This window comes from Vampirovibrio sp. (assembly GCF_041737375.1).
Taxonomy (GTDB): Bacteria; Cyanobacteriota; Vampirovibrionia; order Vampirovibrionales; family Vampirovibrionaceae; genus Vampirovibrio.
The window spans coordinates 114,234-170,782 of the sequence record NZ_JBGSRV010000003.1; the positions used below are offsets into that span (position 1 = coordinate 114,234).

The following is a 56,549-nucleotide window of genomic DNA, read 5'->3' on the forward strand; positions in this document are numbered from 1 at the left end:
GGCACCCGCAATAAAAAAACAGCTCACGCCCATGTCCATCCCAAGCCACTGCCCCTCACCTTTGCGCAAGCGGGCGCATCCCAGCAGTATGCCCCTTTTCCCTCATTTATGCCGTTTCCGGCCTCCTCCCTGTCCAATCCTTTTCAGCAAATGGCATTCACCCGGCTGCCCTCATTCACTGGTCTGTAAGGCGGGTTTCGGTTATGATGGCCTAACAATACGCTTTTCACACTGATTCCCGCTGCTCCCGAAACGACCCTTAAGCAATGGACCTCACCATGACATCTCGTATTCTAGTGGTTGATGACGAAAAAGACTTGGTAAATCTGGTGCGTTACAACCTTGAAAAAAACGGCCTTCAGGTGGAATCCGCTTTCAATGGGTCTTCTGTATTGCCCTTGGTGGAAAGTTTCAATCCCCATCTCATTATTCTGGATTTGATGCTGCCCGATCGCTCCGGCTACGATATTTGCCGGGATTTAAAAAGCAACCCGGAAACCCGGCCCATTCCCATCATCATGCTCACCGCCCGATCTTCGGAATACAACCGGGTCACCGGCTTTGAATGCGGGGTAGAAGATTATGTGATTAAACCCTTCAGCCCCAAAGAACTGGTGTTACGGGTCAAGGCCATTCTGGCCCGCACGGCGGGAGGAGCCAGCCAAACGCTGGAAGCCCTGCAATCCCTGCAACTGGGCAAGCTGCGGATTTTCCCGGAGGAATACCGGGTGCTGGTGGACCATCAGGAAGTGTCCCTGACCCACACCGAATTTAAAATTTTAATGGCTCTGGCCAACCAGCCCAACCGGGTTAAAACCCGGGAACAAATGCTGACCGCCGTGTGGCAAGAAGAGGCCGAATCGGTGATGGATAGAACCGTGGATGCCCAGGTCAAGCGCCTGCGCGCCAAGTTAGGCACAGCCCGAGACATGGTGGAAACCGTGCGAGGACTGGGCTATCGCTTAACAGTAGAAGCCCCTGTCATCGCTTCTTCCAAACCCGCCGCCGCCCCCAACGCCAGCCTATTGAACTAACCGAACGCGATAGAGCCTTCCCCATTATGAGTAGCGCCCAGCCCGTTTCCAAAAATTTCAGCCAGCTCAAGCACCTGTTTCGAGAGCAACACGTTTTAATGATGTTGCTGAAAGAGTTTAGAGATGGCATTTTAATCTGCGATCGGCAGGGACAAATTCTACAGGTTAACCGCTCCCTTAAACAGTTTTTGCAGCTGCCAAAAGAAGATGTGGTGGGGCGGCATGTGGAGGCGGTCATTCAAAATCCGGCCTTCCTGAAGGTGCTGGCCACGGTGCTGGCCACCGGCAATACCTGCGTGGAGGAAATCACGCTGGCTCAGGGAGATCCGCACGAACTGTTTTTTGAAGCCCACATTGTGCCCATTAATATTCCGGGCCTGTTGGGCAACGAGCCCGCCCCCCTAACCGAAACGGACACCCAGGCCGTGGATGGGTGCGTAATTATCTTTCATGATATTACCGACATTCGGCATACCGAGCGCATGCGCCGGGATTTTGTGGCCAACGTGTCCCACGAACTACGCACCCCGCTCAGCGCCATTGAAGGCTATTCGGAAACCCTGATTGAAGGGGCGCTGGATGATCCCACCGTGTGCCGGGACTTTATCAACGTCATTCATCGCCATTCGCTGCGCTTAACCCAGCTGGTGGAAGATCTGCTGGATCTCTCCAAGCTGGAATCGCCCGATTACAAGCCAGAACTGCTACCCGCCTCCCTGCAGGTTCTCATTCAACAAGTACTGGCCATGGTGCAGGACAAGGCCGAGGAAAAAAATATTCAGCTAACCGTCGACATTCAGGAGCCGCTGCCCAAGGCCCAAGCCGAATTAAGCAGCCTGCAGCAGGTACTGACCAATCTGCTGGATAACGCCATTAAATACACCCCCACCGATGGGCGAGTAGTGTTAAAAGCCTATGTGAACGACCGCCAGAAAATTCAGGTGGACGTGATCGACAACGGCATTGGGATTGAACCCAAATATCATTCCCGCATTTTTGAGCGCTTTTACCGGGTGGACAAGGCCCGTTCCCGTGAAATGGGAGGGACCGGGCTGGGTTTATCCATTGTAAAGCACATTGTGCAGCTGCATAACGGCGAAATTTGGGTGGAAAGCAACGACAGCAATGGCTCCACCTTCAGTTTTACTGTTGATCCGGTGCTTTAAGGGCTGCTTTTCAAACAATCCCCCAGTTTAAAACGCCTTTAAAACCGACTTTAAATCAAGCAGGGAAAGCCGAAAAGGGCGTTGACAATGCCCGGTTGTCTTTTCCCGCCTGATCAACCACGCATTGTTAGCAGGAATTGGCTGTGTCAAGTGGCCTCTCACAAAAAGACCCGCCTGATCGTTCAATCTGGCGAGCCGGGAATTGCTATATGTTAGGGGGTATCTTCATCCTGAAAAGCAATTGCTTGCCTCTCACTGTCTATGAAGGACATTATGCGCCAGTTTTAAGACAAATGGATGACAGAACGGTAACTATTTTGTAACGTTTCACCCCTCAACGGCTCAAGTGGGGGCCTGCAGGGGGGCCCGAACAGGCGTTCGCCTGCCCTATCCCGCAGACCCGGTTGGGGATTCCGGCAGGTGGTTGCTCATGCCACCCTTTCCCCGCATGGCTAATAGCTGGGCGGCTCATGCCAAAACCTCATGTTAATGCTACAGTAGTACCAAGCAAGACTCAAAAGCCTTGTGAAAAGAGGACTATCATGAGAGTACAACCCATTAACGCCCGCATGCCAGTGCATCAGGCATCACCTCTGCAACCCACCCCCCAAAGCCAACGGGTTGCCCCTACTTCATCACTAAATCCCATTACCCAACCCGAAACACTCGGACTTCAAAAACTTGGAAAAACAGACGTGCCATTTGGCCTGACCACCATTTCGTTTGGCCAGCTCAACCAAGCGCCCAAAGTTGCCTCCGCCTTCACCCGGCCCAATCCCAGTTTGGGCCATCGGCTGGATTATTACGCCTAAGGTGTTATGCCTGTAGCCAAAGGAGCCACTGGCTGCACAGGGGTCGAGGATAAACGCACATGCGGCAACGGATTGGCGCAATGGCGGGCAAAGGAGAACGCCTGAGCGATGCGCTCGGTGTGAGATAAGTCTGTCTGGGTGCGGGCATGCTGGTTTTCCCGGCGGGCGGTAGGGTCGCTTTCCAGGGCGTAGCTGGTGTACATGGACACTTCCTTCAGGTTCAAATCGGGGCGGGCCATAAATTGCACCAGATACTTGGTGTAAAGCCCCTCGTTTCGCTCCTGAATAGCGGGCATTTTGGGCCGGGAAGCGTATTCAATCCAGGTGTTGGCCAAACCGGGACCGGGTTCGGTTTCCCACTGCTTTAAGGCCGGTTTTCCAGAGCGGAAGGCGGTGCCTCCGTTCATCAGGGGGGTGCGGCAGGCATCCAGAAAAATCATGTTAAAGTAACTGCCCGCACCCTTTAATTCTCTCAGCAGGTAATCCACCGACACCGAATTTTCCTCAAACCCCGGTTGCATACTGCCGCTGTATTCCACGGGAATCAGGTAATTATTGCCGTTTACCGAGCCGCCATGGCCGGAATAATAAACCATGGAAACCGCGCCCGGATTTTCCCGCAGCTTGCTGGTAAACTGGCTGACCCGAGCCTTCATGGCGGGCCCGCTCAAGTTATGGCCCTGAATCACATAAAATCCCTGTCGGCGCAGCAGGCTGGAAATGCTGTTGGCATCCTGAATGGGGCCGCCCTGTAAATCGTTTTCCCCGCCCACATAGTCATCGTTGGCCAGCACCAGCGCCACACGGGGCGGGCAAAAAGGAAGCCCCAGACTGGTAGGACTCTTTAGCCTCTGTAGCTGAATGACCCGGCCCTTATCCTGTAGGGATTGGGCATGTAAGCCCATATCGGAGTACAATTCTGCCCGGTTCTCATAGGCGGCGCTGTTCATGGGGTTAATGCGAACCGCTTGCCCATAATCGTTCAGGGCCAGTTGATAATCCTGTGCGGCCACTTCCGGCTGGCCCATTTTTTTGGCGAAATCGCCCAGATACACCCACAGGTTTCCCCGGTTCAAGTAGGCGTTATAAAAATGGGGATTCATGGCAATGGCGGTACTGTAATCGGCAATGGCCCCCACATAATCTTTTTGGCCCGCCTTGGCCACCCCCCGTTTGTTCAAAACATGAATATCGGTGGGGTTCAGTTGCAGGTAAGCGTTAAAGGCCTGAATGGCCTGTCCAAACTGGCTGGCCTTGTATAAATTTTCACCCAAATCAAAATAATAACGAGACGGGCCACTTTGAGCGGCCTGAGGCGCAAAACGATCGAAAGACGGAGACGGGAAATACAGAGACGAGGGGGCCGCATAAACGGGCGCCCCGTACCGCCCCAGCACCATGGGCCTGTAAGCCCCCGGCGGCCTGGGAGTGGGGTAAACCGGATTGTAAACGGTGGTATTCAGCGAGAAACCCTTTTTGTATGCAGACTTTATGGAATGGGTTGATTTCGTTTAGAAATCCGTGTGCCTATTGATTTTATAAAACAGAGCGCCCCTCTATTTTGCCCAAAAAACAGCAGAAGTTTAATGGGTTTTGTTTTCCAAATCGGGTTTCAGGCTATTTAACCCCTGTTTTTCATAAAAAATGGGGCGATTTTCGGAAAAAGAAGCTTGAAGGCAATCGGCCTCAGTCCATGCGAACTGGTCCCTTTATAATGGGATGATGGGAGGCTTTGGCAATGCCTCGCAACATGCCATTAAAAATCAGGTCGTGCAAGGGGGCCACCGCATACCAGTAAAGCAAACCACTCAGCCCCCGAGGGGCGAACCATGCGGTTTGGGCCAGTTCCAGCCGACCATTTTCCAGGGGAGTAATATTAAACTCCAGCACGGCCAAACCCGGTACCTTCATTTCCGCCAGCAAGCGCAGGCGTTGGGGGGCATCCACGTTCAGCACCCGCCAAAAATCAAGGGCATCCCCCGGATAAACCCGCTCCGGGTGCCGCCGTCCCCGGTGGCTGCCCACCCCGCCAAACAGCTTGTCCAGCAATCCACGCAGCGCCCAGAGCCAATCGCCGTAATACCAGCCGGTTTGTCCCCCAATGCGTACAATGGCATGCCACAAATCCTCAACGGAACCCTCCACCTCAATCAGGCGATGATCCTTGAAAATAGTGCCGCCCGCCCAATCGGGATCACCGGGGTAGCGGGTTTCTACCGGCGGAAGAAATCCGGCATCCGTCCAGTGACTTTCCACGTTTTGGCCCAAAATATTGTCCAGGGCCAGTCGAATGGCGTCTCGGGTGCTTAATAATTCCTGAGGAATAATATCCAGAATCCGGCTTTCCGCACAGACCACCGGATTGCGAAGCCCTTCGGCCAGCGGGCGGGCAATGCTGGCGGATACCGGGGTCACCAGATTAATCCAGTACGAGCTGAGCTTGGGGGTGAAAAACGGAATGGGAATAATCCAGCGCCGCCCCAGCCCCGCCTCATCGGAGTAAATTTCCATCAACTCTCGATAGGTCAGAATATCGTGTCCCCCAATATCATAGGTCTGTCCGGTGGTTTCCGGGTGTTGCAGACAGCCCAGCAAATAGTTCAGCACATTGCGAATGGCAATGGGCTGACAAGGGGTAGAGAGCCATTTGGGGGTAATCATCACTGGCAAGCGATCCACCAGATAGCGCAAAATTTCAAACGACGCACTGCCGGAACCAATAATCATGGCCGCCCGCAACACGGTAACCGGCACCCCACCGGTTGTTAAAATACGGGCCACTTCGGTGCGGGATTTCAAATGCTCGCTTAAATCGGCGTCATCTTCCCCCAGCCCGCTGAGATAAATAATGCGCTCCAGACCCACCTGCTCGGCCACTTGCACCATGTTGTGGGCGGCCAGCCGATCGGTTTCCGCAAAATCCTTGGTGGTGGGGTCCATGGAATGCACCAGATAATAAACCGCATGGCAGCCTTCCGCCGCTTTTTGCAAAGAAGCCACGTTGGTCACATCAACGGAACATAACTCCACATTGGGATCCGAGGCCCAGTTTCGGCTTTTGAGTTTTTGGGTGGAACGGCTGGCGGCCCGCACCCGATAGCCCGCTTGCAGCAAGCGAGGCACCAAGCGCCCCCCCACATACCCGGTGGCTCCCAGTACCAGAATTGTAGTCCGGCTCATCCGTTCATTCGGTTCCATGCAAGTCTCCTGATTTCAACACTGGTTACAACAGGGCTAGGGAGGGAAGGCAGAAGTCAGAGAGGCGATTCAGACTGGCCGACTCATCTGACCGCTCAAACTTTCCTGCATAACGGTTAAAAAGGCGTCCATTACCACCGGATGCTCTCCAGCCGGGGGCAAAACCTGCACCTCTAGACCCTCAAAGGCGGTCATGGCCTGATCCGCCAAGCGGGGAATATCCTGACTGACATGCCCCCCGGCGGACATAAACAACGGCAATACCGTAAGCTTTCGAATGCCTTCATTATACGCCTGTTCCGATACATCCAGTAAGGACGGCGAACACATTTCCATATAGGCCAAATCCAGTGAGGCATCCCCAAATTGCTGGCGGGCCAGACTTAGCAAACGCAAAAAGGTATCCTGCCAGCGGGGATCACGGCTGCCATGCGCCAGCAAAACCAGACGGGAAGTAGCTTGAGTCATGATTCGGAACTCCTTGTTAGATTTTAAGGTCAAATTGCCTGGGTCAAATCCCGTTAAGATCAATGCTGATCAGGTGGTCAGCGCCGGTGCTTTCAACGCCTCTAAAATAGCGTTGGCCGCCCGCCGCCCGGTGGCCATGGCCCCGTTGATGGACGGGGTATCCAGATAATCGCCGCAACTAAACAGGCCCGGAGCCAGTTGCACCGGTTGAGGGGTCAGCGTGTTGGGCGGTACCGTAAAGCGAGGCAAGGCCCGACGAATGGGGTAAGCCTTCAAAAAGCGCCATTCATCCACGCTATCGCCAAACCACACCCGCAATTCCTCAATCACCGCTTTCACCAGCGGCTCTGGCTGCAAGCTGTTTTCCAGTACCGATACCGAAATTAAATGCTGACCCTCAGGCGCATAGGAAGGGGCCACCAAACTGGGCACGCACAAATTGTTCACCAGCTGGCCCGATACCCCGTTCAGCGCCAGAATGGGCAAATCCAAAGGCGCTGTTTGGGCCGCAAAATAAAGGCAATGGGCCTGATTAAACGATCGGGGAGTCGTTTGAGGCAGTAAACTGAGCGCATCCAGCGCATCGGTGGCCACTAAAACACACTTGGCTTGAACCAGTTCTCCAGTTTCCAGCCTTACCCCATCCGGCTGAACGCTGGATACCCGGCGGTTCAGAAAAATGGCGTCTTCCGGTAAGCCTTCAGCCAATTGGCGGGGAATGGCCCCCATGCCCTCAGCCGGTAACACCACATCGCCGGTGGAAAACATGCGAAACACGAACTCAAAAAAGCGGCTGGAAGTGGCCAAATCCGGCTCCAGAAAAATGCCGCCCAGGAAGGGCCGGAAAAACACATCCACCATCCCCTCCGAAAAGCCAAACGCTTTTAAATACTCACGGGTGGTGGTTTCTGGAGAAGTCCAGTAAGCGTCAGCAGGCTGGGTAATCAGTTTTTGACGCAGCTCGGCCACTTTCAGCTTGTCCTTCAAGGTGCCAATTTTGTTGTACACGCTTTGCAGCCCATCCACCGGATGTCGCCAAGGGTCGGCCACTTTCTGAAAGTCGTGGCCGGTCCAGATCAGGGAGCCATTGTAAAAAGGCTTCAAGGCCAAAAAATTGTAGTTGAGCAAAGCCCGAGCTTCCGGATAGGCCGATAAAAGCACCTGAAACCCGTGATCCAGTAAAAACCCTTCGTGCTGATCGGTTTTAACCCGTCCGCCCACCGAATCCGAGGCTTCTAGCACCAAGCAGGAAAATCCTTGCTCAAAAATCAGGCGCGCCGCGGTTAATCCGGCCAGTCCGGCGCCAATGATCAAAACGTCATATGGGGTTTGAGACATGCCCACCTCTTTAAAAAAACCTTATAAAAGAAAAGACCACACGATTGTGTGATCAAAGAGTTCTCGTCGTATTATCCAGGATTTTGTATAAAGAGTCAGTTGTTAAGTTGACTATTGCGTTAGTACCAGAATGAAAAATGGTTGGCTTGAAAAACATTGGCTTATAAACCTGTATACCGAAAGGTATAAAAGAATAATAGATCCGTTTCAGAAAAAGTCAAGCCGAGCTTCTGGTTTTTATTGACTACGCCAGCATTGGGGGGCCAGGCTGGACCTACCGTATGGTATGATCAATAGATTCCATTACCTGAATGCGCCTTGGAATGCCACGCAAATTCCTCTTGCGGCCTTCCGGGCCTCGCCAACTGAGCCTATTGACCCATGACCCCCCAACCCCCTGATCCCAAAGCCACCACCGGCAAACCCAGACCTGTGGATGCCCGTGGCGAAATCCTGCACCACGCCAAAATCCTGTTTCGGGAAAAAGGCTTCAGCTCGGTTTCCATGAACGATTTGGTGAATGTGGTGGGGCTTACCAAGCCCACCATTTATTATCACTTTACGGACAAGGAAACCCTGTTTAGCGAAGTGCTGGTGGAAATGATGCGCCACGGCAGCGAAATGCTGGTGGCCGGTGTAAAGCGCTGCAAGGGCTGCCGGGAAAAGCTGTACAAAATGGCGGAAGGGTATTTTCGGTTTTCGCCCACCTCATTAAGCACCATGGTGCGTGATTCCAGCCAGCACTTAACTGAGGCGCACCTTAAAAAAGTAATGGAAGCCCACCAGTTTTACTTGCTAAAACCGGTGGAAAGCATTTTTGAGGAGGGCATTCAGGCAGGCGAAATCAAAGCCACCGAAGATCCCCAAAAACTGGCTTTTTACTTTGTGAGCTGGATTGATACCATGACCACCTTAAAAGCCGCCTACGAGGGTCGATCCTTTGAAACACGGAAAAACGCCGAAACCATGGTAAATATTTTCCTGCACGGGGTAGCCCCGCCAGTCTCTAACGGTGGGCTGTCGCCCTCAGGCACTAACGGCGGATTGGCCCAATCCCCAGAAGAGACAGCCTGATGTCCGTGAAAAGCGTTCTGGTCTGGTTTCGACAAGATTTACGGCTGGCCGATAACCCCGCCTTACAGGCCGCCGAAAAAACCACCCTACCCGTGATTCCCGTTTATATTTGGGACACCGAGGCCGAAGGCAACTGGGCCATTGGGGCCGCCGATCGGGTCTGGTTTCACCATTCGTTACAATCGCTGGCCCAAGGGCTGCAAGCCCTGCAATCGCAGCTCATCATTCAGGCGGGCCACACCGGCACTCACTTACTGGCGCTGGCCCAGCAAAGCAAAGCCACCCAAATTCACTGCAACGCCCGCTACGAGCCGCAGGCCATTCTGCAACAGCAGGCCCTGCAAAGCCTGCTGGCCAGCCAAGGAGTTGAACTGGTCATTCATGAAGGCGGCACCCTGCTTTGGGAGCCCCATAGCATTGAAACCGGAAGTAAAAAACCATATCAGGTGTACACCCCGTTTTTTAAACGGTGTCTGGAATCGATTCCGTCGCTGGAGCCGTTACCCAGCCCCCAGCATCTTAAAGCGCCGAGCCAGTGGCCAGAGAGCCTTAAACTGGAACAATTGAACCTGCTGCCTGCCATCCCATGGGATCGGGAAATGCGGGCCTTTTGGCAACCGGGGGAACCACAGGCCCATGAGTTGCTGGCCACTTTTATGGCCCACAAGCAAAAAAACTACGGCACCGCCCGAGACATCCCGTCGGTGGATGGAACCTCCCGCCTGTCGGCTTATTTGCGGCACGGGGAAATCTCACCCCGCCAAATCTGGCATGCCATCACGGAGGCTGAGGATAAAGCGGGCGGCAAGGATTATTTGCGGGAAATTGCATGGCGAGAATTTGCCTACCATGTGTTGTTTCATTTTCCGCACACCACCGATAGCGCCCTAAAGTCCAAGTTTAACGATTTGCCCTGGACCCTGAATGCCGAATATTTTGAGCGCTGGACGCAAGGGCAAACCGGCTACCCCATTATTGATGCCGGTATGCGGCAACTCTGGCGCATTGGCTGGATGCACAACCGGGTGCGTATGATTGTGGGTTCTTTTTTAACCAAGGATTTAATGATTTCCTGGCACGATGGGGCCCGCTGGTTTTGGGACACGCTGGTGGACGCCGATTTGGCCCAAAACAGCCTGAACTGGCAATGGGTGGGCGGTTGTGGGGCCGATGCCCAGCCCTTTTTCCGTATTTTCAACCCCATGACCCAAAGCAAAAAGTTTGATCCTGAAGGCCGCTATATTCGCCAATGGGTACCGGAACTGGCCCAATTGCCCGCCCAGTATATTCACGAGCCTTGGGAGGCCCCCCCGCTGGTTTTGCTCAACGCTGGCATTCAACTGGGCAAAACCTACCCCCACCCCATCGTGGACCACGCCACGGCCCGCAATCACGCCTTAAAGCTGTATAAAAGCATGGCAGACCCTGCGGCCACCCCCACCGCTTAACCTCCGGCCTCCCACGTAAGCATCTCCAGCGACGGCCTTTGGATTGGCAAAGCGACGCAACATTTACCCCAATTTAGCAAGACGCAACAAGGTCGCTTTGCTGCTTCTTAAACCTTCTTGCCCCTTTTTACCCGTGCTGTTCCCGTTCCCAGTCCCAGGCTTCTTCGGCGGCATTCAATTCAAACTGATGGCGCATGGCAGGGCTAATGGCCAGCAACAGTTCATTAAACACCATGCGGGCTGATTTATCGGCAAACGCAATCACCGCCCCTTCATGCTCGGAGCGTTTCTCCAGCCACTGGGCAATCAGGCGGGATTCTTCATAGAGAGATTTGGGAATGGGCTGACCCGCAGCGGCCGTGTGCGAGTCCAGCGCATCGAGCGCCTGCTGAATCCAGAGGATCATGGCATCCCAGTCCAGCAGAACAGGATCAATGGTTTTCCACTGATGGGGCTGCCCCTGCAACACGCTAAGCAGGCGGAAGCATCCGGGCTCTTGCGCGGGCAGCACAATCAGGCAATGGCGCAGGGTGACCGCCTGAATGAGCCGATAACTGGTTTGCCGAAAGCGCCCCAATAATTCCAGTTGTTCCTGAATCAGGGCGGCCTTTTCAAAGCGCAACGCCTCCACATAAGCCTCTCGCTTGGCGGTCAGTCCATCCAGGGCGTTGCAGGGCTGCTGGGCCAAAAAGCGCAGGAAATCGGCCACCCGCTCCTGATAGTCAGCCTCATTGATTTTTCCGGCACAGGGGCCACTACACAACCCCAACTGATACTGCATGCACGGGCTGGCCCGATGCGCCTCAAACTTGCGATCCGAGCAATCCCGCAACTGAAAACTACGGTTCAATACTTCCAGCCTGTTTTTTAGAGAAGACAGCCCGTGAAAGGGGCCAAAATAGGCCAGTTCAGGATTGTCGCTATCCTCGCTCAGGCTTAGGCGGGGAAACCGGGCGTTGACGGACACGGCCATAAACACCATTTGCTGATAATCTTTAACTTTTTGATTAAAAAACGGCTGATGCTGTTTAATGAGGCGAGATTCCAGAATCAGGGCCTCCAGCTCTGAGCCCACCACCATCACCTCAATCTGGGTCACCTGGCGCATCATCACCGCAATTTTGGAGGGCAAACGGGATTGCTTCTGAAAATAGCTTCTCAGTCGCACTTTCAAATTTTTGGCCTTACCCACATATAAAATTTCGCCCATCCGGTTTTTCATTAAATACACACCGGGCTGGGCCGGGTAATCCTTCAAGCGATTGCGATCAAAGGGCAACTCATTTCGGGTGCGATACACCCGCACCGGCACACCGGGACAAAAATCCAGCAGTTGGGCAAATTGGGTAACCCCTTGCTTGCCCAGCAAATCCAGCAGCTTTAAAAACACTTTGGCCCCAATAATGGCGGCATTTTCAGTGCGAGCCAGCCCATCGGTTTCCAGGCCCCAGTGGGCGGCCCAATGGTTCAGCCCATGGCGGGGCAAATCGGGCAATAATTTTTGGGCCAGATTGAGCAGAAAAAACTGGCGATCCCGTGGCTGAGTGAGCTTGAAATAGCGGTGAACGGCGTTGGTTGTTCCGGGCGGATTGGCCCACAAAATCACATCCCGCTCCACAAAGGCGGCCAGCTCCGGCAAAACGGATTCCAGCGGCGGGCATTCCCGCAAGCTTTGGGTATAAATGCCGGTTTTGCGGGTAAATTCCTCAGGCAAGGCATGGGGTGGGCTGAATCGCATATGCAACGTTTCGGCGATGCGAGCGTCTCGAATTTTAACGCAAGCCAGTTCCACCACGTCCGAGTTGGACTGAAGATCGTTGACCGTTTTTACGCAGATCAACGTAAACCGAATATCGGACAAAGGGGCTATGGGGGGCATAAAACTCTCTGGGGTGGACAGCCGTAAGCGGAAACGCCCGCCTGAAACCATAAAAAGTCAACACTTCCAGACTCCCGTCCAGTATCCCGGCTGACTTTTCTGATTTGTAACGGGCTTGTTATATTCTAGCATCCGATGGCCTCCCTCGTCGCCCCCCAACCTAAAAGAAACAGGTGATCACCGGCAGGCGATCAGGGTACAATAAGTCTGCCGGAACCGGCGCCCCAAGCTTTTTAAAGTGCCTCCTTAATAAATAAAAAGAAAACTTTAAAAACCCAAAATCAGCGTTAAAACACCCAAAAGGAGATTCCACCATGAGCGAGAAAGCAACATTTGCCGCTGGCTGCTTCTGGGGCATTGAAGATGCCTTTGCGCAGCAAACCGGGGTTATTTCCACCCAGGTGGGCTACACCGGCGGACATACCGAAAACCCCGTTTATCGGGAAGTGTGCGACGGAAACACCGGGCATGCCGAAGCGGTGCTGGTTGAATTCGATCCCGCCCAAATTTCCTATGCAGACTTGCTTAACCTGTTTTGGCGATTGCATGATCCCACCACCCTGAACCGTCAGGGGCCGGATGTGGGCAGTCAGTACCATTCGGCCATTTACTACCACACCGATCAGCAACAGGCCGAAGCCACCGCCGCCAAAGCGGATTTGAACCAGTCTGGCAAATTGCCCCGGCCAGTGGTGACCGAAATCACCCCGGCGGCTCATTTTTACCCGGCAGAAGAGTACCACCAGAAATACAACCAAAAACATGGCCGCCACTGCGCCATTTAAACCCTGATTGGTTCAATCCCAATTTGATAAACACGAATTTGGCCCGTCCAAATCTCAGTTTTTCATTTTTTGGGTTGCCGTTTTCTTGCTGTTTTAATGTCGCTGGGCAAAAAAAAGCCTGTCCCTTGGGGGGAACAGGCAGGCAATTGTCTAGTCAGTTTGCGTTGTGGTTTAGGGGGAGAGAAAATTACTGAAACTGTTTCAGATAGTTGGCAATGGTATCTTTTTGAAAGCCGGTTAACCGGGCCAGTTGGGTGGCCACGGTATCGGCGTTGGCTTGCAAATATCCCCGAAGCGATCCGCTGTTTTTGGCATACAGTTCAGCCCCGTATTTCAGCACGCTAGACAACACTCCCGCATCCAGCATGTGCCGAATATTATCCGGGGTCAGCTGGGCTTCCAGCAGTTTAATGGCCGGTTCGGGCAACGATTTGGCGGCCACCCCCAGCACCGTGGTTTTCAGAATATTCACGCACCAGTCGGACTTGGCGAAAGTCAATAAACCTTGTCCGCCTTTGCTACTGAACCAGCTGGCCACCGTTTCCGGCTTGATGCCCAACGACTGAAGCGTCTCAAAGCCTTGTTTCAAGCTGGGAAAAACCTTCGATCCCGTCGCTTGTGACGCGCTTTCGGCAGATGCTTTGGAAAGCGTCTCGCTGACTTGGCCCACCGCTTTGCCGACAACGGCTTCTGTCAAATTTTCGGCCAGGGTTTTGCCAACTCCGCTCAGCAGCCGCTTGCCCACCCAGTACAAGCCCACCGATACACCCGCCCCCACCAGCAGTTTTTTAAGCCACGACTTTTTGGGAGACGCCGCCGAATTGATAGCCGGAGGTTGCCCCCACACACTGGCGGACTGATACCCAAAGGCATCAGGAGGCGTGGACCACGAGGGATAAGCGGCGTTGCCGTTGCCAAACACCAACTGCCCCCCGTTGGACCCGACAGAAGCCGCTGGCTGGTAAGAGGCCTGTAAGTGGCGCAAGCATTCATTCAGAGCGGTTTGGTACTGTGTGTTGGAAGCGTAATATTGAGCCATCGAACCAATCCTTATGAGTGCTTACCTGTGTGCTTACAAAAAAAGTGGGGTACACTTTAAAATGCTTGTGTAGGTATTAAGAAAAACTAAAACGCCTTTGTGTTGGCCAAATTACCTATTTCGTATAGGTAATTTCTCCCAGATTGAGCCAGATGAGGATTGATTGGGATTGATTAAGGGCGTTGCCAGCGTGCCCTTCCCCCGAGCTGGTCCGCAAAAAAATCAAACGCAAAAAATAAAACCCCAAAAAATCAAACAAGCCCAATCCCTTATTTAAGGATTGAACCTGTTTGATGAACCGGTTTGATTGTGAAGGCCTAAACCCAAACAGCGGTCGGTGGGGAAGTTCTTCCCCCTAGAACCCGCCAGCCTTAGGCCACCTGATTCAGGTTTTGACCCACGGTTTCCGCTTGCAAGGCTGCTTCCAGCTTGCTGGCCTGAGCCAGTGCTTGCAAGGCCGACAGATTGGCCCCTTTGGCGCTATAGGCCGCGCCGCCGCTGGTGTGGAAATCGGCCAGTTGGGCCAACTGCTTGGCCTTTTGCAAGTAAACAATATCACCACCGCCTGCGGCAAAAAACAGTTGAGCCAGGGCTTGCTCGGCCAAGGCGCTTGCGTTTTGGGCCGTTTGTTCTTCCGTAAGTTGTTCCGGGGTGATTGGTTCCGGGGTGTTTTTTTCGGGCTGAAGCGAGGCGGACTTCTTTTTCTCTTGCGCTTGGGCCGACTTGGCCCCAAATTGGGGATTAAGAGCCGATTTGGGTTGATTGAAACTGGTTGCGGTAATGGTCATAATCAATGCCTTTTTCAATGCGGGGGAGGGAACAAAACGTTCATTGCTGAACTGTGTTTATATCAACGAATGCCCCGGTGGTTTTTGACTGCGCCAAATCTCCCAGATTCATAGGTCATTTGTCTCATCTTCAAAAAAATCACGTCCAAACCCCATTAAAAAACCCCCGCTAATATAATATAGCGAGGGTTTTTGATGTTTTAAGCTTATTGGCTTTGATTTCAGGGCCTTAACCAAACCATCCGCTGATCCAGTTTTTGGCTTTGCCCACAATACCCGTAGCCTCAGGCAAAGCGTTGGGGGCTTTGCCCAATAACCGTTCCGCCTGAACGAAAATTTCCTGGCCATAATGCCCCAGCGTTTGACCCGCCCGAGTAGCGGCGGCCGACTGAAAGGGCTTTTGAATCAATTCAGGCGTATAAGCAAGCACCGTTTGAGCGGCATTGGGAAAGTAGCGTTTCAAAGCGATTCCGCCCAGCAAAACCCCGCCTGCCACGGCGGTTCCTTTCAGCAAGGTTTTGAAAAAACCGGATTTTTTCTGGGGCGGCTCACCAAGGGCCAACAAATCCTGAGTGGTGAGGATTGAGCCGTAACGACCCGGAATGACCTGAAAAGGAGCAGGACGCCTTCCCCCATTCAAGGGAGGCTGGGGGGCGTAAAAACCGGATTGAATGGTATTGGGCATAATTCATTCACCTATACAAGTTAGTGGCGTTGAAGTGATTGGTAGGCATATAAAAACCAAATGGCTCAAGTCTGTGCTGGGAGTTTTCCCCTATTTCCGCAAGATTTCGGGGGAATACCAGTTCTGCTCGGATACAGCATCAAAAAACTCACCCACGGATGCGGGAGCGGTTCCGGAGAGCTCACTGGATGGCTTCTGGAACATTTTTAGAAAACGGCCAACTAGCGGAAGTGTTTGGGCGTATTCGTGTATGGCATTCTTACCAATGGCTGAACCCTCATTAAAAATATTGGCCTTTTGCTCTTCGCTGACCATCGCCCACAGTTTATCTAACAGTTCGCTGACATTGCCGGTTTCACGACTCTTGGCCAACGCAGCTGACAACTTTTGGGGAAATAAGACATTTAAAAAGCCTTTTAATTTTTCAGGCGAAATATTGTTAATGGCATCGCCCAGTATTTTGCCGTAATCCAAAGGCTCGCCGGACATCGCCTTGCTCAGGATGACCTCCATTTGCTGAGGACTGATGCGGTTGATCACCTCGGCAAGATATTGAGGCGACGTCATTCTTTCCAGATCCAGACCCATTGCCTTTCCAAGCTCTTTGGCCGCCTGGGTATCTTTTTCGGCAAACGTTTGCCAAATTTCAGCAAAGCCGTTACCGCCCTCTCGGGCTGCTTCAGCGGCTTTTTCAGCGGCCTTTTGAGAGGCGACCTTGGCTGCTTTAGCTTCATTCTGCAAGGTTTCTGCGGACTTAAACCAGTTTTTAAATCTTTGCCAACCGCTTTGACTCGTAGAAGAACCTGAGGCATCCACTGGCTGAGTGTAAACCTGATGGGCGTTTTTGGCCCGTTGTAAAATGGGGCCGGGTTTTTTCCATTCTTTAATGGCACGGGCGGCTTTGGAAGCGCCCTTAGGGCCAATACTTCTGGCCAGCTCCACAAAACCGGGATAAAACATCCACATTAAACCCACCACCGTGCCAGCGGTGGCAAAAACACCGGTAACAACAGCGCTGGTAATCAACAAAAACTTTTTAATATTCTTTTTGGTGCTGGCCGGATCTTTAACAGCGGGTAAAGCGTAAAAGTGATTTTGAACCTGGGGTCTGGGCATTGGAGAAGCAGGACTGGCATTGCCCAAAGCCGGGGAGCCAAAGGGGGCAAAAGCGGCATTGGCCGCGGCAGGCAAAACCGGCGAAGGACGGTTCAACAACTGGGCCGGTAAAGGCAAGGCGGGTAAAGGCGTCAAGGGCTGATTCAAGGGCCGGGCCAAAGACTGATTCAAAGGACGGCTCAAGGGACGGGTCAAGGGCTGAGCAGGTGGCGCACCGTAGGCAGGCATGGCATTGTAAGGGGGCCCATAGGCCTGCTGTCCAAATGCAGGGGCAGTCGCCGCTTTACGGGACCGAAAGGCGGTGCTGGGCTGATTGTAAAACTGATTGGCGTTGAATGGGTATGCCATATCCCTAAAGCCTCTGGTTGGAGAACGGGGTGATGAGGGACTATTCCGGTGAGTTGCCTATATAAAAGAAGAACATCCATTTTTGTGCTACCGCCATCATAGGAAAAATTGCCTATTTAAAAAAAACGCCCTCCCGGTTTAGATCGAGTATGGAAAATATAATTGCGTTATTTAAAGGAAGATCCTTCCGTATGACCGCCCCGGTGCCTTTGCCCGAAAAGCATGTCATGCTGCCCGTGGCCCTGTTTTTTATCATTGGCGGATCGCTGGCCTATATTGATAACCAGCTAAAACTGAACACCCTGCTGCTGGAAAGCGTACATGCCACGGTGGTAACCACCATTTACCTTTTTTGCCTGTACTACGGCAAAAAATATCCCCATATTCGGCACTTTGGCTGGAACAGCATTTTATGGGGCATGGGCTTACTGATGCTCGGCACCTGGATGGACATTCTGGATGATCCCCCCCAGCTTTGCGCCTTGGGGCAAATCAACATTCCGCTGGGGCCAAGCTGGCAACATGCTTTTTTGAAAAAAACCTTTGGCTATACCATTGGCATTGGGCTGTTTGCCTACGGATTTTTCCAGTGGATTCCGTGGATGGTGAAAACCAGAACCGACATTAACAGCCTGAACCAGAGGCTAAGCAGCACCAACAAAAATTTGAATCAGGCCCTGATGAGTCTGGATGAGCATGTGGAATCGGAACGGGTCAATATTTCCAGAGAATTACACGATGACGTGGCCCAGCAACTGACCTATGTGAATATCCAGTTGCAACTGCTCCGCAAGGATATGGAATCCGGCGATGCGCTTCGCATTCAAAACACGGAGGGCAAGCTCAGCGAAATCAGCGCCAATATTTCAGAAGCCCTGAAAAGCGTCCGCCAAATCAGCGGCGACTTACGGCCCGAATCGCTCTATTCTCTGGGGTTAATTCCGGCGCTGGAGCATTTTATGGAAAAACTGCAACACCAAACCAGCAGCACCACCCTTGTGTTTGAATTCCTGCCGCTGCCGGGGTACATCAACGCCACGCGCATTGAAAAATGGGTGAACGATCAACAGTTATTGCACCTGTTCCGGGTCATTCAGGAAGGCACCCGGAACGCCCTGAAACACGCCAAGGCCAGCACCATTAAAGTCACCATTGCAGAACAGGAAATCACCGGCACCGGTCAGGCTACCCCGGTTTTGCAGTTGTCCATTCGCATTGAGGACAACGGTTGTGGCTTGCCATGGCCGCAGATTCCCCCGGATGAAACATTGATTCAGCAAGGCCACTTGGGTATTGTGGGGTTAAAAGAACGGGTCAAAGCCCTCTCTGGCGTATTCCATTTAAGCAACCGTTCCAACGGCCCCGGCGCCATTCTGGAGATTCAAATTCAATCATGAACCATCAACTCGACCCTTCCCCCATTCAGGTTTTACTGGTGGATGATCACCCCATTTTGCGGCAAGGCATGCGCCAGTTGCTGGAAACACACGGCGGCTTGCACGTCTGTGGTGAGGCGGGCGACGGGGAAAACGCGGTGGTTCAGGCATTGGCCCACAAACCCGATATTATTTTAATGGATATCAACCTGCCTAAAATCAGCGGTTACGAATCCAGCCGGGCCATTATGACCGCATGGCCAGAGGCCAAAATTATTATCCTGAGCAATCAGGATGATCCGCATGTGATGAAAAAATGCCTGGATCTGCCGGTGAAGGGGTTTTTATTAAAAGACATCCAGATTGAAGTGCTGGTGGAAGCCATTCGCAAAGTGCGTAGCGGAGAACCGCTGGCCTTGTCAGAAGAGCTGGCTCAAAAACTGAAGAAAAAAGAGCGCAACGCCAATGGCCATTTACGAGAAGCCTTAACCGAGCGGGAACGGGAAGTCTTGCAGGCATTAAGCAAAGGCTACACCAATCAAAAACTGGCCGATTTATTGGTGGTTAGCCCCAAAACGGTGCAAAATCATTTGTACAGCATCTATCATAAAATTGGGGTCAGCAGCCGGTCTGAAGCCATTTTGTGGGCCATTGAAGCCCAATTATAAACAGGCTTTTCAAACCGCTTTTTATCAAAAAGAAAAACCGACCGCCCGATTCAGTGGGCAGCCGGTGGTATTCATTTTCCCTCTCCGTTCAGATCTTTTTCGTTCAGATTTTTTGGATTTTGAAGTGTGGTAAAAACAAGGGCTTAAGCGGTGGCATCCAGACGCTGACCGTTGCCTCCCGTGGTTTTCAAGTGGTCTTTCACCTTTGCAAACTGCTTTTTTAAGCCTTCATCCAGCTGGTTCCAGCCCACGGATTCCAGGTTGGGTGGCGGGTTTTGGCGCAAGGCGGCCATGACCTTGGGGTGCGATCCCACTAAAACAGGATAGTTCGGAACCCCTTCCAAAGTGTGGCTGCTCAACAAGGCGATATCATTGGTGTTATCGCCAGCGGAAATAACCGCTTGCGGCTTTTGCTCAAAGCGGGTGGCCAGCAAGTGCCGCACCAGAGAAGCTTTATTGGTATTTTCCGGCCCCAGGTGAATATGGCAGCCTTCCGAGGATTGGCTGTTATAAAACATCACGGTAGGCCATTGCGGCTTTAAGCGGGCTTGCAAGTGATCAATCAGAAATTCAGAATAGTTGGCAATGTCTGGCTCGGTGACATCCGGCTGGGTGGAGGCCACTTCAAAATAGGTTTGATCCGGGCAAATGCGAATCACCCAGTCCCCGGATTTGGGATGCTTGGGAGACATGGGCTTTTGAAAGGCAAAGTATTCTCCATTCGGGTTAAACCGATTTTTTTCACCCGGTTTGGCCGCCAGTTGAAAGCCCAAATCCGTTTGCAAGGTGTCTCGAATATCTTGCAACACCTGAGTGGCAGACCACCCACCCAGCACCGCTTTCCAGTGCGGATCCTGATCCGATCGACTGAGTGACTGAAGCCAGGATTGACTGTCGTTTTTTGGGTGGGCGTTTTTGTCTAGCGAGGCGGAACGCAAATACAGTTGCTGGCCATCATTCAGGCCCAAGGCATCAATGGGCAAATCCCGCAAAATAGGGGCCAGGCGTTTCACCGCCGATAAACTGCGCCCGGTGTTCAAAATCACAAAACTCTGATTTCTAAAATCCGGACTTCCCAGTGTTTTGCGGTAACGGGTTAAAGCAACCTCATCATACTCAGGCTCTTTCAACCAGGGAATTAAAGTGCTATCAATATCCAGAGAAGTAAGAACCGGCTTTTGCGCTAAAAATTTCTGAGCCGATCCAGAAATTTTTAAAGTTGGGGGGCTGAACCGACGAGGGGCTACGCTTTGAGGGGACGGGGTTTTTGCGGAAACCGGCGCGCCCCAAAAACTGGAAAATCCAAGCATTGCAATGGCTCCTTCATATGGACATTGTTTGGTTTAAAAAGTACTCACAACAGGCCAAACATTTATTATTTTTTTCGGCCTTTAAAAACCCACTTTGAATTGATGCGCTCACTATACAACGCTGAATGTGAAAACCGGATGACAAACCCGGACTTTGTTTCAAGTTCCGCAACATAGACAGCATCCGACCTCTATGCAAAACGCCGACTCTGTTTCCAGAACCGGCGTTTTTAAGGGTTTAAAATAATCGCTTACAAAAACGAATTAAATGGCTTTTACCAATAAATCCGTCATCAACTTGCTGAACTTGGCGGGTTCCGGCAACGGACTGCCTTCGGCCAGCAACGCTTGCCCGTATAGCAAATAGCTATAATCGGCCAGCGCCGGTTCCTGCTGATTGGCCGCAAACAAGGCCTGCAATTTCTGGTTGAGGGGATGGTTGGGGTTGATTTCCAAAATCCGCTTGCTCTCCGGTACCGGCTGATTCATGGACTTCAGCAATTGCTCCATCTGCGGGGATAAATCCGAGGGGTTGCCCACCAGACAGGAAGGCGATTCGGTCAAGCGGCTGGAGAGGCGAACCTCTTTTACATACTCGCTCAACTGGCCTTTCATGGCTCCCAGCAAATCGCCGTAAGTTTTGCCTTTTTCTTCCAGCGCTTGCTCGGCCTGTTTTTTCTCTTCCTCGGTGCCAAGTTCCACGGTGCCTTTGCCTACGGATTGCAAATCAAATTCACCAAATTTATAAACGGACTGGGTCCATACCTCATCCACCGGATCGGTGAGTAGCAAAACCTCGTAACCCTTATCCCGGAAGGCTTCCAGGTGCGGGGAGTTCTCAATGGTTTTGCGATCCTCGCCACTGGCGAAATAAATTTTATCCTGTCCCGGCTTCATGCGAGAGACATAATCCTTCAGGGTGGTCAGCTCGGTAGGCGAATGGGTAGAACTCAGTTGCAACAAGCCCAGCAAGGCTTCCTGATTTTCGCGATCCTCGTACAAGCCTTCCTTCAAAACCCGGCCAAACTCACCCCAAAATTGCAGGTATTGGGCCGAATTGGCAGTGGCCATGTTTTCCAGGGTGCCCAGCACCTTTTTAACCAAGCGGTTGCGGATGGCCCGAATCTGGCGGTTTTGCTGCAAAATTTCACGGGAAATATTAAGGCTGAGATCTTCAGAATCCACCACGCCTTTAATAAAGCGCAGGTAATCGGGCATCAGCTCTTTGCAGTCATCCATAATGAAGACCCGCTTGACGTAAAGCTGAACGCCTCGTTTGCCTTCCCGGTAATACAAGTCCTGTGGCGCTTTTTCTGGAATGTACAGCAGCGCTCTGGCCTCAAAGGTGCCTTCCATCTTCATGCGGAACCAGCTCATCGGCTCATGCCAATCGTGAGAAATATGCTTGTAAAACTCTTTGTACTCGTCTTCGCTCACTTCATTTTCGGGGCGAATCCAGATGGCTTTCATGGAGTTCAGGGTTTCCCGCTTTACGCTGGTTTTGGCGGAACCCTCAACCACTTTGCCCGCCTCATCCCGATCGTAATCGGTATGGGTGACATCCATTTGAATGGGGTAGTTCACGAAATCGGAATACTTTTTAACAATGGATTTGATGGACCATTCGCTGGTGTAGTCGTGTAAGCCGTCTTCGCTGTCTTCCTGCTTGAGGTGCAAGGTAATGGAAGTACCGTGGCTAGCCCGTTCTACCGGCTCAATGGTGTAGGTGCCATCTCCGGCGGATTGCCAGCGGGTGCCATGTTCCTCGCCCGCCTTGCGGGTTTCCAGAGTCACTTGATCGGCCACCATAAAGGTGGAATAAAAACCCACCCCAAATTGCCCAATCAGCTCTGGAGAGACTTCCCCGTGCTGCTGCTTGCGCTCTTTTAAAGCGCCCATAAACTCACGGGTGCCGGATTTGGCGATGGTGCCAATCAGGTTAACCACATCCTCACGGGACATGCCGATGCCGTTGTCTTCAATGGTCAGGGTTTGGGTTTGCGGGTTGGGAATTAATAAAATGCAAGGCTCATCCACCTTGGGTAAATCCGGGTTGGTCAGCGCTTCAAACTTCAGCTTGTCAATGGCGTCTGAGGCGTTGGAAATCAGCTCCCGCAAGAAAATATCCTTGTTGGAGTAGATGGCGTGGATCATGAGATCCAGCAATTCCTTGGTTTCCGTCTGGAATGAATGACGTTCAATGGTGGGGGTGGTCATGGGGGACACAGGCTCCTTTTTTACAAACCGCTTTTGTGGCAATTAAATCTGCCCCCATTATAGGCTGAGTTTTGGCCAACCCGGCCCACACTTAAGCCTTTTTTAAGAATTGCCCGCCTCAAAAACATCGCTTTCCAGCTGGCCCTTCAAAAGCTGAATGAGATAACTGAGGGCGTATTGGGTAACCCCATGCTTAATGTCTTGTCGGCTATAGCGGCTGTTGACCAACACTTTTTTAACCCACACCGACTGATTCCGGGCCAACCCGATATAGGCCAGTCCCACGGGCTTTTCCTCGCTGCCGCCATCCGGCCCCGCAATGCCGGTAATGGATACCCCCAAATGGCTACCGCTGAACTTCAGAATACCCTGGGCCATTTCCGCCGCCACCTGGGGACTGACCGCCCCGTGCCGCTCCAGTGTGTCTTCAGACACTCCCAGCAAGCGGGTTTTCTCGGCATTGGCATAAGTGACCACGTTCAGGCGGGTATAGGCGCTGCTGCCCGCAATATCCGTGAGGCGGCTGCTCAGCAGGCCCCCGGTGCAGGATTCCCCCACCGACACAGAAAGCTGGCTGGCCTTCAGCAATTGCCCCGCCAAGGCTTCCAGAGTGGCCTCATCGTCGCCAAAATAATAATCGCCGCAGCGCTTTAAAATTTCCGCCTTGACCGGGGCCATTAAAGCCTCGGCGGCATCCACGCTGTCCGCCTTGGCGGCAATTCTAATTTTCACTTCCGCACGACCCACATAAGGGGCCACGGTGGGGTTGGCGCTGCTCATCAGGTCGGCAAGCGCTTCCCCTAAACTGGATTCTCCAATGCCGAAAAACCGCAAATAGCGCACTTGCAACACCGGGGCCTGTTCTCCCAAATGGCGTTGTTTGGCCCGAATCCAGGAGGCCCCTTGCGGCCACATGCCCACCAGCTCTTTGGGCACACCGGGAAAGGTGAGTAGCAAAGTGGGTCGCCCGGTTTTGTCAGAAACATCCCAGGCCACTCCCGGCGCGGTGCCTACCGGGTTTTTGATGGTTTCCGCCCCTTGCGGCTTTTTGGCCTGCTTTAAATTACTGTCCGACAGGGGCAAGCCCCGCCCCATAAACCACTGGCGAAGGGCCTGTTCCGATTCAGGATCGGTGATTAACGGGGTTTGAAAAAAATGGGCAAGAGTGGCCATGGTCAAATCATCTTCGGTGGGCCCCAGTCCGCCGGTAAAAATCAGCAAATCCGAGCGTTCAATGGCCTGCTGAATCACCCCCTGAATGCGGGCCGGATTATCGCCCACCGTGACATGATAATGCACATCCACACCCAAGGCGGCCAGTTCCCGAGAAATCCAGGCCGCGTTGGAGTTAATCACATCTCCAATTAAAAGCTCACTGCCAATGGCAATTATTTCAGCCTTCATGCCCAGATCCTCTTTCCATAATTATTGATGCCGATTTTTGTAAGCGCCTTGGTGCATGCGTACTCGTCTATGCGTACTCGATGATTCGCCTGAGCGCCCCGTAGCGAACCCGGCAAAATGTGGTACTTGCTTTCCAGTGTAGCCAAAGGACCACCCAAAGCGCAAACGCCGAAAAACCGAAACCCCTGTAAGGGTTCCGGCCAAGGCATTCAGTCAATTTTTAATTCAGAGATAATTCAGAGAGGGGAAAATTCCCAGCCATTCAATATGCAGCGGGCGCTACAGGCGTTGGGCGTTCACCACTTTGCGGTTCTCACTGGCATCATTCAACCAGGCCAGCAGATAGGCCATTAAGCCCGCTCGTACCAAGCCTTCGGCCTGACGCAAACCAAAGCGGACCAGACCGCCGCCCATACCACTGACTAGCAGGCCTGCCCCCATGGCAATGCCCATGCTTTGCAACGGGTAATCCCGCACCATTTTTTGCCAGTCTTTATAAAAATCAATGCGATCCTCAATGCGATGGGCAATATCAGTAATTTCCTGCTCTTTTTGATCGCGTTTTGAGCGTAATTCCGCCGTTGTGGTCATAAAAATCTCCTTTATAAAAAAACCATAGCGCCTTTGTGTGCGGCGCTTAATCGATATCAAGCCGCTCCGTTTTTTTGCGAATTTCCACCATCATGGCACCCGCCAACAAAGCGGCCAGCAGCAGGTAAACGCCACTGGTAATCATGGCGGCCCAGGCCAATTCCAGCCAGCGAGCCAATAACAGGGTCAGGCTCACCCCAAAGAACAGCACAAAGGTAAAACCAATCACAGCGGCAGCCAGCCCCAGGCCCAGCGCCACCAGAAATTTCTGTCCTTCCAGCTTGATTTCGGCTTTGGTCAAGGCAATTTGGGTGGCAATCAGTTCGCCCACTTTGGCGATTAATTCGCGCAGCAATTGACTGAAACTCGATTTTTCAGATCGATCCGGTAAAAACGAAAGGCTCATGTTCAATCAACTCCTTTTTCTCTCAGCGCATCACAGTGTGCAAAATATGGAAATGGCTAAAACCGTTTGAATACGCCGAACGCAGGGCTTACCTGACAGGCCAGTCGTTAGAGCGAGCGCACAAGGCGCACGCTCTTAACGGATTTGGGAATGACGTCCGCCGGAAAACAAACGACCCAGCAACAGGCCCGCCACCAAGCCTACCAAAATACTTTTGCCGGGATACTTGCGAATCATGGACTGGGACGAACGCAATAAATCATCCGACATGCCTTTGGCATCTTTGGTTTCTACATAGCTGGCCAAATGCTCAATGCGCTGAGAGGTGTTTCTTAATTGAGTGGACGTTCTACCTCTGGCGCTGTCAATTTTCTGGCCCAATTGGGTGCCCAGCTGACTGGCCTGATCCCGCAACTTGCCTTTCAGTTCAGAAGTTTGCTCAGTTACTTTTTCTTTTACGCCGGTCAAACCGCCTTTCAGGTTGCTGGCCGGTTCATTGGTGTAGCTATTGCCGTTGGCGTACTCTGAAGTGTAATCTTGCTCGTCCATATTAAAACTCCTTTTCACTAAACAATTTCAATTTCTGGCTAAATAGGCCCTTGCCTGTCCGACTGATTACATCCTGTTGAGAACGCAGTCTGAATGCCAGTACAACAAAAAGCCTCAGTTCGCCCGAGGCGATAACGACCCCTTCACCAGAAATTTTGAGGTTACCCCCTATTGTTGCAATTGGAGGCTCAGCAGACAATTCACCACTTGTCTACAGAAAACTAGCTGACCTTCTATCAGAATTTTCGGTATTCTTACTACCCTTATTACACTTTAGCGCTACAAAACCGTGAATTCAGCCATTCAAAACCAAATCAGCAGGCAACAAATGCCCTGGATCAGGGTAAAATAGCACCTGTTTCAATCAGGACGCTCCAACCACCAATCCACTCACTCTTTTATTTATATCGAATTCACACCGATGGGCAATTGCGTGTTCCCAAGTCAAAAGATACAGTAATTTGAAGGCAGGCGTTTGTTTTAAACACTGGTTTAAGCGCCTCGGCCTAAGCCAAATCCGCATTCACATTAAAGGGAGTACACATTTATGAAAACCACTTTTGTTCTATCCTTGGACGAAGACACGGCAGTGTTTATTGAACAAATGCGGGAACATCTGGGCAACGAAGATCCCAACACCTATATCAATCGTTTGCTCCGCCAGGAAAGAGATCGCTCAGGCATGCCCGCCCGTCAAAGCACTCAATCCGTAGAAAATCATGAAATGGAAAAATTCATTGATCAACAAATTCCCAGCGCTGGGTAATCGTTTAAAATCATCTTTAGCGAATGGGCACTATCTTTTTTTCTGCACTTTTTCAAAATGCCCCAGCGTTTTTAGCTTGGTTCGCAAACAGGCTCTCAGGCGATCATCAAAGCGTCGATAATTTTCATCCAGCGATGTTAGATCACCGCTGGAGCTGAGGTTACTGACCAGGTGATCGCCTAGTACCTGAACCATAAATTCCTCAAACTCCTGAGGGTCAATCTGTTTATTTTGATCTTCCAGACGGTTTAAAATTTCTCCGTAAAAATGTTCCAGGGCTTCAAACACACGCACTTTCGATTTACGTTGACGAACACTTTGCAAATTCACAACAGTGGCTACCATATTTTTATTCCTCATCCAGATAGTTAGCGGTTTTCTTTTGTTGCCCCATTTAAAAACAGCCAAACGGGTGAAGCCATTCCTCGCTGGTCTAAAATCAAGACTCAACCATGCTTGAGAAATGGGCCGATGGTCTAATATCACCCACCCTAAACCGGCCAGCCCATTGCCACGCTCAACCTCGGAATGATATCAAACGCCAAACAACTTATTCCCCACACCCTGTGTTAAAGCAAGCCCGCTACGGATGGCGTTCGGGCTTGCTTTTTTAAAAAAGCTCAAAGGTCCTACCACTCCCCAAAAAGGATAGCTGAGCGTTCAAAATACGCTATCAAAAGCGCTGCGTTTTTTACCGGGAAAGTCGGGCTTAACGCACTAAGCGTTTAGCCATTCCGCTAAAAAAGGCTGAAATTTGGTGGGCGTAAACTCATAAATTTCGTAATCGGCAACGCCTTCTGTTTGAAATGGATCTTCCGCGAAAATTTCCAATACCCTGGCTCGACTTTCCGCTTTGGCCAAAATAACGCCGCCTTCGGGTGGATTCTGGCGCCCGGAAATCAGCAAAACGCCTTGCTCGTAATAGCGATCTAAAAACGCCCGATGGGCAGGCGTGTGAAGCTCGATCTCTTCCATGCTTTTTTTATATTTTACAATAACAGCAAACATCGTGGTATGAGTCCTTTTAAATTTTTTAAAGCTTAATTTTTGTCTCAAGCTCAAGCATTTTCAAGCTTTTTAATTGAATTCTTCCGTACTGGTGCAAAAAACGAAGATACTCGCCCATGCAATCTACAGCGCCAGTGATTCGTTATTGATCCATCCAGCGGTGCAGGGCCTGAAAAGTCTCACCGGCGGCATGAACCACCGCATCGCCTTCTCCGTTTTGGGCCACGCTTTCATCCAGATAAGTTTTAAAGGCTTTCCACTGGCTCATGGTGTCTTTGCCATACCCTTCATAAAAAGCAAGACCCTGGCTTTCCAGGTTAAAATGCGCCCGTAAGCGTTTGGCGATAAATTGTGAACCGTGGGTAGAACCTTCCATCACATAAATGCAACCCAAAGCCTGAGCCATGGTTTCCGTAGGGGGTAAATCGGTGCATTCCGGCAACTGAGCCAGTGATTCCGGGGTGTGATCAAAAAACATCAAATCTTTTTGCAGCAACGGCAATTTAAATCGCTGGTGGTAAGCCAATGCGTCCATAATCTCGGGGTGCTGGCCAAATGCCCGTTCCAGCGGTTGATAAAAACCATAGAACTTTTCCAGAAGCTCAATATATTCCGCTTTGGAAAAATCCTCACTACCCAAACGGGTCAAGCGCTTGGCGTTTTCAATGGCCTCATGGTGGCAAGCGGTTTCGGTTTTCAGTAAGTCACTAATCATAGCGAATGACCCTCCGGCATATTGCAGATTCTAACGCCTTAACCATAGATCCATCCATGCACAGGGTCAAGCTAGCCCAAGGAATCCCCGGTGATATTTTCCAGCCCGTTTTCGCCCATTAGCAAGGTATCCGCAACGTGGGCCGCCAAACTCCCATTTTGGGTTAAAAACGTCCACCCATCATCGGCCACTTTAACCTGGGTATCCCCCAAAGACAGCATGGGCATTAAGGTAAAACAAAGGCCGGGCACTAACAAAACCCGCTCCTCCAAATCAGCCGGGTCATTCGGCACCGCCGGGGCATCATGCAATTGCTTGCCAATACCAGCTCCTCCCAAGCCCTGAAGCACCGTTAAGCCAAAGGCTTGAGCGGTTTCTGGAACCACCCCCAACAGTTCATTTAATGTTTGCGCCTGCCGGGATTGCGCAATGGCGTTGGCTATTACTGTGGCTGAGCCTGCCAGTAATTTTTGAACCGCTTCGCTGGGCGTTTGGCCCACCCAAAACGAACGGGCCGCTTTGGCATAAATACGCCGATACTCGGCAGCCGTAGCGATACTGACCAAATCCCCTTCCTGAATCAACCGCTCCCGAGAAGGCGGACCGTTTACAATTTCATCGTTCAGGGAAACACAAATGGCGTGATTAAAACCATTAAAACTTTTAAACGGGGCCGTTGATCGATGGCGGGCCAAAAGCTGGTTGGCCAAGCGTTCCATGGAAATTAAAGAGGTTCCCGGCACGCAATGTTCGGTTAAAGCCTCCAGCACCGCGCGGGTTATTTTCCCAGCCTCTCGCAAAGCTCGCAAATCAGACTGATTTTTCAAAATACCCATGCCCATCCTCCCACTTCACGCTGTTTTAAATGTTGGCTCCCTGTTCATTGTAAGCCAGTTTCTCTCAGGGCTTCAACGGAAAAGCGATCTCGAAAAAACGGATCATCCAGTGATGGTTCATTCCAACCCCTTTTTTAAAAAATGGAAACCCAAAACAGCAAAAGCAGCAAAAACAGAATGAGGAATTCCGCGTTTACAGTTTATTTTTAATTTTTTTCAGTTAAAATTTAGCGAATGCAAATTAAGAAACAATCAACATGATTCAACCGTTTTAAAAATATTGGCTTTTTTATTTTGTATTCAAATGGGTAGAAAAAAAGCTGGCGAGAGAGAGATTTTTTTAAAACAGCGTGGTTACTATTGAAGCTTGACGTATTAGAAACACCCTCCCTTTCTGGATGATGCGTGGAATGATGGAGTCTTATCAATGCCTATTAAATTCGATACTCTAGAGGAACTGAAAGCGTTTTATCACGCATTCAAAGTATCAGAAGAATCAGCTGATACGCTGGAAGCGCCAAAAAAGCGAGGTCGCAAACCCGGCGCTAAAAATATCACCGCTGCTCCCATAGCGGAAGAAACGCCAAAAAAACGGGGACGCAAACCCGGTACTCAAAATATCGCCGCTGCTCCCATAGCGGAAGAAACGCCCAAAAAACGGGGACGCAAACCCGGTACCAAAAATATCACCGCTGCTCCCATAGCGGAAGAAACACCCAAAAAACGGGGACGCAAACCCGGCGCTAAAAATATCGCCGCCGCTCAAACAACAGAGGTAACGCCCAAAAAACGAGGACGCAAGCCGAGTAGTGTGGTCAGTCAAAAAGCAGATTCCACCACCCTCAAAACCAAGCCTCAAAAAATGACTGCCAAAGCCGTTTCAGGTCGAAAGCCAGCCGCTCAAAAAACAAAAATAAAAGCAACGGCACCCAAGGGCAAACCTGGAAAAAAATCAGCGGTCCGCAAATCAAAATAAGCGTTTTTTCAACCAACCCGTTTCATCAAAATCAACGCTCAAAAGTTGTTTTAAAGCCCCGAATGATTTCGGGGCTTTTTGATTTCGGGGCTTTTTTAAGCGTTTTTTTAATGGATTTGTAAATGCGGATGCGGTTGAGCCACTGCCAGCGGAAGGTTTATTGAAAACTGATCCAGAACATTGCCCGTATCATCAATTACTTGAGCACTTAAGCAGTTTTCAAAATACTCAAATGCCATAAAGTGATGCCGGGAAGCCCGAATGAGAGAAGCGGGTTCTGCTTTTTTTCGAAATTCACGCAAGTCGGCCCCGCCGCCCCCGGAGACAATATAGGTGACCTCATTCACCGGCTCAAAGCGCTCATAATCATGCTCGTGAGCGGACAGATAAAAAGCCGCGCCATGCTTTTCCAGCATGGGTTTTAAATGGCGCTTCAGCCGGGGTGTGGACCCATGAAAACCGGAAGACATGACCGGGTGATGCCCGCACACAATTTTAATGGCCGAATCATCGCTTTTGGCAAAAGCCGTATTTAGCCATTTACGCTGGGTTTGTCGAAACCGGTTGGTATCCAGCATAAAAAAATGGAAGGGGCCAAATATGAAATCGTAATAAGTGTCGGGCATATTAAAAAAGCGCATGTTTTCCCGGCGGTTAGACATCCAGAAGGCAGGGTACCCCACCCCCAGCGGCCCTGAAATATCATGATTGCCCAACACCGGCTTAAAAATAACCTGCTGCTCCAGCAAGGGTTGATATAAAGCGGTAAAACGGGATTCTCCGTACTTGAGGGCATCTCCGTTGGGATAAATATTATCGCCCAGCAACAAAACCAAATGGAAAGGATGTTGCTGGTGATAGCGGGCCAACTGCTCGGCAATACGCTTCTGGGCAGGCAGGCCAGACCCTCCGTCTCCAAACACTACAAAGCGGAGCGGGGTAGCGGGTTCAAGTTCAGTCGTTGAAAAACTCACAATTGCTCCTGTAAGGCGATAGGAATAGCGGTTAAACTATGCAAGAGTAATACCCTACTGACCAGTTATTAAAAATCGTGATCGCCTTTCTCGTCAAACTTATTGTACCTGAACCGGAATCACGGCACCGGACTGAACGGCTTACTCTACTTTATTCTGTTGACGTTATTTGATAAGCGGTGTTTCCCATGACTCGAATTTTGCTCATCATCAATCCCAATGCTGGCCAAACCACAGTGGCCGAATTTGAAGAGGCATTGGCGGCGGAAATGACCCGCTTACAAGATATTGACCCTGACAGGGGCGCCATTCAGATTGATAAACTGATTCCTGAATCCCCAGAGCAGATGCGAACCACTTTGCGCCAGCAATGCGCTCAAAACCTGGTGGATATTTTGGGCGTGGTGGGGGGAGATGGCACCATTATGGAGGTGCTGCCGGTACTGGTAGAGTTTCCGGCGGTGAAACTGGCCCTGATCGCTTACGGCACAGGCAATCTGCTGGCGGTCAACCTGGGCATTCCCAAAGACTTCGCAGGGGCCATTGACACCCTGCTGACCGGCCGCCCCCGGCGCATTGACATGGCCCGGATTAACAATGACTACTTTGCGCTGCTTGCCGGGGTGGGCGCGGTGGCCGACATTATGGAAAGCACCCCCCGGGCGGATAAAAAGCGCTTTGGCATTTTAGCTTATGTCATCAACGGCATTCGAACCGTTTGGTCCGCCCGCCGCAGCCGGTTTAAAATCACCACCGAAAATCGAACCTTCCGGGCCCGTGGCGTATCGGTGCTGGTATCAAACGCGGCCAGCTTTTTAGGCCCTTGTGTGCCTTTAACCCCGGATGCGGAACCCGATGATGGCCTGCTGGATGTTTGTATCATCCGCTCCCGCTCCAATCGGGATTATTTTTCCACCTTACTGGAAGCCATTTTACAACCGGCCTCAACCTTGATGGCCCGCAATATTGTTCACTTTAAAACCCGCAAACTACGGATTGAGTCCACCAAAACGCTCAACGTGCAAGCCGACGGTAATATCATTGGCACCACCCCGGTGGACATTGAGATTATTTGCAACCGCTTGCAGGTGATGGTTCCCCTGCAAGCGTTTGAGGGCCCTTCTCTCCCCAAAGAGGACTCCAAAACATCCTTGCTGGATACCTTGAAGTGTTATCTGGAAACCGCCCGCCAAACGGCCCAGTCGGGGCTGACAGACTAAAGCGGCATCCCCATGGCCGGGTTGTTTGTTTGCTAACTGTATTAAAATGAGAGTATCCAGCCCTAAAAAAGGACAACAAGATCTCAATGGAAAGCTTCAAACAGAAAACCGTTTGGCTGATTGGCTTAGTGCTGGTGCTATGGCTTTTGTATATGGCGCAAGAAGCCCTGGTGGTTATTTTTGTGGCCTTTATTTTCGCCAGCGCCCTGTTGCCGCTGGTAGAATGGCTGGATAGAAAACTGCCCCGCTGGCTGGCGGTGTTAATTCCTTATCTCATTCTGGTGGGCCTGTTTGTGGGCATTATTTTTCCGGTGGGGGCCATCACCTGGCAGCAGTTCAATCTGTTTATTAAAGATTTGCCTCATTATCTGGACGGCATGAGAGACTGGGCCGGACAATGGACCTTTATGAGCAAGCGCTACCCCTTGCTCACCCGGTTCAGCCCGGATCTGCTCATTCAACAACTATCCAGCCAAAACACCCTGTTTTTATCAGGCTTTACCGGGGTCACCCGTCTGGTATCCCAGTTGGGGCTGGATTTCCTGAGCGCCCTGATTATCAGCCTGCTGTTGTTGATGGACCGGGAAAAAATAGAGGGCTATTTTCTGCAATTTCAGCCCAAAGAGCGACACGCTCGCATTCAGGCCCTGATGGATCACCTGATTCGCAGTACCGGCGGCTTTGTATCGGGTCAACTAATGTTTATGGCCTCGTTTGGCCTGCTGATTACCCTGGGGCTTTATATCATTGGGGGGCCATTTCCGCCTTTCGCCGTTTTGCTGGGCGCGCTCAGTGGCCTATTAACGCTTATCCCTATTTTAGGGCCCAATATCGCCATGGCCGCGGCGCTGGTTATTGCCCTGTTTAGTCCGGTGGGCTGGGTGGGGGCACTGTGGGTGCTCGTTCTGTTTATTGCCGTACAAGCACTGGCCAACAATATTATTGGCCCGCTGATTATGGGCCGTGCGGTGGGCCTGCACCCACTGGCCATTTTGCTGTCCTTAATGATTGGCGGCTTTGTGTTTGGCCTACTGGGTCTGGTGCTGGCCATTCCCGTGGTAACTTGCCTGAATATCATTCTGGAAGAATGGTTCATTGCTCCTCAACACCGCGCCTCAAAGACCCTTTTAAACCACTAATTTGAACCACTAAAATCTGAACAACTAAAATCATCGCCCCGTTTTTATACCAATAACCGCCACTCACTCATTGAAAGGTTGATTCATTATGATTACAGCCAACAGTATCATCACGGAGTCGCTGGCCCCTGCCGTTACCATTACCGGCTTGGCCCTGCTGCTGAACGGTGTCAATGGACGGTTTTCCACCGCCGCCACCCGTGTTCGGGAACTCAACCGGGAACTTAGAACCTCCACCAGTCCTACCCGCATTGCCAATATTCGGCAGCAGGTGCCGCTTTTTATGCGCCGCATTCATATGATTCGCAACGCCGTGTTTGTCATGTTTGGGGCCTTGGGACTGATGGTGTTTTCGGCAGTCTCTATCGCCCTGTATCAGCTGCATTTTGTGAAATGGGAAATGGTCCCGGTGTGGTCCTTTTTAGGGGGCCTGTTGCTGATGCTGCTGGCCGTGATTATTGAAACCTATGAAACCACCCTCAATTTACGGACCCTGGCTTTGGATGTGGACAATGGACTGGAGCAAACCAGCTCAAAAACCGCAAGCAGCGCCCATCCCCCTTCGGAACCATTGCTGGTTAACGACTAATCACCAATTTATCCTGCTTGAAGGAAAGCTCCATTCCCCGGAAAAAACTCATGCCCAGCAGCCCCGATAGTTGCGGGGTGTCTCCCAAATCAGTAATCACCGCCTCTACATCATCCACCCGCATACCGCCCAAGGTTACGTGCTTGAGGGTGACCACCGGGGCGTTAAACGTGCCGTTGGCGGTCATGACCGGCAAGGTGGGTGTAGTGGCCACCACTTTGATACCCAGCTGCTCGGCCATTTGGGGGGTAATGACGGTGTAGCTGGCCCCGGTATCCACCAGAAAAGTGGCCATGTGCTTTCGGTTCACCACGGCAGGCACCACAAAGGTATTGTCGGTTTGAGGCAGCATGGTAACCTCCGCCCGACGACTGGGGTTTAACGATTTCTCCTGATCCGTGTCCTGAATTTTTCGCAGGCTTTCTTCAGCCATGCTAACAATAAGCGGGTTTTTGGAGGTGGAGGCCAGATTACCAAAAAATGCTTTGGCCTCCCGTAAGTCCTGACCACGACCGGGGTTGACATCAATAGCCGAACTCACGGCTGGCATGACCAAGCCCATTAAGCCAGCCAGCACAATTGTCAGAAACCGATTTCCGTTCATCATGCCACTCCCTCACTTCCCTGTCGGTTCCTAAAGCTCGGCCATACGAGGCCTTGCTTTATCCATCTTGCCGTGTTTCCAACCCGTGGCGCATCCTCTCTTTTTATGAGACGCGCCATTATTTATTTGTTCATTTAAAAATAGATTTATATGTCTCAGTCTATCCGGTTTGCAACACCCCAGCGCATGTTGGCCCACTATTTCTCGACAAATAAAAACCCCGACCGCAAAGCCGGGGTTTTTAAAAAGGATCTGGTGCCGGTTAAAACCAATTACCGGACCCGAGGGTGCAACAGATCAATCGTTTCCAGGGTGGGATCAGCGATATCCGATTGCAACTCACTGGTTCGAATGACGCCCACGCTACGAACTCTGGGAACGTTGGCCTTGATGGGGGTCACTTTATCCGTGCGGCTTTTATAGTCATTGGAGAACAATTCGCTACGCACCCCAAAGTGAATACGGGCGGTGGGCTGATTGCCAAAAGGCTCTATGTCTTTGCGGTTTTGCAGACCGAAACCAACATCCACAAAGCCCTGAGCGTAATCGGTCAAGTGGGCTCTTACCCCAAAACCGGCGCTGAGCAAAGAGGTCGCGGTATCAGCATCGAAAAACTGACTGCTTTTATCACGCCAAACCTGGCCGTAATCCGCAAACAAGGCGCCCTGAATGCGCTCACCCATCCAGGCATTAATCTTGGACAGAAAAGGAATGGGATAACGCCATTCGGCGCCCACATTATAGCCCTTATCGCCAATCATAACGCCCTGCGTGTAGCCCCGTACGCTGTTAATGCCGCCCAGCTGAAATTGCTCGATAGCGGGCAGGGAATCCGGGCTCCATTGAGAATAGGCCCGCAGGATGAGCAAGTTGTTTTTGGGCAGCCGGGTCACACGGGTTAAGTAGTTTTCCAGTTTGAAAAAGCTGCTGTTAGCGCCCAGCCATTCTGGGGCCACCGTTGCTTGCACCCGAGAAAAGGAGCGACCAAAGCGATCGTAGTTATCGTAATTCAAGCCCAGCGCCATGGAGCGAATATCGTCGGTGCTGATGCGGTCGCCATCATAAAAGCTGCTGACTCGACGAGCGTTAAAGCCCAAATCGGTGGTCCAAACCCGCTCTTTACCCAAGGGTTGAGAAACCAGCAAGCCGTAGTTGTAGGCGTTGCCGATCAATTCACGCTGGTTGGGCAGCCTTAAATCCACATCCACGTGGCTAAAGCCGAACAACCCGCTAATTTCAGTGCCTTTACTGCCCACCGGCAAGGTGTAGGAGCTGGAGGCAATGGTAGAACCGGTAGAGCCGGTATAACGCAGGTCAAAGCGATCGCCGCGGCCCGTTACGTTGCGGTTGGCGAACTCAGCGCCCCAACGGTACAAGCCGATAAAAGGACGACCGGCGTTATCAGCGGTCAAGGCCAACTGAAAGGGCTGTTGCTCTTTTACATCCAGACGAATTTTGGTTTCCCCGGTGCGCTCGCCCGGTAACAGGGTGGCTTTTAAGCGGTAGGGTTCCTGCCGGTTGATGCGAAGCAATTCTTTTTCCAGCGCCGGAATATTCAGAGGGTCCCCTGGATTTTCAGAAATGCGCTTTTCAATCACCTTGGCTTTGAAGTACTTGTTACCAGTCACTTCCATATCACCAATCATGCCTTCCAGCACTTTAATGGTGATAGCGCCACGCTCCAGATCCTGAGGCGGAATGAAGGCCAGAGAGGTTAAATAGCCCCGCTTGCGATATTCCTCGTTAATATTTCCAACCAGAACCGCCAACTCTTCGGGGTTCAGTTCCCGGCCTTCGTAAGGAGAAACAATGCGACGCATTTCCTCGTTACTAACAATGGTGTTGCCTTCTACCTCTACCCGATCTACCCGGAAATTATCGCCGGAAACTTGCAGCACAGGAGGCTGGGATTCAACCCGAATACCTTCATCTTCAATTTTTTCTTGAATAGGGCTGGCCTGTTGGGTGGCAGAGGTTGGAAAATAGGACGGATCACTCTGGGGGTCAAACAAGGTACCCGGATTTGCCTGAGAAGGAAAAACCTGGGCCTGTGCGAAGGAGGGAAACAACACCAGCAAACTGGACAGGAATATCAGCGAACGTTGCAAATCGGATCTCATAAGATGGACGCATCCTTTTATTGGATTAAGTAAGTCTTCACGAAAAAACCAGGGGAAATGTTGGAACATGGTAATAAAAAGGAATGGAGTATAAAAAATTCCTTCCGAGGTAAGGGGCGCTTCCAAAAGCATGACCAGCCAAAAACATGATTAGAAGGATGACTTTAGGAAACCTGTATTATAGGAAATCAAAACTAAAAGTAAATTAAAAAAACAGGTTGCGAAGAAACATTTCGAAGCAGACATATAAAAGGACGCTTTATTGACCCTCATTCAGCAACCCGCAACACATCTTCACGCAAACCTTGCCTTGAAAAATTTTTAATGTATGATTCACACTTGAATATTCTTATTAAAAAGCATCCGACATTTCCAATTTTTCCAATTTACCCCCTTTTGGCCACCCTTTTACCTTTGAGGAGTACGCGTTTACATGGTTGAGTTTCTACGCACCACGGGCCGCCTGACGGCAGCAGTTTCACTGGCTGCCAGCTTGCTGCTGGGCAGCATGCCTGTTTCTTTGGCAGGTCCTGGCGACACCAACAGCACCAACGTTGGAGCAAATGTCGCGAACGGCACTTTCTTTAACACAGCTGGCGACAAAACCACATTTACCAATAACGGTGGCAACATCACCGTGGGAGCGGGTACTACCGTTCGAGGGCTCGAAGTTAACAGCGCAGGCAACCTGACCGGTAACGGTGGCCACCTTCACTTTGACGCCCAGGGTGGCGTAATGCGGGTAGACGGAACCATTAACGCCAGCGCCGCTATGGGCAGCAATGGCGCTTATCTGGGCAATGGCGGTAAAGTCACCATTGACGCTGGCGCCCTCGTTCAGAACGGCAATATTTTTGCCAACGGTCTGAATGGCGGTATAATCACGGTGAACGTGGGCCAGTTAACCGTTGGCCCCAACGCCCGGTTTGAAGCCCTTACCACAGGCGCTTACGCCCTGCCCGGTCAAATCAACCTGAACGCCACCGGAGAAGTGACCATTCCCAACGGAGCGGTTCTGGATGCTTCCGGCAATTACATCGGCGGCTACAACGCCAATGTCATCCAGATTTCTGGCAGTGTTGTCAATCTGGACGGCGTGGTCATCGCCAACGGATTAAGCGCAGGCGCCAAAGGCGGCAATATTGGCATTTACGGCTCTGAAATCGCTGTAAAAAGCAATGCCAAAATTATGGCCAACGGAGCCAATACTGGCGATGGCGGCATGGTTGAAGTGATTTCTACCGACAAAACCACCGTGGAATCCGGGGCTGAAATTACAGCCAATGGCGGAAAAGGCCTCAGCGGTGTTGTGGCTGGAAACGGCGGCATCGTGGGCGTAGGCTCTGCTAAAACCCTGCGGAATGACGGGGTGATTAGCGCCAACGGTGGCAACGGCCATAACGGTTATAACCCCAGCAATGGCGGCGAAGGCGGCCTGGTTGTGTTTGCCGGAGATACGGTAGAGCATAACGGCCAACTGGCAGCCAATGGCGGTCACGGTGGCACCAATGCCTTCCCTTCACGCGGCACCGTGGTGAATGGTCAGCAAGTTTCTGTCGGCCAGAACGGTGCTAATGGTGGGAATGGTGGTGCGGTTCTCGTTGCCCATCGTACCAGCATTAGTGGCACCGGCAGCATTGAAGCCAAGGGCGGCAATGGTGGTAACGGTCAAGAAGCCATTGCTGACGCAAATCACGCGCATCAGACTGCCCGGGGCGGCAATGGCGGCGACGCCGGTTTCGGCGGGTTGGTTCGTTTCCACGGCGATCCCGGACAAACTATCATTAATAATGTCAACGTGAATGGCGGCTCTGGCGGTCAGGGCGGTTACGCTTCTGTTGCCAGCGACTGTGGTTGCGCCACACCGGGTGCCGGTGGCGCTTGCGGCGCTCCGGGGCAAATTGAAATTGTGGCCAAGCCCCCTTGCAGTGGTGGTGCCGATTGTTCCCCAACCCCTCCCCAGCAAATACCGGGCAACCCCACAACGCCTATATCCCCTTTATTTCCTTTATACCCCAAAGAATATGGTAATCTGGGCGACACCCTGCCTCCCAACGCTGGCAACGTGTTAAGCTACACCCGCTCCATCTTCCTGGCCCGTTCGCCGGTGCCCATCATTCGGAAGAAGGTGGTTGTTCCGCCACCACAACCACCGGCTAAAATCATGGTGGTTCAACCTCAACCCAAACCCGTCCAGAAAAAAGTACCGGTGCGTGGTTACTGGTAAACCTTCAAAAAAACATAAACTTAACACCCTCTTTCAGCCACGGCCGAAAGAGGGTGTTTTGTAATAAAATAAGTCGTATTTACTGGAAACCATCAGGCATGCACAATTAGCAGCATTAGCAGTGGCAAATCCCTATCAGTAACAGGTATTTTTACAGTATGAAAAAAAATCGGCTTTTAACCTTGTTCTGTTTAAGCTTATTGATGATGCTGGGCTATGCCATGGCCAGCCCGGAAGATGAGCTGGGAGACTCGCTGGAAACCCTTCAGGCATTGACCGAAAACGCCGCTGAAATATGGATGAATGAGGATCAAACAGCACCCCCTACTGTTTTGTTGAGCGAAGGGGAGGCCACTGGCCAGTCCGCTACAGAATTTGCTGAAGATGAAACCGATGAACGTTTTTCACTGCTGAACCTTCGATTTCTGGATGCAGGGCTGCCCATGCCAGAGCCCGACAATCACACCGGAGATTTATCTTCTGATTCGCATGGTATTCCCGAGCCGATGGTGTTTGATTTGGTTCGCCCACTGGGGGCCAAAAAAGGCGCGCTGGAAATCAACACCCTGTTTCAGGGTGGATGGCAGCACAAAGGCCGCTTTTCAAACCATTGGGCGCCAGAAGTGGAATACGCCTTTCGGGACGGCATGGCCCTGGAGTTTGAATTGCCCATGGGTAACCTGCAAACCGAGGCCCTTAAATTTGCCTTTCAGGCCACCTTGCCTTCCCGCTTAGAGCGTGTGGTTCACGGGGTTCAATTTTTTAATGAGTACGGCTTGCGGGATCGCACGTTGGGAATGACCGCAGTCCACATTGGGGGCCTCAGGCTCAGCGATCGATGGAGTGTGCTGAGTATCAACGGCCTGGAAAACGCAAACTTAATGAGAAAGCCCTCACTGGCCGGTTTGATTAACAACAGCCTGTTTTACCGCAAGTCCGACAAAATGACGCTGGGCATAGAAACCAACCTGCGGCTCAAGCGCCGTGAAAATGGGTTTCTGCTGATGCCCCAAATCCACCTGGAATTAACCCCACATTACAGCCTGCAAATGGGCGCGGGCTTTCGCAAAGAAAGCGGTCTGGCCTTAGTGCCTACAGTAGGCATGCGCCTGATTCGAACCTTTTAAGTGCCCCGTCAGGCAAACCCAAAAAGCATCCATTTCATTTAAAAATCGATCACACTACCAGCCATCGCTTCATAAAAGTCAAAGGCTTCTATAGTGGTTCCCTTTTTTAGGGTATAAACAAGGGGTGGAATCAGGAAAATGAGCAAAGGGGATCCGTGCCATGGCCAATCGTACTTCTCACAAAGCGGCCCAGTTTAACGAGTCTGTGATTCGGCAAATGAGCCAGATGGCCCGCAAATATGAGGCCATCAACCTGGCGCAGGGCTTTCCCGATTTCCCGTGTCCGGAAGAATTAAAACTGGCGGCCTGTGAAGCCATCCATGATGATATCAACCAGTACGCCGTCACCTGGGGGGATGCCCAGTTTCGGCAAGCCATCGCCGAAAAAGAAGGCCCCTATCTGGGAATTACCATTAACCCGGACACCGAGATTACAGTGACCTGTGGGGCCACTGAGGCCATGGCCGCCGTGATGCTGGCCACCATCAACCCCGGCGATGAAGTGATTGTGTTTGAACCCTATTACGAGAACTATGGGCCGGATGCCATTATTGCCGGAGCCATTCCCCGCTATGTGACCCTGCACCCGCCGGAATGGCGCATTGATGAGGCCGAGCTGGCAGCGGCGTTTAACAGTAAAACACGGGCCATTATCATCAACACCCCGCACAACCCCACCGGTAAAGTATTTAGCCGCGCCGAGCTGGAAATGATCGCCAAATACTGCCAAAAATGGAACGTACTGGCCTTCACCGATGAGATTTATGAGCATATCCTGTACGATAACCACCAGCACGTGGGCATGGCCAGCCTACCGGGTATGAAAGACCTGACCGTCACCATCAACGGGCTGTCTAAAACCTACAGCGTCACCGGCTGGCGGGTGGGCATTGTGATTGCCCCGGAAGACATTACTCAAGCCGTTCGCAAGATGCACGATTTTTTGACGGTCGGGGCCGCCGCTCCCCTGCAACGGGCAGGCATTACGGCCATGCAGTTGCCCCAGTCCTACTATCTGGATCTGGCGCAAAAATACGATGAAAAACGCCGCATGATGATGGGCATTCTGGATGAAGCGGGCATTAAATACTTTCGCTCTCAGGGGGCCTATTACGTGTTCAGCGATATTTCTGAATTTGGCTACAAAACCGATGTGGAATTTACCCACTTTTTAATGAAAGACATTGGGGTGGCCGTGGTTCCCGGCTCCAGCTTTTTCAGCCGCCCGGAACTGGGTCGCAAGTTTGTGCGCTTCTGTTTTGCCAAAAAACCGGAAACCTTAATAGCCGCCCAACTCCGGCTCCACAAGTTAAAAGATACCGTGCGTCTGGGCCGTTAATCCCCACCCCGTTTTTTGAGAGACGGGCCATTTAGTTTTATGCAAAGCGCTAAGGTTTAAAGCGTTTCATTTTTGGCTTGAATAACGCCACTGGAGGCGCTCAAATCAGAACGGGCTTCATCCAAGGAAAAATAAAAAGTGGCACCCTCTCCCGGCACACTGTCGGCCCAAACACTGCCTCCGTGACGGTTAATGATGCGCTGCACACTGGCCAGCCCAATGCCCGTTCCCGGAAAATCGGACTTGAGATGGAGTCTCTGAAAAGGCTTGAACAAACGGTCCGCCCCGCTCGCATCAAAGCCAACTCCGTTGTCTTTCACAAAATAAAAAGGCTGATCGTTGACAACACGCATCCCAAATTCTATATGGGTCACCGCTTCTTCCTTCGAATATTTCCAGGCATTGTCCAGCAAATTTCCCAAAACCGTTTTCAATAAAACCGGATCCGCCTCATCTCGTAGTCTCGGTTGCACCTTAAAATGCGCCTGACGATCGGGAGATTGTTCCTGAAGATCCTGCGATAATTCCTGAAACATGGCGCTTAAATCAACCGGCTCTCGTTTCATTGACGCGTTGGAGAGTCTTGAAAAAAGCAAAATATCATCAATCAATACCCCCATTTGGGAGGCGTTAACGGCGATGCGCGAAAGATAAAGCCTCACTGACCTCATCGGAAAATCGGGTCATTACCAAACCGCTAAATTGCTCAATTTTGCGAAGCGGCGATTTGAGATCATGAGACACCGAATAACTGAAAGCCTCCAGCTCATCGTTGGTGGCTTTCAGCTGACGGGCCTTCTCATTCAGGGCCTCCGTGCGTTCTGCCACAATCGCTTCCAGTTCCTGATTCAACTGCTGAAGCTGACGTTCGGCTTTTTCCCGCTGTTCAATCTCTTTTTCCAAAGCCGCCGGGGTTTTAAGGGCCAGCGCCTTGGGAATGGTGGGAATCAGGCTAAATACAGTGGCCCAGGAAATTACGCCCGTCATAAACCGCTCCAGCGTGTTTAAACGATAGGCGGGCCACCAGAACATCACCGCATCCAGCAAGTGAGAAATACCGCAAGCAAAAATAAAAGCGGCAAACAGCCAGAAAATTTTGGGGAACACCATGAATTTTTTTCGACTGACAAAATAAAGCAGTAAAAAAGGAATGCTGATGTAAGCGCCAAAAATAATCAAATCGGAAACAATCATGAACCATCCGGTAAAGGACTGCCAGCCTGAGCCACACAGCCAGCGCGGGGGAAAACCCTCCGTTTCAAATAGTCGATTCAAAAAATCCAGAACCGGATTCATCAATGACAAGCTCCCTCTAAAAAACCAGAACTTTGTATGAAAAACAAAAGCAAGCTCTTGTAAATTATCCATTTTAGAAACAGTTGGACAATACCCAATGGTTTACTTCTATCAATAGCGGATTGAAAACCTGCGTTTAGCCGTTTAGCCGTCTAGAAAAGTAAACCGCTATTGATAGCGATAGCAGACCGTCTTGAACTCCGAGAAAAACTCCAGCGCGTAACGCCCTCCCTCACGCCCCATGCCACTGGCTTTCATGCCCCCAAACGGGGTGCGTAAATCTCTGGCAAACCAGCAGTTCATCCACAAAATACCGGCTCTAATCTCTTGAGATAAACGATGACATCGATTCACGTCCTGACTCCACACACTGGCCGAAAGCCCATAAGGCGTGTCATTCACCAGATGAATGGCCTCTTCCTCGGTATCAAAGGCAATAATGGGCAATACCGGGCCAAAAATCTCTTCCTGGCACAGAGCGGATTGAGGCGATAAATTGATAAAAACGGTAGGCTCCAGAAAGTAGCCCTTGGCCAGTGCGTCCGGCTGGGTTAAACGAGTGCCGCCAGCCAGCAATTGTCCCTCCTGGCGTCCCAATTCAATATAGCGCATCACCTTTTCATAATGCTCGGCACTAATTAAAGAACCCATCCGGGTTTCTGGCTGAAGCGGATCGCCCACCGGGATGGAGGCCACTTGTTTCAACACTTGCGGCAACACCTCGGCCAGAACTGAGCGCTGTACAAACAACCGGGAGCCCGCCAGACAAATTTGGCCCTGATTTCTAAAAGCCGCCTTCACCGCCGTTTCAATGGCATTGGGCAAATCGGCGTCTTCAAAAATAACGGTGGCCCCTTTGCCTCCCAATTCAAATGAAATTTTTTTCAAGCTGTCGGCTGCCGCTTTCATAATGGTTTTTCCGGTTACGGTTTCACCCGTAAACGAAATCGCCTTCACCTCAGGATGCCGGGTCAGCGCTTCGCCAGAGCCAGCGGTGCCAAAACCATGCACCACGTTAAAAACGCCGGGTGGAATCTCAGCCTCCTGAAAAATCTCGGCCAGCAAGGTGGCGGTGGTGGGGGTCCATTCCGCGGGCTTGAGAACAATGGAATTGCCCATAACCAAGGCAGGCGCAATTTTCCAGCTGGCCAGATACAAGGGAAGGTTCCAGGGGGTAATGAGGCCTACCACCCCCAAAGGTTCCCGCACCGAGAAGTGCCGCTCCATGCGATCGACCGTAAAACATTCTTCGCTCAACTGGGCGGCGGCTTCCGCAAAAAAATGAAAATTCTGGGCCGCTCTGGGAATATCCCCATTCAAACTCTCTGAAAGCGGTTTTCCGGTATCCAGCGTCTCGGCCATGGCCAAAGCGTCCCTGCGGGCCAAAATGCGATCCCCGAGGTCACGCAGTTTCTGGCACCGGGCTTTCATGGGCAATTTCGCCCACGAACCGGCCTCAAACGAGCGCTTGGCGGCATGCACCGCCAATTCGATATCGGCCGATTCTCCCCGTGCCACCTGATTTAACAGCGCCCCGGTGGCCGGATTGATATTGGCAAAAGTTTCCCCGGCCAGCGGATCGACAAACGCACCATCGATATACAGTTTTAAGGTTTCCCCAGTTGAAACCGGGGAAACGGATGCACTGGATTGACTCACAAACAGGGTCATCAAACTCCTTTAGGCCTTATAGGCAATGGCTTTGATTTCGATAAAATTACGACCGGGGGGCAAAGCCTGCACGGTGGTGCGAGCCGGGAGCTGCTCAAAATTAAAAAATTCGCCATACACCTGATTGTAGGCATCAAAATCCTGCATTTTGGCTAAAAATACGGTCACATCCACCACATCCCGCAAATCACAGTGAACCGAGGCCAGCACCGTGATCAGGTTTTCCAGCACCTGTCGGGTTTGAGCCGCCACGTCATAGCGAAGGATGCCGCCGTTCTCGTTCAGGGTCAGCCCAACCTCTACGCCGGTTTGAGGGTGTCTGGCGCCCAGCCCGCATACAAACACCAAAGGCCCCGCCTTCACCACATGCGAATAGGCACCCAAGGGGGCAGGTGCATTTTCTTCCATGCGAATATACGTTTTTTCGGTCCCTGCCAAACCGCTCCCTGAACCCATCGTCATTGAACATCCCCTCAGTGCAATTCAATATAAACCCTTGATTTGAAATACCGGGTGATTATTTTATCCCACTTGGGTAGAAATTGATAATGCACAAAAGGATATAAACCCAAGCGATACAAACCCCATACTCAACCCGGAAGCAATTTCATTAAAACGGTTTTCCGCTTTAATGAACATCGTAAGACAACACCACCGCACCGGCCCCCCACAAGGACCCATAAGCCAACACCTGAGCCGGGGCGCTGAGATTATTCATGGCCCCCATCATCCAGTAAAACCCTTTAAAGCCCATTTCGGGGTTGGCCTTCTCAACGTACTCTGGTCCCCACTCCAGCGCTTTTAAACCCTGACCCTGACCCAACAGATCCAGCATTTGCCGGTTCCACTGATCATCCTGAGGGTTGGAAAAACGCTCGGTTTGCGGGGTTACCACTTCGGTTAAAAACCGATGCGACATCAACGAACAATTAATCAGCACCGCCCGCTTGCCCGATTGCTGAATGGCTTCCCCCACCGCTTGACCCAGGGTCATGGCATCTTCTGCGCTGGCGTAAATATTGGAAGAAACAATGACCACTGGCAAATGACCCTTCGGGTTGAAATAGCGCAAGGCCACCAGCGTGGCGGTATCCACCGGGAACCCCGCATAATCAACCAGCTTGGTAGCTAGCCCCCGGCTTCGGCTTAAACGTTCCGCCCGGGCCGTTAAGTCCCGATCGATTTGAAAGGAATAGGGCATATCGCCCAAATCATGCCAGTTTTCATCCACATGCAACCCGCTGGGGTTGGCAGCGTACTGGAACGAATGCCCCAGTACCGAAATCCACTGGGCGCTGTATAAAACCAGCACCTCCGGGGCCGCAGCCTCCACCTGAAGGGCTGCTGTTTTCATGGCCTCCCGAAACACTTGCCAGGGTCCGTCTCCGCTTTGCTCAAATATCAGTTGAGGCAGTCCCGGAACCATCAACGCTTTCACGATACCGGGCATGTGGCCTCCGAGGGATGCTCTCTGGCTTGCCGAAACGCTTCCAAATCCCACTCAATCACTGCGTTGCCGGTACCAATCACCGAACCATAGGCATGCACCTCTGCGGGCATGGCCGGAAAGCCCATGGCCGATAACATCCACATTAAAGAACCTGCCTTAACCTCGGCTGCGGTTTTCGCCATAAATTCGGGCAAAATGGCCTGCACAGCATCCAGATCGCCTTGACGGAGCAGATCCACAAACTTCATATCCCATAAGTATTGCTCAAAGCTATAAACCGCTTCCTTGCTCATATCTTCAGGAATCTCGGGTTCCCGATCAAAATGCAGGTGAGACAAGGTATTACTGGCCACCACCACGGCCCGCCTGCCAGTTTTCTTAATGGCCTGAGCAGTGGCCTGCCCCAGCTTGATCATTTGATCCTGAGCGTCATCGTGGCTGAAATAGTAAGGCGAATTATTGGCCGAAATCCCCAGCACCGGAATGTCCCAATGGGGGTTGAGCATATGCAGGGATACAATGGTGCCATAATCCACCCGAAAATGAGGATTCACCATTTTTTGAGCCTGCAAGCCCATGGCGGTGGCTTCCGCAACGCAAGCCTCAGCCAGTTCAACATCAATGTCCATTTCAAAGGCATACTGAAACAGATGGGGAAAAATAGGATCCACCGACAGGCCCGACAACTTGGGAACGCTTAAAAAATGATGGCCCACCACGGTTTGCCAGTGCGGACTATGCACGATAATCACATCCGGCTTCAGCTTCCTGATTTTATCCCGGCAACGTTGATAGCCCCAACGCAAATTTTCCCACCCGCCTTGTGAGCGGGGGATATTTTGGGGCGGATTTTCAGCGTAAACCAAATGAGGCGGATGAGGGGCCAAAAAACCCGCCACAATGCTCCCCAAGCCGGAATGGCCGACATCCGTAATTGGCTTCAAATTTCCCACAGCAGTCCTCCTGGAAAAAGCTGGCTTCCACGCTTCAAAGTGAACCCTTCTGGCAAGCTGGCAAGCCGCCGGGTGCTTGATTACGGGCACCCGGATGTTGACCTGATTATCAGCTCAACATGACGATTTGTAAACCGCAGGACCCGGAAAGGATATTGAAACGAAGCCGGAGCCGATCAAAAACCGGCACAAAATACGGTTTTTGATCGGCGAAACGGCAATGTGATAAAACCAGTTCTCTCTGGAGAACACTCCCCCTGTGGTGCGTTAGGATGCGGGTGTCGAGCTTTTATCGACAGGACGGGCGCTTTTCTTGGATCGCGCTTGCCCACTGGCCTGTCCCCCTTTTTTACCGGCAGCTCTAGCCTCTTCAGAGGTGAATTGATGAGCAGTTCCCTTTTGATGGGCTGCCTTTCCCCCTTTACTGGCAATTTCTCGCTGCTTTTCGGGAGACATGGAGGCGAATCCACGTTGACTGTTACCCATAACCTTGTTTCCTCCAACATAACTGAAACCTGTTTAACAACAACACCTTACAGTCATTCGATCCTTCGATTATTCGCCTGGATTTGGCAATCAAAGGAAAACCCAATTAGACAAGTCCTATAATGCAGCAGTAAAGAAAGGCATCCAATTAGTGCATCGGTTAAGTTTCAAAGGACCTCAGAGGAATTGACAATAAGCCTGCGACCTTCAACCAAAAATTTAATTGCCCTATGCCATTCAAACCTTAAGGGCTCTCTGCCATTGAATCGTTCCTGAATCCCCAATCACTCTTCATTAAAATTTACGCAACTACCTAACCGCTCCCCCCCAAAAGATGGAGTATAGCCTGCAAAAAATAACCACCTTGCCCCCTAGCTTGAAACCCGTGAATTAGATTATGATGTAAAAAGCTTTCTATCTTCTTAACTCAATGTGCCCGCATATTCAACTTTTAAGCGGTTGATTCGCGGTTTGCCCGCTTCGGCTTTGGCAAGCTGGTAATCTCAGGCAATTAGCCCTGCTGCGATCACCCTTCACTCCATTGGATTAAGATTGATGGCTTTTAATTTAGCGACTGAAGGAGTTTTTCCGCGATGGAAAACAGGGTCCGCATGTGGGTATCATGCGAAAAAAATATCATTAGTACCGCGCTTTGCGGCTTATTGCTCGGCAGTCTGCTGTTGCCGCAAGCGCAGGCAGAAAAGCGGCTTCAATCGCCCAATGAGCCTATTGATATCAAACTGAACCAAACCTTAAGCTCACAACAGTCTAAAGTGGGCGATGCCTTTGAAGGAGCCTTGACAGATACCTATCGCCTGGGAGAAAAAGAACTTCCAGTCGGAACCCTGGTAAAAGGAAGCGTACAAGGGGGCCATGGCTCCAGGATTATGGGCATGCCCGGTTATGTGGCTCTGGATATTCAGGAGGCGGTTCTGCCTTCGGGGGCCGTGTACCACTTTGAAAAAGATGGTGAAAGCCTGAAAACCAAAAAGTATCACAATCCAAAGGCTGGCACCGGCAAAAATTTTGTCATGGCAGCCATTCCTTTTTCCGCCATCAGCGCGCTGGATGCGGTTCCACTTAAATACGCCGCGGGCATGAGCTTTTGGCAAATCGCCCCCATTTCTCTGGCCGCCCGGATGGCACTGGGGGTTGGGCTGGAAAGCAGTCAAAAATACCGCACCCTCAAGGGAACCCATCATCGCAGGTCAACCCGCATTGGTTATGGCATGCTGCGGGGCACTGGCTTAACAGGCGCTTACCGGATGGTGACCACCGGCCCGGAACCCGACCTGAAGGAAGGCACCGTCATTTCGGTTCACCTGCCCAAAAAGCACATGCAGAAGCTATTTGAAGCGGGAGACAGCGTTAAAACGGTTGACGCCACGGAATCCACACCAGTGAACACCGAAGCGCTAGAGCCTGCTGAAACTGAAACCCAGAGCTTTGAAACGGTGCGTGGTACGCTGCCTTCCACGCTGTCCAAAAACGCCGCCGACCAAACGGTGACCCCGCCCACCGATATCACCGAGCATCCCCCCATAGAGCCTCAACCCTTAAAAAACTAAACCCGGCTTTATCACAGAACAATCATTCAAAAATCCGCTGCCTGCCATTGCGCTACCAGCGGATTTTTGAATGGTCGGGTTTAGCGCCACCCACCCATTGCGAGGCTCTGCTTTTAAAGTTAGAGTGGTTTTGCCGCATCAGTTTTTTTGCCTTATGAGTTTTTTGACCCTGTCAGCACCTCATTTCAATCACTGCATGCCGATTTCAGCAAGGAGTAACCCCCATGACCGTGACAGTTACCACATTGCCCAAAGAAGGTTTTAGACAAACCATTACCAGCGGGCCGCATACCTTTTTTTCAGATTTACCCGCCGAAAAAGGGGGACAGGATACCGCCGCTGACCCCCATCAGCTTTTTTATGCGGGCTGGGGAGCCTGCACCAACATGACCCTACAGCTTTACTGCCGTAAAAAAGGCTGGCCGCTGCAATCAGTCAGCACCCATTTTGAGGAAGATAAACAGGGCAGTAAGCCCTCCATCCGCAAGCGTATTGAAATCAAGGGCAATTTTGATGAAGCTCAACTGAGCCGACTCAAGCAAATTGCCGAAAAATGCCCGGTCAATCGCCTCATCGTCAACCCCAAACAAATTCAGGTGGATCTGGTGCATCAAGATTCCGACGCCTGATTAAAACCACAAGAGGAAGCACAGGCGTTTTTAAGTCCATACGCCTGCTTATTCAACAGGATAACCAAGTGAGCAATTGGCTGACCCTACAAAACAGCCTAACGGGTCTGTAAGCCCTTTGAAAGTGTGAACAGGCAGGGAATTGATTGCCCCTTTACGATTCCTCTATGCTGGTGTCCTTCAAGCACCTTACAGCCTGTTGCATCAGTATCACAAGTGTCTGCAAAAAAAGGGGTCAACGCCATGCCCACTTACTCGCCCACTCAACCCAATTGGCCGCTGGCTTGTCAAAAACTAAAAGAAGCCTATGGCATTTTGAATGATGAGGATTTGCGCTATGAACCGGGGCAGGAACAGCAATTAAAAGCCCGGCTGGCCCTTCGCTTGCAACGGGACCCGCTTCAAATTCAACGGTTGCTGGAAAGCTTCGGCATTAGCTAACCCGATGCCAAGCAGGGTTGAGCCTTTGCAGCGTTGAGAAGCCCCAGCCCCATTGGGGTAAGCAAGCCGAGGCTTTACCTATAACGCATGGCCGCCTTAGTTAGGAAATGGCCTGCTCGGCGGCCTCCAGGGTTTTTTGAATATCCGCCTCGGTATGAGCCAAGGACAAAAATCCGGCTTCAAACTGGGAAGGTGCCAAATAAACGCCCCGATCCAGCATGCCCCAGAAAAAGCGGTTAAAGCGCTCTTTATCAAACCGGCAAACATCCTGATAGTTCAAGGCGGGGCCGTCCACAAAAAACAGGGTCATCATAGGACCCACCCCGGTAATGTAGTGAGGAATGCCCTTGCGCTCGCAAATGGCCCTTAACCCTTGCCCCAGCTGGCCGCTAATGTCCTCCAGCCGCTCGTAAGTACCGGGCTGGCGCAGCAAATTCAGAGTTTCCAACCCAGCCGCCATGGCCAATGGATTGCCCGACAAAGTGCCGGCCTGATACATGGGGCCATCGGGCGCTACCTGAGCCATAATTTCCAGCTTACCCCCGTAGGCGCCCACTGGCAGGCCGCCCCCAATAATTTTTCCCAAACAGGTAATATCCGGGGTTACTCCGTAGCGTTGCTGAGCGCCACCGGGGGCCAAGCGAAAGCCGGTCATCACCTCATCAAAAATCAAACAGGCCCCGCTATCGGTGGCCAAATCCCGTAAGCCTTCCAAAAATCCGGGTTCCGGGGGAATACAACCCATGTTTCCGGCCACCGGCTCAATCAGGATGGCGGCCACCTGATTGGAATAGCGTTCCAGCAACTGTTGCACCGAGTTCAAATCATTAAACCGGGCATTCAGGGTTTCTGCGGCAGTGGAGGCAGGCACACCGGCACTGTCCGGCACACCCTGAGTGGCGGCTCCCGATCCGGCCTTTACCAGCAGATAATCGGAATGCCCGTGATAGCAGCCTTCAAACTTGATGATTTTAGTGCGCCCGGTATAGGCCCGAGCCAAACGAATGGCGCTCATCACCGCCTCGGTTCCCGAGCTGACAAAGCGAACCTTCTCGATGGAAGGAACCATATCAATGACCAAATTGGCCATTTCGGTTTCCATTAAGGTAGGCGCCCCAAAACTGGTGCCATTTTCGGCCACGGCCTGAATGCGCTGGATCACCTGAGGGTGAGCGTGTCCCAGAATGGCTGGCCCCCAGCTTCCCACGTAATCAATATACTGATTTCCATCCAAATCCCATAAATAAGCCCCCTTGGCCTTTTGAATGAAAACCGGCGTGCCTCCCACCGAGCGAAAGGCCCGCACCGGACTATTCACACCACCTGGCAGTACTTTCCGGGCTTCCTCAAAGGCGGCCTGAGATAGAGCGCGTTTGTGAGTGGCTACGGATGAATTCGGCTGGCTCATGGGAAACTCCTTCATGATGAATGAGACGCTGACGCCTGTTCATCTTACAGTGAAGCACTGCCAATGGCATCAAAAATAGCGCAATGGTTTTTAAATCAGCATCTAAGCAAACACAAGATTGATCTTTTATGGGCATGTATCCACTTTTTAATGCTTTTCGTTCATCGGGTTACTGGAACCAGATGGCGGGAAAACTGCGGCCCAGTCAACTTTCGGAAAACCATTGCGCATCCGGCGTCAAACCTCAAAATGGTTTTAGCCCGGCTAATGCGGCCATAAGCACACCCAAGCAACCCTTAGAGCAGGACATCCTGAACATCCCCTTCCATCAAGGGTCCATCGCTTTATTCAGCGCCACCGACAAAGGACTCATTCGACATGAAATGGCCCGATGTAAATATGGGTTGGGATGGCAGTGGCTGAACCCCAAAAACAAACTGGCCCTGAAGCATAAAAATGGCGAACTGCGCTTTTCAGATCATCAAGGCAGGCACGCGCCCAAAAATAAAGCACTCATAGTCGGAGATTGTCAGCAACTGGCCCATCAGCTGGGGGATCGGTTAACCCAAAGATTCAGAGGGAAATACACCTTCAAAGTAGTGGCCGGCAACAACCGGGTTGACTCCCAGTGGCAAACTCATTATTTTTTGGTGGGATGGCCCACCCGAAACAACGCCTATTTTATGGCAAAAACCCAAGGCGGCTTGAATCCACTAACCAGAACATTTAAAACCCTGATTCCCAAAGAAGCCTTCATCATTGACCCCACCTATCAAGTGATGGGCTATGCGGCTGACACTGAAAAACTGTGCCAGTACATGGCCAAACAGCCGCTACAGGACATTCAAGCCACCCCGCTTAAACAGAAGGGCGGCGGCTCCCTGCTTTCGTTTTATGGCCCTGAACAGGTCACGCAGGGTTTTCCAGTGGGCTTTGCCAAGGATTTAAAACCCGATCATCCCGCTCCCCATGAGGTTGGCTTTGTGTATTTTAAAAAACAGAACCCGCAGGCCCCCCGCCCAGCCATCGATTTACAATTCAAATGGGGCTATCAAACACAAGACCAGAAAAGCACCATTGCCCCCGGCTCTGAACTGCACACCATGCTGGGGCGCTTGCAAAAAGCCGTTCATGCCTATCACCGCCAATAAATATGGCTAAGGGTGTTTGTTTTCAGCCCATAACCTGGCGCTCAGTCAGAAAGACTTTCACAGGGCCTGATCCAGTGTTGAGCGCTTTATATTAGGCCGAAGCGGTGCCATGCCCGATGCGCCGAGCTTGTCGGGCCGGGATTAACACCTCATCGGCAATGGCTTTTAAAAACTTTAAGGCTTCTAAATCCCGGTTAATGGCAGCTTTTAAGGCCATAATGTCCGCAGCGTCCATTTTAAAAACTTCACGGCCAATTTGGCCCTGATTTTCCGCCCAGAATTTTTTATACAACCGCCGAGCCCGCTCGCAATAGCCATCCATGCCCGAGCGAAACGAAAGCCAATGGTGTAACTGATGCGATAAAAAACCCATGGTCAGCAACGCATCAGGAATCACAAAAACCCCATTGCTGAAGCTGACGGTGCCATTGGGATGCCTGCCTTTACGCCCCGAAAAAAAGCGATCCTGAACCGACAAAACGCGCTGGAGCCAAGTAAAACGAGGGGTCGCTTCCGGCAAAATAAAGCCGGGTTCAAAGCCCAGTATTTTCAATATTACATTGGAGAACGGCCCGGCCCTTAAAACATACACCGGCGTCTCATAGCGCTCAATCAGTTCCACCAGACCTTGTGGGTCGGTGTAAAAGGCCTGAATGGCCTCTCGGGCGGATGCCGCCACCTGATTGACCTGCTCCCGTGTTTCGGCCACCCGCTTAAAGGTATCATCCTCAAGCGAAACCGCCCCAGGCTGAATGGGGTTTTGGTGTCCCTGATGATGATGATTGGGGTTTGCCACCACGGGTTTATGCCTCTTATATCAATACCCAAGGGCTTTTTGGACAGTAAGCTGAAAGCGGTGCTAATCCGTTTACAGCGTCAAGCCTAATCCAATATCCATCCCTGTGATTGCATAAAAACAAACGTTTCCCATTTTGTGCGACTTGCCCGCCAAAATCATTACGTCCCCCTCAGCAAACGCCCACAAAAGCCAACAGAAGCAGAATAAAATGGGGTAAGGGTTTCAAAAAAACGGTTTATTGGCTGGCCTTGGGGGTGAAAGCATATCTTTCCCCAGTCTCAGCAGGGCAAGATTTTTCAAGATCCATCCCAGTCCTTTAAATGGCGCCTTGAAGGGGCCCCACATCATGTCAGCCGCTTTTTCCAGGGTCAGTCCGGCACCGGGCAAGAAGGCATTATAGAACCAGAAGCCCATCCCCCCTTTGGCCCCTGCCTTGAAGGCTCCGCCCATCGTATTGGCCTGAGCCACATCGTGATAAACGTTGGCTTTTAAAAACTGTTTACTGCTTAAAACCTGACCAATTCGGCTGTCTTTGCTCACCTTCAAATAGCGTCCCACCAGCCCGCCCAGCATTTTGGGATAACCGGCACGAACATTCAAGGCGTCATCAATGAATACGTTCCATTTGTTTAACAGATCGTACTGCCCTTTCAGGTTCTCCCGGTTCCGAAAGCCTTCCCGAAAATCCTGAAAACTTTTCATGGCCGGGGGCAAATTATGCGGCTGAACCCCACTGGCAATGCGCCGTCCCAGCTTGCCCGAGGCATAGGAAAGGGGCAGGCTTCCCAGCGTCACCAGCCAACCCAGCGGGCCGGTCACAAAGGCAAAACCCAACAGGGGAGGCACCACATCTTCCAGAATAAAACCGGTGGTCAGTCGCACCTTATCCCCAAACAAGCCGCTTTTACCAGTTTCGGGGGTGGTTGGCCGGGACTGAGGATCTGATTTTGAAGGGGCCGCCGCATGCTTGAACGAATCCCCTGCTTTTTGCTTGTGCAGCGGATCAAACGGCAACGGGGTTTCCCGATTGGCGGCTGAATCCGACGATTTCCCGGCAAAAGCAACCCTACCAACCGGCTTGAATGCCTCTGAGCGAGGCTGAAATGAATTCGGTTGGGTGGGTAGGGATGACATGGGCAGAGAACTCCAGACCGGATTGAGGGCCTTTAAAATCACTTTTTCCGTGATTTTTGCTGTATCTGATTCGATAAGCTGCTTTAGTAAACCCACTCAACCTGTTTTGGTGTGCTTTTGTTAAAAAAGCTTAAACCCTATAAAGACATCAAGCCCAGAAAAAGAAGAGATTAAGTGTTTAACGAACCAGCAAGCCTTGTTGTGCGTACCAACCCACGGTGCGTTGAATACCCTCTTCTAGCCCGTAGCGGGGAACTTGCCCCGTGGCCTGATACCATGAGTGCGATGAGCAGGCAAAGTATCGCTCAAACAAAATGCGTAACATCAAACTATCAGGCTGGGCTTGATACCAGCGGCTTTGATACCGGCCCAAACGGGCGGCATGCTGGCCCTGATTGCGCCATGAAACGCCCAATGCCGAGGCCAACAATTGATAAGCCTTATCCACCCCCACCGGCTGGGGATTGGCGATTAAAAAACGCTGATTCAGGGTATTGGGATGAAATGCGGCCAGCCACAGCGCCTGGGCCAAATCTTCCACATAAATTTCACTGACCTCCCCCGGAAACGGAAAGCGGGTATAGCTTTTGCCCGATACCATATCCCGAATCAGTCGATCCAGACTGGAGTTAGGACGAGCGTGAGGGCCGTAAATATAGGCGGGAATTAAAATGGTATGGGGCAGGCCGCTGCTTTGAATGATTTGCTCGGCCTGTAGCTTGGACTTGCCATAATCCGTATGGGGTTGAGGCAGCGACTGTTCGTTCAGTAAGTGTGTGGCAGGGCTTTCCCATGGGCGGTCGATGGCCGAAATGCTGCTGACATAAACCAAGCGCTCCAGCCGATCGCTCATGTGCAAGGTGTCGGTTAAACACCGGGTGGCCTCGGTATTTTGTTGGTAAAATTCCGGGCCATTTCTCAGGCCAACCAGAGCCGCCAAATGAAAAACCCGCTCCGCTTGCCGAAGGGAATCCCGATACGTTTCTGGCGCTAACAAATCGCCCGCCAACCAGTGCACATTGCGGGGTATTTCCGGCCACTGCTGGCTTGCTTTAACCGGATCGCGAACCAGACAAGTGATGGCGTAATCCGGGTAATGCCGAACCAGATGATTCAAAAAATTTCGGCCTAAAAAACCGGTGGCTCCCGAAATCCAGAGGGTCATTTTGAATCCTTTAGTAGGCTCCCTAGCAGGCCCCCTAGTTTCGCTCAAAGATGAGCTGGTTTAACAAGTCGTTCATCAAGGGTTTTTGGAAGGCTTCTTTTTGAGCGTAGCCCACCAGCAAGGTGTCTTTGCCACTTTCGGAGTGGCTGCCATCGGCGTTCCGCAGAACCCCGGCCTGATAAAAGCGTGAATTCGGCTCATTGCTTAACTTAAAGCGAATTTCAATTTGCCAGTAGGGCAATTGATGCTGGTTGTTCTGGATAAAACCGGCGTTTAAGGTTTTTAAATCCTGAATTTCAATGGAGACCGGGCTACTGGCCCCATCACCCACTTCTCGCAGCCGCAACAGCTGATTGGCCATTAAATTGGCCCAAACCAAATCAGGCTCCTTGGCAAATACTTTGTCCACCAAGCCGCTGGCCACCCCGTCCACAATCAAAAATTCCTGGGGCTGCTGTTTGCTGATGACCCGAATGACCCGCATATCAAGCAAGTCCAGCTTTTTTTTGACGTAATAAATGGCCTGCGGCTTCAATTTGACGGTGGTTGAATGGGTGCCATTCCCACCGGGCAAAAAAGCGTTCAGCCCCACTTCTGATAAAACGCTGTACAGCCAAAAGCCGCCCAAAATCAAAGCAGTCAGGCTGGCAGCCAGCACAAACCATTGAATGGAGGATCGTTTTCCCGCTGAAGCCAACTGTTTTCTCTCTTCTCTCAAAAAGAATACGATTTAATCCGGTAACAGGGTAATGGGGTGCCGACCGGCAAAGCCTTCATTGACGCCATGAAAATAGAAAATGCCATCTTCGTTCAAACGCCAGCACAGCAAATACACCTCTCCGGTGCTTTCAGCCCGGTAAGGGAAATCAATCAGCCCGGCATCCACATCCCGTAAAATAATGCCTTGCTGGCCAAACTTATCCACCCAGGCGGCCACGGCCTCTTCAAACGCCTCAAAGCGCTCCTGAAGCGCTACCACTTCAGCGTCTGTAGTTTTACGGCCACTATTTTGACGGGCCAATACCAGCCTTTTACTGAGAATGGCCGCATCTCGCAGCT

At 51.5% G+C, this 56,549-nt stretch carries 56 protein-coding genes (2 of these 56 cut by a window edge); 21 read left to right on the forward strand and 35 right to left on the reverse strand.

Annotated features, from left to right (window positions below):
- The 4 genes from ACEW81_RS01235 to ACEW81_RS01250 form a co-directional block, all read left to right on the forward strand.
- Window positions 1–189, forward strand: the 3' end of a protein-coding gene (locus tag ACEW81_RS01235; RefSeq protein WP_373531140.1) for a hypothetical protein. 486 nt of this gene lie to the left of the window's left edge; the window shows 189 of its 675 coding nt (coding positions 487–675); its start codon lies off the left edge, out of view; its stop codon occupies window positions 187–189.
- Window positions 190–278: 89 nt separating this feature from the next.
- Window positions 279–1,034, forward strand: a complete 756-nt coding sequence (locus tag ACEW81_RS01240; protein ID WP_373531141.1) for a response regulator — start codon at window positions 279–281, stop codon at window positions 1,032–1,034.
- A gap of 26 nt (window positions 1,035–1,060) precedes the next feature.
- Window positions 1,061–2,200 carry a sensor histidine kinase gene (locus ACEW81_RS01245; RefSeq protein ID WP_373531142.1) on the forward strand — a complete coding sequence of 380 codons (1,140 nt, stop codon included), beginning with the start codon at window positions 1,061–1,063 and terminating at the stop codon, window positions 2,198–2,200.
- A gap of 542 nt (window positions 2,201–2,742) precedes the next feature.
- Window positions 2,743–3,012, forward strand: a complete 270-nt coding sequence (locus tag ACEW81_RS01250; protein WP_373531143.1) for a hypothetical protein — start codon at window positions 2,743–2,745, stop codon at window positions 3,010–3,012.
- Here the strand turns inward: ACEW81_RS01250 and ACEW81_RS01255 are convergent.
- From ACEW81_RS01255 to ACEW81_RS01270, 4 genes are all read right to left on the reverse strand, one after another.
- Window positions 3,009–4,412 carry a caspase family protein gene (locus tag ACEW81_RS01255; protein WP_373531144.1) on the reverse strand — a complete coding sequence of 468 codons (1,404 nt, stop codon included), beginning with the start codon at window positions 4,410–4,412 and terminating at the stop codon, window positions 3,009–3,011. The two genes, ACEW81_RS01250 and ACEW81_RS01255, sit on opposite strands and share 4 nt — an antisense overlap.
- A gap of 286 nt (window positions 4,413–4,698) precedes the next feature.
- Entirely contained in the window at window positions 4,699–6,210 is a 1,512-nt protein-coding gene (locus tag ACEW81_RS01260; protein WP_373531145.1) for an SDR family oxidoreductase, read from the reverse strand.
- A gap of 69 nt (window positions 6,211–6,279) precedes the next feature.
- Entirely contained in the window at window positions 6,280–6,678 is a 399-nt protein-coding gene (locus tag ACEW81_RS01265; RefSeq protein ID WP_373531146.1) for a sirohydrochlorin chelatase, read from the reverse strand.
- A gap of 69 nt (window positions 6,679–6,747) precedes the next feature.
- Window positions 6,748–8,016 (reverse strand): NAD(P)/FAD-dependent oxidoreductase, encoded by a 1,269-nt coding sequence (locus ACEW81_RS01270; RefSeq protein ID WP_373531147.1) that lies wholly within the window; start codon window positions 8,014–8,016, stop codon window positions 6,748–6,750.
- Window positions 8,017–8,397: 381 nt separating this feature from the next.
- Here ACEW81_RS01270 and ACEW81_RS01275 point away from each other — a divergent pair, with 381 nt between their 5' ends.
- Both ACEW81_RS01275 and ACEW81_RS01280 read left to right on the forward strand, forming a co-directional pair.
- Window positions 8,398–9,090 carry a TetR/AcrR family transcriptional regulator gene (locus tag ACEW81_RS01275; protein ID WP_373531148.1) on the forward strand — a complete coding sequence of 231 codons (693 nt, stop codon included), beginning with the start codon at window positions 8,398–8,400 and terminating at the stop codon, window positions 9,088–9,090.
- Window positions 9,090–10,538: a cryptochrome/photolyase family protein gene (locus ACEW81_RS01280; protein ID WP_373531149.1), complete on the forward strand. Its 1,449-nt coding sequence runs from the start codon at window positions 9,090–9,092 to the stop codon at window positions 10,536–10,538. Before ACEW81_RS01275 ends, ACEW81_RS01280 begins: the two co-directional genes overlap by 1 nt.
- 127 nt (window positions 10,539–10,665) lie before the next feature.
- Here ACEW81_RS01280 and ACEW81_RS01285 read toward each other — a convergent pair whose 3' ends face one another.
- Window positions 10,666–12,417: a GIY-YIG nuclease family protein gene (locus ACEW81_RS01285; protein WP_373531150.1), complete on the reverse strand. Its 1,752-nt coding sequence runs from the start codon at window positions 12,415–12,417 to the stop codon at window positions 10,666–10,668.
- A 314-nt stretch (window positions 12,418–12,731) separates the two neighbouring features.
- Between ACEW81_RS01285 and msrA the strand changes: the two genes are divergently transcribed.
- Window positions 12,732–13,202: a peptide-methionine (S)-S-oxide reductase MsrA gene (gene msrA, locus ACEW81_RS01290; RefSeq protein WP_373531151.1), complete on the forward strand. Its 471-nt coding sequence runs from the start codon at window positions 12,732–12,734 to the stop codon at window positions 13,200–13,202.
- 187 nt (window positions 13,203–13,389) lie between these two features.
- On the opposite strand, the gene ACEW81_RS01295 is transcribed toward msrA, so the two are convergent.
- The 4 genes from ACEW81_RS01295 to ACEW81_RS01310 all read right to left on the reverse strand — a co-directional run bounded on the left by ACEW81_RS01295 (window position 13,390) and on the right by ACEW81_RS01310 (window position 17,178).
- A complete protein-coding gene (locus ACEW81_RS01295; protein WP_373531152.1) occupies window positions 13,390–14,241 on the reverse strand; it encodes a hypothetical protein in 852 nt (283 codons plus the stop codon).
- Between the two features lie 371 nt (window positions 14,242–14,612).
- Window positions 14,613–15,029: a hypothetical protein gene (locus ACEW81_RS01300; protein WP_373531153.1), complete on the reverse strand. Its 417-nt coding sequence runs from the start codon at window positions 15,027–15,029 to the stop codon at window positions 14,613–14,615.
- A 229-nt stretch (window positions 15,030–15,258) separates the two neighbouring features.
- The gene (locus tag ACEW81_RS01305; protein ID WP_373531154.1) at window positions 15,259–15,714 is read right to left on the reverse strand and encodes a hypothetical protein; all 456 of its coding nucleotides are present in this window, start codon (window positions 15,712–15,714) and stop codon (window positions 15,259–15,261) included.
- Window positions 15,715–15,804: 90 nt separating this feature from the next.
- Window positions 15,805–17,178, reverse strand: coding sequence for a hypothetical protein (locus tag ACEW81_RS01310; RefSeq protein ID WP_373531155.1), 1,374 nt, complete (start codon window positions 17,176–17,178; stop codon window positions 15,805–15,807).
- A 191-nt stretch (window positions 17,179–17,369) separates the two neighbouring features.
- Between ACEW81_RS01310 and ACEW81_RS01315 the strand changes: the two genes are divergently transcribed.
- A complete protein-coding gene (locus ACEW81_RS01315) occupies window positions 17,370–18,575 on the forward strand; it encodes a sensor histidine kinase (protein ID WP_373531156.1) in 1,206 nt (401 codons plus the stop codon).
- Window positions 18,572–19,222: a response regulator gene (locus tag ACEW81_RS01320; protein ID WP_373531157.1), complete on the forward strand. Its 651-nt coding sequence runs from the start codon at window positions 18,572–18,574 to the stop codon at window positions 19,220–19,222. Before ACEW81_RS01315 ends, ACEW81_RS01320 begins: the two co-directional genes overlap by 4 nt.
- Window positions 19,223–19,365: 143 nt before the next feature.
- Here the strand turns inward: ACEW81_RS01320 and ACEW81_RS01325 are convergent, their stop codons facing one another.
- From ACEW81_RS01325 to ACEW81_RS01350, 6 genes are all read right to left on the reverse strand, one after another.
- On the reverse strand, window positions 19,366–20,532 hold the full coding sequence (locus tag ACEW81_RS01325; protein WP_373531158.1) for an HAD hydrolase family protein: 1,167 nt from the start codon (window positions 20,530–20,532) through the stop codon (window positions 19,366–19,368).
- Window positions 20,533–20,796: 264 nt separating this feature from the next.
- Entirely contained in the window at window positions 20,797–22,749 is a 1,953-nt protein-coding gene (gene htpG / locus ACEW81_RS01330; RefSeq protein ID WP_373531159.1) for a molecular chaperone HtpG, read from the reverse strand.
- A gap of 102 nt (window positions 22,750–22,851) precedes the next feature.
- The gene (locus ACEW81_RS01335; protein WP_373531160.1) at window positions 22,852–24,153 is read right to left on the reverse strand and encodes a competence/damage-inducible protein A; all 1,302 of its coding nucleotides are present in this window, start codon (window positions 24,151–24,153) and stop codon (window positions 22,852–22,854) included.
- A 279-nt stretch (window positions 24,154–24,432) separates the two neighbouring features.
- The gene (locus tag ACEW81_RS01340; RefSeq protein WP_373531161.1) at window positions 24,433–24,744 is read right to left on the reverse strand and encodes a hypothetical protein; all 312 of its coding nucleotides are present in this window, start codon (window positions 24,742–24,744) and stop codon (window positions 24,433–24,435) included.
- Between the two features lie 46 nt (window positions 24,745–24,790).
- Window positions 24,791–25,150, reverse strand: coding sequence for a phage holin family protein (locus tag ACEW81_RS01345; RefSeq protein ID WP_373531162.1), 360 nt, complete (start codon window positions 25,148–25,150; stop codon window positions 24,791–24,793).
- Window positions 25,151–25,285: 135 nt separating this feature from the next.
- Entirely contained in the window at window positions 25,286–25,699 is a 414-nt protein-coding gene (locus ACEW81_RS01350; protein ID WP_373531163.1) for a hypothetical protein, read from the reverse strand.
- 547 nt (window positions 25,700–26,246) lie between these two features.
- On the opposite strand from ACEW81_RS01350, the gene ACEW81_RS01355 reads away from it, so the two are divergent.
- Window positions 26,247–26,465 (forward strand): hypothetical protein, encoded by a 219-nt coding sequence (locus ACEW81_RS01355; RefSeq protein ID WP_373531164.1) that lies wholly within the window; start codon window positions 26,247–26,249, stop codon window positions 26,463–26,465.
- A 30-nt stretch (window positions 26,466–26,495) separates the two neighbouring features.
- Here the strand turns inward: ACEW81_RS01355 and ACEW81_RS01360 are convergent, their stop codons facing one another.
- From ACEW81_RS01360 to map, 4 genes are all read right to left on the reverse strand, one after another.
- Complete coding sequence (locus ACEW81_RS01360) at window positions 26,496–26,810, reverse strand: hypothetical protein (RefSeq protein WP_373531165.1); 315 nt, start codon at window positions 26,808–26,810, stop codon at window positions 26,496–26,498.
- Window positions 26,811–27,182: 372 nt separating this feature from the next.
- Window positions 27,183–27,473: a YciI family protein gene (locus tag ACEW81_RS01365; RefSeq protein ID WP_373531166.1), complete on the reverse strand. Its 291-nt coding sequence runs from the start codon at window positions 27,471–27,473 to the stop codon at window positions 27,183–27,185.
- Between the two features lie 142 nt (window positions 27,474–27,615).
- Complete coding sequence (locus tag ACEW81_RS01370; protein WP_373531167.1) at window positions 27,616–28,188, reverse strand: biliverdin-producing heme oxygenase; 573 nt, start codon at window positions 28,186–28,188, stop codon at window positions 27,616–27,618.
- A 71-nt stretch (window positions 28,189–28,259) separates the two neighbouring features.
- A complete protein-coding gene (map, locus tag ACEW81_RS01375; protein ID WP_373531168.1) occupies window positions 28,260–29,024 on the reverse strand; it encodes a type I methionyl aminopeptidase in 765 nt (254 codons plus the stop codon).
- Window positions 29,025–29,451: 427 nt separating this feature from the next.
- Between map and ACEW81_RS01380 the strand changes: the two genes are divergently transcribed.
- Window positions 29,452–30,000 carry a hypothetical protein gene (locus ACEW81_RS01380; protein WP_373531169.1) on the forward strand — a complete coding sequence of 183 codons (549 nt, stop codon included), beginning with the start codon at window positions 29,452–29,454 and terminating at the stop codon, window positions 29,998–30,000.
- A 107-nt stretch (window positions 30,001–30,107) separates the two neighbouring features.
- Here the strand turns inward: ACEW81_RS01380 and ACEW81_RS01385 are convergent, their stop codons facing one another.
- A complete protein-coding gene (locus ACEW81_RS01385) occupies window positions 30,108–30,974 on the reverse strand; it encodes a metallophosphoesterase (protein WP_373531170.1) in 867 nt (288 codons plus the stop codon).
- Between the two features lie 188 nt (window positions 30,975–31,162).
- Here ACEW81_RS01385 and ACEW81_RS01390 point away from each other — a divergent pair, with 188 nt between their 5' ends.
- The 3 genes from ACEW81_RS01390 to ACEW81_RS01400 all read left to right on the forward strand — a co-directional run bounded on the left by ACEW81_RS01390 (window position 31,163) and on the right by ACEW81_RS01400 (window position 33,922).
- Window positions 31,163–32,194, forward strand: coding sequence for a diacylglycerol/lipid kinase family protein (locus ACEW81_RS01390; protein WP_373531171.1), 1,032 nt, complete (start codon window positions 31,163–31,165; stop codon window positions 32,192–32,194).
- 86 nt (window positions 32,195–32,280) lie between these two features.
- Window positions 32,281–33,333, forward strand: coding sequence for an AI-2E family transporter (locus ACEW81_RS01395; RefSeq protein WP_373531172.1), 1,053 nt, complete (start codon window positions 32,281–32,283; stop codon window positions 33,331–33,333).
- An 88-nt stretch (window positions 33,334–33,421) separates the two neighbouring features.
- Window positions 33,422–33,922, forward strand: coding sequence for a DUF2721 domain-containing protein (locus ACEW81_RS01400; protein WP_373531173.1), 501 nt, complete (start codon window positions 33,422–33,424; stop codon window positions 33,920–33,922).
- Here ACEW81_RS01400 and ACEW81_RS01405 read toward each other — a convergent pair.
- Window positions 33,912–34,529, reverse strand: a complete 618-nt coding sequence (locus ACEW81_RS01405; protein WP_373531174.1) for a retropepsin-like aspartic protease family protein — start codon at window positions 34,527–34,529, stop codon at window positions 33,912–33,914. The genes ACEW81_RS01400 and ACEW81_RS01405 overlap by 11 nt on opposite strands.
- A 269-nt stretch (window positions 34,530–34,798) precedes the next feature.
- Window positions 34,799–36,646 (reverse strand): ShlB/FhaC/HecB family hemolysin secretion/activation protein, encoded by a 1,848-nt coding sequence (locus tag ACEW81_RS01410; protein WP_373531175.1) that lies wholly within the window; start codon window positions 36,644–36,646, stop codon window positions 34,799–34,801.
- 433 nt (window positions 36,647–37,079) lie between these two features.
- Between ACEW81_RS01410 and ACEW81_RS01415 the strand changes: the two genes are divergently transcribed.
- The 3 genes from ACEW81_RS01415 (at window position 37,080) to ACEW81_RS01425 (ending at window position 41,339) form a co-directional block, all read left to right on the forward strand.
- Window positions 37,080–38,873, forward strand: a complete 1,794-nt coding sequence (locus tag ACEW81_RS01415) for an autotransporter outer membrane beta-barrel domain-containing protein (protein ID WP_373531176.1) — start codon at window positions 37,080–37,082, stop codon at window positions 38,871–38,873.
- Between the two features lie 158 nt (window positions 38,874–39,031).
- Window positions 39,032–40,000 (forward strand): hypothetical protein, encoded by a 969-nt coding sequence (locus tag ACEW81_RS01420; protein ID WP_373531177.1) that lies wholly within the window; start codon window positions 39,032–39,034, stop codon window positions 39,998–40,000.
- A gap of 160 nt (window positions 40,001–40,160) precedes the next feature.
- Window positions 40,161–41,339, forward strand: a complete 1,179-nt coding sequence (locus tag ACEW81_RS01425; RefSeq protein WP_373531178.1) for a pyridoxal phosphate-dependent aminotransferase — start codon at window positions 40,161–40,163, stop codon at window positions 41,337–41,339.
- Window positions 41,340–41,395: 56 nt separating this feature from the next.
- Here ACEW81_RS01425 and ACEW81_RS01430 read toward each other — a convergent pair whose 3' ends face one another.
- From ACEW81_RS01430 to ACEW81_RS01460, 7 genes are all read right to left on the reverse strand, one after another.
- On the reverse strand, window positions 41,396–41,905 hold the full coding sequence (locus tag ACEW81_RS01430) for a sensor histidine kinase (RefSeq protein ID WP_373531179.1): 510 nt from the start codon (window positions 41,903–41,905) through the stop codon (window positions 41,396–41,398).
- A 64-nt stretch (window positions 41,906–41,969) separates the two neighbouring features.
- Window positions 41,970–42,635 carry a phytochrome family protein gene (locus ACEW81_RS01435; protein WP_373531180.1) on the reverse strand — a complete coding sequence of 222 codons (666 nt, stop codon included), beginning with the start codon at window positions 42,633–42,635 and terminating at the stop codon, window positions 41,970–41,972.
- 168 nt (window positions 42,636–42,803) lie between these two features.
- Complete coding sequence (locus tag ACEW81_RS01440; protein ID WP_373531181.1) at window positions 42,804–44,306, reverse strand: aldehyde dehydrogenase; 1,503 nt, start codon at window positions 44,304–44,306, stop codon at window positions 42,804–42,806.
- Window positions 44,307–44,315: 9 nt separating this feature from the next.
- Complete coding sequence (locus tag ACEW81_RS01445; RefSeq protein ID WP_373531182.1) at window positions 44,316–44,768, reverse strand: RidA family protein; 453 nt, start codon at window positions 44,766–44,768, stop codon at window positions 44,316–44,318.
- 166 nt (window positions 44,769–44,934) lie between these two features.
- A complete protein-coding gene (locus ACEW81_RS01450; RefSeq protein WP_373531183.1) occupies window positions 44,935–45,756 on the reverse strand; it encodes a DODA-type extradiol aromatic ring-opening family dioxygenase in 822 nt (273 codons plus the stop codon).
- Entirely contained in the window at window positions 45,741–46,709 is a 969-nt protein-coding gene (locus ACEW81_RS01455; RefSeq protein WP_373531184.1) for a DODA-type extradiol aromatic ring-opening family dioxygenase, read from the reverse strand. Before ACEW81_RS01455 ends, ACEW81_RS01450 begins: the two co-directional genes overlap by 16 nt.
- Window positions 46,710–46,976: 267 nt before the next feature.
- Entirely contained in the window at window positions 46,977–47,195 is a 219-nt protein-coding gene (locus ACEW81_RS01460) for a KGG domain-containing protein (RefSeq protein ID WP_373531185.1), read from the reverse strand.
- Between the two features lie 593 nt (window positions 47,196–47,788).
- Between ACEW81_RS01460 and ACEW81_RS01465 the strand changes: the two genes are divergently transcribed.
- From ACEW81_RS01465 to ACEW81_RS01475, 3 genes are all read left to right on the forward strand, one after another.
- Window positions 47,789–48,763: a hypothetical protein gene (locus tag ACEW81_RS01465; protein ID WP_373531186.1), complete on the forward strand. Its 975-nt coding sequence runs from the start codon at window positions 47,789–47,791 to the stop codon at window positions 48,761–48,763.
- A gap of 224 nt (window positions 48,764–48,987) precedes the next feature.
- Entirely contained in the window at window positions 48,988–49,392 is a 405-nt protein-coding gene (locus ACEW81_RS01470; protein ID WP_373531187.1) for an OsmC family protein, read from the forward strand.
- Between the two features lie 243 nt (window positions 49,393–49,635).
- A complete protein-coding gene (locus ACEW81_RS01475) occupies window positions 49,636–49,833 on the forward strand; it encodes a hypothetical protein (RefSeq protein WP_373531188.1) in 198 nt (65 codons plus the stop codon).
- A gap of 100 nt (window positions 49,834–49,933) precedes the next feature.
- Here the strand turns inward: ACEW81_RS01475 and hemL are convergent, their stop codons facing one another.
- Window positions 49,934–51,241: a glutamate-1-semialdehyde 2,1-aminomutase gene (gene hemL / locus ACEW81_RS01480; RefSeq protein WP_373531189.1), complete on the reverse strand. Its 1,308-nt coding sequence runs from the start codon at window positions 51,239–51,241 to the stop codon at window positions 49,934–49,936.
- 128 nt (window positions 51,242–51,369) lie between these two features.
- Here hemL and ACEW81_RS01485 point away from each other — a divergent pair, with 128 nt between their 5' ends.
- Window positions 51,370–52,392 carry a hypothetical protein gene (locus ACEW81_RS01485; RefSeq protein ID WP_373531190.1) on the forward strand — a complete coding sequence of 341 codons (1,023 nt, stop codon included), beginning with the start codon at window positions 51,370–51,372 and terminating at the stop codon, window positions 52,390–52,392.
- Window positions 52,393–52,483: 91 nt separating this feature from the next.
- Here the strand turns inward: ACEW81_RS01485 and ACEW81_RS01490 are convergent, their stop codons facing one another.
- From ACEW81_RS01490 to ACEW81_RS01510, 5 genes are all read right to left on the reverse strand, one after another.
- Window positions 52,484–53,188 (reverse strand): hypothetical protein, encoded by a 705-nt coding sequence (locus ACEW81_RS01490; RefSeq protein ID WP_373531191.1) that lies wholly within the window; start codon window positions 53,186–53,188, stop codon window positions 52,484–52,486.
- 225 nt (window positions 53,189–53,413) lie between these two features.
- Window positions 53,414–54,325, reverse strand: a complete 912-nt coding sequence (locus ACEW81_RS01495; protein WP_373531192.1) for a hypothetical protein — start codon at window positions 54,323–54,325, stop codon at window positions 53,414–53,416.
- A 178-nt stretch (window positions 54,326–54,503) separates the two neighbouring features.
- Entirely contained in the window at window positions 54,504–55,490 is a 987-nt protein-coding gene (locus ACEW81_RS01500; protein ID WP_373531193.1) for an NAD-dependent epimerase/dehydratase family protein, read from the reverse strand.
- Window positions 55,491–55,524: 34 nt separating this feature from the next.
- Window positions 55,525–56,187, reverse strand: a complete 663-nt coding sequence (locus tag ACEW81_RS01505; RefSeq protein WP_373531194.1) for a hypothetical protein — start codon at window positions 56,185–56,187, stop codon at window positions 55,525–55,527.
- A gap of 33 nt (window positions 56,188–56,220) precedes the next feature.
- Window positions 56,221–56,549 carry the 3' portion of a DUF2203 domain-containing protein gene (locus ACEW81_RS01510; protein WP_373531195.1) on the reverse strand. 103 nt of this gene lie beyond the right edge of the window, so the window shows 329 of its 432 coding nt (coding positions 104–432); its start codon lies beyond the right edge, outside the window; the stop codon is at window positions 56,221–56,223.

Excerpts from the sequence above, each read along its gene's own strand:
- ACEW81_RS01240 (WP_373531141.1), top strand. The coding sequence starts at position 279 with ATGACATCTCGTATTCTAGTGGTTGATGACGAAAAAGACTTGGTAAAT.
- ACEW81_RS01245 (WP_373531142.1), top strand. The coding sequence starts at position 1,061 with ATGAGTAGCGCCCAGCCCGTTTCCAAAAATTTCAGCCAGCTCAAGCAC.
- ACEW81_RS01250 (WP_373531143.1), top strand. The coding sequence starts at position 2,743 with ATGAGAGTACAACCCATTAACGCCCGCATGCCAGTGCATCAGGCATCA.
- ACEW81_RS01255 (WP_373531144.1), bottom strand. The coding sequence starts at position 4,412 with ATGGTGCTGGGGCGGTACGGGGCGCCCGTTTATGCGGCCCCCTCGTCT.
- ACEW81_RS01260 (WP_373531145.1), bottom strand. The coding sequence starts at position 6,210 with ATGGAACCGAATGAACGGATGAGCCGGACTACAATTCTGGTACTGGGA.
- ACEW81_RS01265 (WP_373531146.1), bottom strand. The coding sequence starts at position 6,678 with ATGACTCAAGCTACTTCCCGTCTGGTTTTGCTGGCGCATGGCAGCCGT.
- ACEW81_RS01270 (WP_373531147.1), bottom strand. The coding sequence starts at position 8,016 with ATGTCTCAAACCCCATATGACGTTTTGATCATTGGCGCCGGACTGGCC.
- ACEW81_RS01275 (WP_373531148.1), top strand. The coding sequence starts at position 8,398 with ATGACCCCCCAACCCCCTGATCCCAAAGCCACCACCGGCAAACCCAGA.
- ACEW81_RS01280 (WP_373531149.1), top strand. The coding sequence starts at position 9,090 with ATGTCCGTGAAAAGCGTTCTGGTCTGGTTTCGACAAGATTTACGGCTG.
- ACEW81_RS01285 (WP_373531150.1), bottom strand. The coding sequence starts at position 12,417 with ATGCCCCCCATAGCCCCTTTGTCCGATATTCGGTTTACGTTGATCTGC.
- msrA (WP_373531151.1), top strand. The coding sequence starts at position 12,732 with ATGAGCGAGAAAGCAACATTTGCCGCTGGCTGCTTCTGGGGCATTGAA.
- ACEW81_RS01295 (WP_373531152.1), bottom strand. The coding sequence starts at position 14,241 with ATGGCTCAATATTACGCTTCCAACACACAGTACCAAACCGCTCTGAAT.
- ACEW81_RS01300 (WP_373531153.1), bottom strand. The coding sequence starts at position 15,029 with ATGACCATTACCGCAACCAGTTTCAATCAACCCAAATCGGCTCTTAAT.
- ACEW81_RS01305 (WP_373531154.1), bottom strand. The coding sequence starts at position 15,714 with ATGCCCAATACCATTCAATCCGGTTTTTACGCCCCCCAGCCTCCCTTG.
- ACEW81_RS01310 (WP_373531155.1), bottom strand. The coding sequence starts at position 17,178 with ATGGCATACCCATTCAACGCCAATCAGTTTTACAATCAGCCCAGCACC.
- ACEW81_RS01315 (WP_373531156.1), top strand. The coding sequence starts at position 17,370 with ATGACCGCCCCGGTGCCTTTGCCCGAAAAGCATGTCATGCTGCCCGTG.
- ACEW81_RS01320 (WP_373531157.1), top strand. The coding sequence starts at position 18,572 with ATGAACCATCAACTCGACCCTTCCCCCATTCAGGTTTTACTGGTGGAT.
- ACEW81_RS01325 (WP_373531158.1), bottom strand. The coding sequence starts at position 20,532 with ATGCTTGGATTTTCCAGTTTTTGGGGCGCGCCGGTTTCCGCAAAAACC.
- htpG (WP_373531159.1), bottom strand. The coding sequence starts at position 22,749 with ATGACCACCCCCACCATTGAACGTCATTCATTCCAGACGGAAACCAAG.
- ACEW81_RS01335 (WP_373531160.1), bottom strand. The coding sequence starts at position 24,153 with ATGAAGGCTGAAATAATTGCCATTGGCAGTGAGCTTTTAATTGGAGAT.
- ACEW81_RS01340 (WP_373531161.1), bottom strand. The coding sequence starts at position 24,744 with ATGACCACAACGGCGGAATTACGCTCAAAACGCGATCAAAAAGAGCAG.
- ACEW81_RS01345 (WP_373531162.1), bottom strand. The coding sequence starts at position 25,150 with ATGAGCCTTTCGTTTTTACCGGATCGATCTGAAAAATCGAGTTTCAGT.
- ACEW81_RS01350 (WP_373531163.1), bottom strand. The coding sequence starts at position 25,699 with ATGGACGAGCAAGATTACACTTCAGAGTACGCCAACGGCAATAGCTAC.
- ACEW81_RS01355 (WP_373531164.1), top strand. The coding sequence starts at position 26,247 with ATGAAAACCACTTTTGTTCTATCCTTGGACGAAGACACGGCAGTGTTT.
- ACEW81_RS01360 (WP_373531165.1), bottom strand. The coding sequence starts at position 26,810 with ATGGTAGCCACTGTTGTGAATTTGCAAAGTGTTCGTCAACGTAAATCG.
- ACEW81_RS01365 (WP_373531166.1), bottom strand. The coding sequence starts at position 27,473 with ATGTTTGCTGTTATTGTAAAATATAAAAAAAGCATGGAAGAGATCGAG.
- ACEW81_RS01370 (WP_373531167.1), bottom strand. The coding sequence starts at position 28,188 with ATGATTAGTGACTTACTGAAAACCGAAACCGCTTGCCACCATGAGGCC.
- map (WP_373531168.1), bottom strand. The coding sequence starts at position 29,024 with ATGGGTATTTTGAAAAATCAGTCTGATTTGCGAGCTTTGCGAGAGGCT.
- ACEW81_RS01380 (WP_373531169.1), top strand. The coding sequence starts at position 29,452 with ATGCCTATTAAATTCGATACTCTAGAGGAACTGAAAGCGTTTTATCAC.
- ACEW81_RS01390 (WP_373531171.1), top strand. The coding sequence starts at position 31,163 with ATGACTCGAATTTTGCTCATCATCAATCCCAATGCTGGCCAAACCACA.
- ACEW81_RS01395 (WP_373531172.1), top strand. The coding sequence starts at position 32,281 with ATGGAAAGCTTCAAACAGAAAACCGTTTGGCTGATTGGCTTAGTGCTG.
- ACEW81_RS01400 (WP_373531173.1), top strand. The coding sequence starts at position 33,422 with ATGATTACAGCCAACAGTATCATCACGGAGTCGCTGGCCCCTGCCGTT.
- ACEW81_RS01405 (WP_373531174.1), bottom strand. The coding sequence starts at position 34,529 with ATGATGAACGGAAATCGGTTTCTGACAATTGTGCTGGCTGGCTTAATG.
- ACEW81_RS01410 (WP_373531175.1), bottom strand. The coding sequence starts at position 36,646 with ATGAGATCCGATTTGCAACGTTCGCTGATATTCCTGTCCAGTTTGCTG.
- ACEW81_RS01415 (WP_373531176.1), top strand. The coding sequence starts at position 37,080 with ATGGTTGAGTTTCTACGCACCACGGGCCGCCTGACGGCAGCAGTTTCA.
- ACEW81_RS01420 (WP_373531177.1), top strand. The coding sequence starts at position 39,032 with ATGAAAAAAAATCGGCTTTTAACCTTGTTCTGTTTAAGCTTATTGATG.
- ACEW81_RS01425 (WP_373531178.1), top strand. The coding sequence starts at position 40,161 with ATGGCCAATCGTACTTCTCACAAAGCGGCCCAGTTTAACGAGTCTGTG.
- ACEW81_RS01430 (WP_373531179.1), bottom strand. The coding sequence starts at position 41,905 with ATGAAACGAGAGCCGGTTGATTTAAGCGCCATGTTTCAGGAATTATCG.
- ACEW81_RS01435 (WP_373531180.1), bottom strand. The coding sequence starts at position 42,635 with ATGAATCCGGTTCTGGATTTTTTGAATCGACTATTTGAAACGGAGGGT.
- ACEW81_RS01440 (WP_373531181.1), bottom strand. The coding sequence starts at position 44,306 with ATGACCCTGTTTGTGAGTCAATCCAGTGCATCCGTTTCCCCGGTTTCA.
- ACEW81_RS01445 (WP_373531182.1), bottom strand. The coding sequence starts at position 44,768 with ATGACGATGGGTTCAGGGAGCGGTTTGGCAGGGACCGAAAAAACGTAT.
- ACEW81_RS01450 (WP_373531183.1), bottom strand. The coding sequence starts at position 45,756 with ATGCCCGGTATCGTGAAAGCGTTGATGGTTCCGGGACTGCCTCAACTG.
- ACEW81_RS01460 (WP_373531185.1), bottom strand. The coding sequence starts at position 47,195 with ATGGGTAACAGTCAACGTGGATTCGCCTCCATGTCTCCCGAAAAGCAG.
- ACEW81_RS01465 (WP_373531186.1), top strand. The coding sequence starts at position 47,789 with ATGGAAAACAGGGTCCGCATGTGGGTATCATGCGAAAAAAATATCATT.
- ACEW81_RS01470 (WP_373531187.1), top strand. The coding sequence starts at position 48,988 with ATGACCGTGACAGTTACCACATTGCCCAAAGAAGGTTTTAGACAAACC.
- ACEW81_RS01475 (WP_373531188.1), top strand. The coding sequence starts at position 49,636 with ATGCCCACTTACTCGCCCACTCAACCCAATTGGCCGCTGGCTTGTCAA.
- hemL (WP_373531189.1), bottom strand. The coding sequence starts at position 51,241 with ATGAGCCAGCCGAATTCATCCGTAGCCACTCACAAACGCGCTCTATCT.
- ACEW81_RS01485 (WP_373531190.1), top strand. The coding sequence starts at position 51,370 with ATGGGCATGTATCCACTTTTTAATGCTTTTCGTTCATCGGGTTACTGG.
- ACEW81_RS01495 (WP_373531192.1), bottom strand. The coding sequence starts at position 54,325 with ATGTCATCCCTACCCACCCAACCGAATTCATTTCAGCCTCGCTCAGAG.
- ACEW81_RS01500 (WP_373531193.1), bottom strand. The coding sequence starts at position 55,490 with ATGACCCTCTGGATTTCGGGAGCCACCGGTTTTTTAGGCCGAAATTTT.